This window comes from Nitrosospira multiformis, from assembly GCF_003050865.1.
Lineage (GTDB): Bacteria > Pseudomonadota > Gammaproteobacteria > Burkholderiales > Nitrosomonadaceae > Nitrosospira > Nitrosospira multiformis_E.
On sequence record NZ_QAOK01000016.1, the window covers coordinates 1 to 57,671 of the forward strand.

The 57,671-nt window shown below is 55.0% G+C and carries 57 protein-coding genes, 1 tRNA gene and 1 riboswitch (1 of these 59 running past the window's edge); of the genes, 31 read left to right on the forward strand and 27 right to left on the reverse strand.

The genetic code is table 11. The features are described from left to right. Nucleotides 1-73 precede the first annotated feature (73 nt). The 10 genes from C8R21_RS09440 to C8R21_RS09485 form a co-directional block, all read right to left on the reverse strand. Nucleotides 74-1,387, reverse strand: a complete 1,314-nt coding sequence (locus tag C8R21_RS09440; RefSeq protein ID WP_107762467.1) for a HEPN domain-containing protein — start codon at nt 1,385-1,387, stop codon at nt 74-76. Nucleotides 1,388-1,799: 412 nt separating this feature from the next. Continuing rightward, nucleotides 1,800-3,002, reverse strand: coding sequence for a tyrosine-type recombinase/integrase (locus tag C8R21_RS09445; RefSeq protein WP_107762468.1), 1,203 nt, complete (start codon nt 3,000-3,002; stop codon nt 1,800-1,802). 192 nt (nt 3,003-3,194) lie between these two features. Then, nucleotides 3,195-4,286 carry a redox-regulated ATPase YchF gene (ychF, locus tag C8R21_RS09450; protein WP_107762469.1) on the reverse strand — a complete coding sequence of 364 codons (1,092 nt, stop codon included), beginning with the start codon at nt 4,284-4,286 and terminating at the stop codon, nt 3,195-3,197. A 227-nt stretch (nt 4,287-4,513) separates the two neighbouring features. Next, on the reverse strand, nt 4,514-5,089 hold the full coding sequence (pth, locus tag C8R21_RS09455) for an aminoacyl-tRNA hydrolase (RefSeq protein WP_107762470.1): 576 nt from the start codon (nt 5,087-5,089) through the stop codon (nt 4,514-4,516). A 158-nt stretch (nt 5,090-5,247) separates the two neighbouring features. After that, nucleotides 5,248-5,934: a 50S ribosomal protein L25/general stress protein Ctc gene (locus C8R21_RS09460; RefSeq protein WP_107762471.1), complete on the reverse strand. Its 687-nt coding sequence runs from the start codon at nt 5,932-5,934 to the stop codon at nt 5,248-5,250. Between the two features lie 160 nt (nt 5,935-6,094). Continuing rightward, nucleotides 6,095-7,045 (reverse strand): ribose-phosphate pyrophosphokinase, encoded by a 951-nt coding sequence (locus C8R21_RS09465; protein ID WP_074972672.1) that lies wholly within the window; start codon nt 7,043-7,045, stop codon nt 6,095-6,097. Between the two features lie 124 nt (nt 7,046-7,169). Then, nucleotides 7,170-7,244 (reverse strand) — tRNA-Gln (locus C8R21_RS09470). A gap of 1 nt (nt 7,245) precedes the next feature. Next, nucleotides 7,246-8,130: a 4-(cytidine 5'-diphospho)-2-C-methyl-D-erythritol kinase gene (ispE, locus tag C8R21_RS09475; RefSeq protein ID WP_107762472.1), complete on the reverse strand. Its 885-nt coding sequence runs from the start codon at nt 8,128-8,130 to the stop codon at nt 7,246-7,248. Then, nucleotides 8,105-8,821: a lipoprotein insertase outer membrane protein LolB gene (gene lolB / locus C8R21_RS09480; RefSeq protein WP_107762473.1), complete on the reverse strand. Its 717-nt coding sequence runs from the start codon at nt 8,819-8,821 to the stop codon at nt 8,105-8,107. The genes ispE and lolB overlap by 26 nt, the downstream gene beginning before the upstream one ends. Nucleotides 8,822-8,840: 19 nt before the next feature. Next, a complete protein-coding gene (locus C8R21_RS09485; protein WP_107762520.1) occupies nt 8,841-10,562 on the reverse strand; it encodes a tetratricopeptide repeat protein in 1,722 nt (573 codons plus the stop codon). Between the two features lie 225 nt (nt 10,563-10,787). On the opposite strand from C8R21_RS09485, the gene C8R21_RS09490 reads away from it, so the two are divergent. The 7 genes from C8R21_RS09490 (at nt 10,788) to C8R21_RS09520 (ending at nt 16,370) form a co-directional block, all read left to right on the forward strand. Then, on the forward strand, nt 10,788-11,531 hold the full coding sequence (locus C8R21_RS09490; protein WP_107762474.1) for an ABC transporter ATP-binding protein: 744 nt from the start codon (nt 10,788-10,790) through the stop codon (nt 11,529-11,531). Further along, a complete protein-coding gene (locus tag C8R21_RS09495) occupies nt 11,528-12,262 on the forward strand; it encodes an ABC transporter permease (RefSeq protein WP_107762475.1) in 735 nt (244 codons plus the stop codon). The genes C8R21_RS09490 and C8R21_RS09495 overlap by 4 nt, the downstream gene beginning before the upstream one ends. 56 nt (nt 12,263-12,318) lie before the next feature. Next, the gene (locus tag C8R21_RS09500) at nt 12,319-13,617 is read left to right on the forward strand and encodes a GldG family protein (protein WP_308811388.1); all 1,299 of its coding nucleotides are present in this window, start codon (nt 12,319-12,321) and stop codon (nt 13,615-13,617) included. A 148-nt stretch (nt 13,618-13,765) separates the two neighbouring features. Next, complete coding sequence (gene mutM, locus C8R21_RS09505; RefSeq protein WP_107762477.1) at nt 13,766-14,584, forward strand: bifunctional DNA-formamidopyrimidine glycosylase/DNA-(apurinic or apyrimidinic site) lyase; 819 nt, start codon at nt 13,766-13,768, stop codon at nt 14,582-14,584. Between the two features lie 14 nt (nt 14,585-14,598). Continuing rightward, entirely contained in the window at nt 14,599-15,414 is an 816-nt protein-coding gene (proC, locus tag C8R21_RS09510) for a pyrroline-5-carboxylate reductase (protein ID WP_107762478.1), read from the forward strand. Between the two features lie 63 nt (nt 15,415-15,477). Next, nucleotides 15,478-16,050, forward strand: coding sequence for a YggT family protein (locus C8R21_RS09515; protein WP_107762479.1), 573 nt, complete (start codon nt 15,478-15,480; stop codon nt 16,048-16,050). 2 nt (nt 16,051-16,052) lie between these two features. Continuing rightward, on the forward strand, nt 16,053-16,370 hold the full coding sequence (locus C8R21_RS09520; RefSeq protein WP_107762480.1) for a DUF167 domain-containing protein: 318 nt from the start codon (nt 16,053-16,055) through the stop codon (nt 16,368-16,370). Between the two features lie 74 nt (nt 16,371-16,444). On the opposite strand, the gene C8R21_RS09525 is transcribed toward C8R21_RS09520, so the two are convergent. Both C8R21_RS09525 and C8R21_RS09530 read right to left on the reverse strand, forming a co-directional pair. Beyond that, nucleotides 16,445-17,674: a hypothetical protein gene (locus C8R21_RS09525; protein ID WP_107762481.1), complete on the reverse strand. Its 1,230-nt coding sequence runs from the start codon at nt 17,672-17,674 to the stop codon at nt 16,445-16,447. Between the two features lie 41 nt (nt 17,675-17,715). After that, on the reverse strand, nt 17,716-18,297 hold the full coding sequence (locus C8R21_RS09530) for a TMEM165/GDT1 family protein (protein ID WP_107762521.1): 582 nt from the start codon (nt 18,295-18,297) through the stop codon (nt 17,716-17,718). An 8-nt stretch (nt 18,298-18,305) separates the two neighbouring features. Then, nucleotides 18,306-18,476, reverse strand: a riboswitch (yybP-ykoY riboswitch). A gap of 205 nt (nt 18,477-18,681) precedes the next feature. Between C8R21_RS09530 and C8R21_RS09535 the strand changes: the two genes are divergently transcribed. The 5 genes from C8R21_RS09535 to C8R21_RS09555 all read left to right on the forward strand — a co-directional run bounded on the left by C8R21_RS09535 (nt 18,682) and on the right by C8R21_RS09555 (nt 21,699). Continuing rightward, on the forward strand, nt 18,682-18,873 hold the full coding sequence (locus C8R21_RS09535; protein WP_146162467.1) for a hypothetical protein: 192 nt from the start codon (nt 18,682-18,684) through the stop codon (nt 18,871-18,873). 44 nt (nt 18,874-18,917) lie between these two features. After that, a complete protein-coding gene (locus C8R21_RS09540; protein ID WP_107762483.1) occupies nt 18,918-19,889 on the forward strand; it encodes a CorA family divalent cation transporter in 972 nt (323 codons plus the stop codon). 177 nt (nt 19,890-20,066) lie between these two features. After that, on the forward strand, nt 20,067-20,531 hold the full coding sequence (locus C8R21_RS09545; protein WP_107762484.1) for a cupredoxin domain-containing protein: 465 nt from the start codon (nt 20,067-20,069) through the stop codon (nt 20,529-20,531). After that, nucleotides 20,528-21,001: a DUF411 domain-containing protein gene (locus C8R21_RS09550; protein ID WP_107762485.1), complete on the forward strand. Its 474-nt coding sequence runs from the start codon at nt 20,528-20,530 to the stop codon at nt 20,999-21,001. Before C8R21_RS09545 ends, C8R21_RS09550 begins: the two co-directional genes overlap by 4 nt. Before the next feature lie 119 nt (nt 21,002-21,120). Next, nucleotides 21,121-21,699, forward strand: coding sequence for a c-type cytochrome (locus C8R21_RS09555; RefSeq protein WP_107762486.1), 579 nt, complete (start codon nt 21,121-21,123; stop codon nt 21,697-21,699). A gap of 337 nt (nt 21,700-22,036) precedes the next feature. On the opposite strand, the gene rplS is transcribed toward C8R21_RS09555, so the two are convergent. From rplS to polA, 5 genes are all read right to left on the reverse strand, one after another. Next, nucleotides 22,037-22,444, reverse strand: coding sequence for a 50S ribosomal protein L19 (gene rplS, locus C8R21_RS09560; RefSeq protein WP_107762487.1), 408 nt, complete (start codon nt 22,442-22,444; stop codon nt 22,037-22,039). Between the two features lie 54 nt (nt 22,445-22,498). Beyond that, a complete protein-coding gene (gene trmD, locus C8R21_RS09565) occupies nt 22,499-23,269 on the reverse strand; it encodes a tRNA (guanosine(37)-N1)-methyltransferase TrmD (RefSeq protein WP_107762488.1) in 771 nt (256 codons plus the stop codon). 2 nt (nt 23,270-23,271) lie between these two features. Next, on the reverse strand, nt 23,272-23,778 hold the full coding sequence (gene rimM / locus C8R21_RS09570) for a ribosome maturation factor RimM (RefSeq protein WP_107762489.1): 507 nt from the start codon (nt 23,776-23,778) through the stop codon (nt 23,272-23,274). 22 nt (nt 23,779-23,800) lie between these two features. Next, a complete protein-coding gene (gene rpsP, locus C8R21_RS09575; RefSeq protein ID WP_011379931.1) occupies nt 23,801-24,064 on the reverse strand; it encodes a 30S ribosomal protein S16 in 264 nt (87 codons plus the stop codon). A gap of 108 nt (nt 24,065-24,172) precedes the next feature. Next, nucleotides 24,173-26,890: a DNA polymerase I gene (gene polA / locus C8R21_RS09580; RefSeq protein ID WP_107762490.1), complete on the reverse strand. Its 2,718-nt coding sequence runs from the start codon at nt 26,888-26,890 to the stop codon at nt 24,173-24,175. A 21-nt stretch (nt 26,891-26,911) separates the two neighbouring features. Between polA and C8R21_RS09585 the strand changes: the two genes are divergently transcribed. From C8R21_RS09585 to C8R21_RS09600, 4 genes are read left to right on the forward strand one after another with little or no spacing between them, the layout of a single operon-like run. Next, nucleotides 26,912-27,640, forward strand: a complete 729-nt coding sequence (locus C8R21_RS09585) for an LOG family protein (protein ID WP_107762491.1) — start codon at nt 26,912-26,914, stop codon at nt 27,638-27,640. A 55-nt stretch (nt 27,641-27,695) separates the two neighbouring features. Further along, on the forward strand, nt 27,696-28,061 hold the full coding sequence (locus tag C8R21_RS09590) for a DUF2782 domain-containing protein (RefSeq protein WP_074972313.1): 366 nt from the start codon (nt 27,696-27,698) through the stop codon (nt 28,059-28,061). A 57-nt stretch (nt 28,062-28,118) separates the two neighbouring features. Further along, nucleotides 28,119-29,069: a homoserine kinase gene (locus C8R21_RS09595; protein WP_107762492.1), complete on the forward strand. Its 951-nt coding sequence runs from the start codon at nt 28,119-28,121 to the stop codon at nt 29,067-29,069. A gap of 33 nt (nt 29,070-29,102) precedes the next feature. Next, entirely contained in the window at nt 29,103-29,870 is a 768-nt protein-coding gene (locus C8R21_RS09600; RefSeq protein ID WP_258192334.1) for a BPSS1780 family membrane protein, read from the forward strand. A 107-nt stretch (nt 29,871-29,977) separates the two neighbouring features. On the opposite strand, the gene C8R21_RS09605 is transcribed toward C8R21_RS09600, so the two are convergent. Together C8R21_RS09605 and C8R21_RS09610 are read right to left on the reverse strand one after the other, a co-directional pair. Continuing rightward, nucleotides 29,978-32,224, reverse strand: coding sequence for a UvrD-helicase domain-containing protein (locus tag C8R21_RS09605; RefSeq protein ID WP_107762493.1), 2,247 nt, complete (start codon nt 32,222-32,224; stop codon nt 29,978-29,980). 219 nt (nt 32,225-32,443) lie between these two features. Beyond that, nucleotides 32,444-33,316: a phosphoribulokinase gene (locus C8R21_RS09610; RefSeq protein WP_107762494.1), complete on the reverse strand. Its 873-nt coding sequence runs from the start codon at nt 33,314-33,316 to the stop codon at nt 32,444-32,446. A gap of 357 nt (nt 33,317-33,673) precedes the next feature. Between C8R21_RS09610 and rplM the strand changes: the two genes are divergently transcribed. From rplM to erpA, 6 genes are all read left to right on the forward strand, one after another. After that, nucleotides 33,674-34,108: a 50S ribosomal protein L13 gene (rplM, locus tag C8R21_RS09615; protein ID WP_074972322.1), complete on the forward strand. Its 435-nt coding sequence runs from the start codon at nt 33,674-33,676 to the stop codon at nt 34,106-34,108. Nucleotides 34,109-34,113: 5 nt separating this feature from the next. Then, on the forward strand, nt 34,114-34,506 hold the full coding sequence (rpsI, locus tag C8R21_RS09620; protein ID WP_011379922.1) for a 30S ribosomal protein S9: 393 nt from the start codon (nt 34,114-34,116) through the stop codon (nt 34,504-34,506). A 174-nt stretch (nt 34,507-34,680) separates the two neighbouring features. Next, a complete protein-coding gene (gene argC, locus C8R21_RS09625) occupies nt 34,681-35,709 on the forward strand; it encodes an N-acetyl-gamma-glutamyl-phosphate reductase (RefSeq protein ID WP_107762495.1) in 1,029 nt (342 codons plus the stop codon). 233 nt (nt 35,710-35,942) lie between these two features. Beyond that, nucleotides 35,943-36,722, forward strand: coding sequence for a DUF6776 family protein (locus tag C8R21_RS09630; RefSeq protein WP_107762496.1), 780 nt, complete (start codon nt 35,943-35,945; stop codon nt 36,720-36,722). A gap of 9 nt (nt 36,723-36,731) precedes the next feature. Further along, nucleotides 36,732-37,157, forward strand: coding sequence for a bactofilin family protein (locus tag C8R21_RS09635; protein ID WP_074972328.1), 426 nt, complete (start codon nt 36,732-36,734; stop codon nt 37,155-37,157). A gap of 80 nt (nt 37,158-37,237) precedes the next feature. Then, a complete protein-coding gene (gene erpA, locus C8R21_RS09640) occupies nt 37,238-37,579 on the forward strand; it encodes an iron-sulfur cluster insertion protein ErpA (protein WP_208290966.1) in 342 nt (113 codons plus the stop codon). A 27-nt stretch (nt 37,580-37,606) separates the two neighbouring features. Here erpA and C8R21_RS09645 read toward each other — a convergent pair whose 3' ends face one another. Beyond that, nucleotides 37,607-38,707: an anhydro-N-acetylmuramic acid kinase gene (locus tag C8R21_RS09645; protein ID WP_107762498.1), complete on the reverse strand. Its 1,101-nt coding sequence runs from the start codon at nt 38,705-38,707 to the stop codon at nt 37,607-37,609. A gap of 51 nt (nt 38,708-38,758) precedes the next feature. Further along, a complete protein-coding gene (locus C8R21_RS09650) occupies nt 38,759-40,306 on the reverse strand; it encodes an OapA family protein (protein WP_308811389.1) in 1,548 nt (515 codons plus the stop codon). A 202-nt stretch (nt 40,307-40,508) separates the two neighbouring features. Here C8R21_RS09650 and C8R21_RS09655 point away from each other — a divergent pair, with 202 nt between their 5' ends. From C8R21_RS09655 to lysA, 9 genes are all read left to right on the forward strand, one after another. Next, a complete protein-coding gene (locus C8R21_RS09655; RefSeq protein ID WP_107762499.1) occupies nt 40,509-41,699 on the forward strand; it encodes a sensor histidine kinase in 1,191 nt (396 codons plus the stop codon). Between the two features lie 250 nt (nt 41,700-41,949). After that, the gene (gene lnt / locus C8R21_RS09660) at nt 41,950-43,443 is read left to right on the forward strand and encodes an apolipoprotein N-acyltransferase (protein WP_181258895.1); all 1,494 of its coding nucleotides are present in this window, start codon (nt 41,950-41,952) and stop codon (nt 43,441-43,443) included. An 89-nt stretch (nt 43,444-43,532) separates the two neighbouring features. After that, a complete protein-coding gene (glyQ, locus tag C8R21_RS09665; protein ID WP_107762501.1) occupies nt 43,533-44,438 on the forward strand; it encodes a glycine--tRNA ligase subunit alpha in 906 nt (301 codons plus the stop codon). A 26-nt stretch (nt 44,439-44,464) separates the two neighbouring features. Next, entirely contained in the window at nt 44,465-46,642 is a 2,178-nt protein-coding gene (gene glyS / locus C8R21_RS09670; RefSeq protein WP_258192338.1) for a glycine--tRNA ligase subunit beta, read from the forward strand. A 14-nt stretch (nt 46,643-46,656) separates the two neighbouring features. After that, nucleotides 46,657-47,190 (forward strand): D-glycero-beta-D-manno-heptose 1,7-bisphosphate 7-phosphatase, encoded by a 534-nt coding sequence (gene gmhB / locus C8R21_RS09675; RefSeq protein ID WP_074972334.1) that lies wholly within the window; start codon nt 46,657-46,659, stop codon nt 47,188-47,190. Further along, nucleotides 47,187-47,960: a lysophospholipid acyltransferase family protein gene (locus tag C8R21_RS09680; protein ID WP_107762503.1), complete on the forward strand. Its 774-nt coding sequence runs from the start codon at nt 47,187-47,189 to the stop codon at nt 47,958-47,960. The genes gmhB and C8R21_RS09680 overlap by 4 nt, the downstream gene beginning before the upstream one ends. Beyond that, a complete protein-coding gene (locus tag C8R21_RS09685; protein ID WP_258192335.1) occupies nt 47,957-48,712 on the forward strand; it encodes a M48 family metallopeptidase in 756 nt (251 codons plus the stop codon). Before C8R21_RS09680 ends, C8R21_RS09685 begins: the two co-directional genes overlap by 4 nt. 313 nt (nt 48,713-49,025) lie before the next feature. Next, nucleotides 49,026-49,160: an LPS translocon maturation chaperone LptM gene (gene lptM / locus C8R21_RS09690; RefSeq protein WP_107762504.1), complete on the forward strand. Its 135-nt coding sequence runs from the start codon at nt 49,026-49,028 to the stop codon at nt 49,158-49,160. Continuing rightward, nucleotides 49,157-50,413 (forward strand): diaminopimelate decarboxylase, encoded by a 1,257-nt coding sequence (lysA, locus tag C8R21_RS09695; RefSeq protein WP_107762505.1) that lies wholly within the window; start codon nt 49,157-49,159, stop codon nt 50,411-50,413. The genes lptM and lysA overlap by 4 nt, the downstream gene beginning before the upstream one ends. A gap of 12 nt (nt 50,414-50,425) precedes the next feature. Here the strand turns inward: lysA and mgtE are convergent, their stop codons facing one another. From mgtE to C8R21_RS09730, 6 genes are all read right to left on the reverse strand, one after another. Further along, nucleotides 50,426-51,862 carry a magnesium transporter gene (gene mgtE, locus C8R21_RS09700; RefSeq protein ID WP_107762506.1) on the reverse strand — a complete coding sequence of 479 codons (1,437 nt, stop codon included), beginning with the start codon at nt 51,860-51,862 and terminating at the stop codon, nt 50,426-50,428. Between the two features lie 225 nt (nt 51,863-52,087). Further along, nucleotides 52,088-52,780: a monofunctional biosynthetic peptidoglycan transglycosylase gene (mtgA, locus tag C8R21_RS09705; protein ID WP_107762507.1), complete on the reverse strand. Its 693-nt coding sequence runs from the start codon at nt 52,778-52,780 to the stop codon at nt 52,088-52,090. A gap of 86 nt (nt 52,781-52,866) precedes the next feature. Beyond that, a complete protein-coding gene (gene aroE / locus C8R21_RS09710) occupies nt 52,867-53,694 on the reverse strand; it encodes a shikimate dehydrogenase (protein WP_107762508.1) in 828 nt (275 codons plus the stop codon). Nucleotides 53,695-53,812: 118 nt separating this feature from the next. Beyond that, nucleotides 53,813-54,754 (reverse strand): energy transducer TonB, encoded by a 942-nt coding sequence (locus tag C8R21_RS09715; RefSeq protein ID WP_258192336.1) that lies wholly within the window; start codon nt 54,752-54,754, stop codon nt 53,813-53,815. 141 nt (nt 54,755-54,895) lie between these two features. Continuing rightward, on the reverse strand, nt 54,896-56,749 hold the full coding sequence (locus C8R21_RS09720; RefSeq protein WP_107762509.1) for a ribonuclease catalytic domain-containing protein: 1,854 nt from the start codon (nt 56,747-56,749) through the stop codon (nt 54,896-54,898). Between the two features lie 405 nt (nt 56,750-57,154). Continuing rightward, a protein-coding gene (locus C8R21_RS09730) for a PCRF domain-containing protein (RefSeq protein ID WP_146162468.1) crosses the window boundary here: on the reverse strand, nt 57,155-57,671 show its 3' portion. 797 nt of this gene lie beyond the right edge of the window; only the last 517 of its 1,314 coding nucleotides appear in the window; the start codon falls outside the window, past its right edge; the stop codon is at nt 57,155-57,157.

A 57,671-nucleotide genomic window follows, 5' to 3' on the forward strand; every position in this document is an offset into this window, starting at 1 on the left:
AGCGCGCTCACGTACCTCGGGGGAAAACTTGTTCTGTTTCTTCATAGCTCCATTCTCTCAGATGTTGGAGCCTCTACAAAACCCGGGGCGGTTCAACCTTCACTTCGCGCAAAGTCTTATATCCCCTTTCAGTCAAGGCGACCATTGAGATTATTACCCACGCAACCCAGTAAGAAAAATTGTCAACAACCTTCGCCTCAATGTGACCAAACTCCGCGCGATGAATAGCTTTTGATCTCAACTGATACAATTTCTTAATCTGACGCTTGAATTCGGGGTAGTCCTCGGGCTTGATAACGTTGAATCCGGCAAACGTGAGAACAGCAGTGATACCTTTCGCATTCATTTCAGTAATGTGATCTTGGTCAATCGAGAAGAAACACTCTGCACAACTCCATAACTTAACAAACTGCATTGTCAAGTTGCGGTCCTTGTATGCTTCAGCAAACCAATAAACCGCACGAACTATAGTATCCTCTAATTCACTTCGATTTCGTTTATCTGGTAAAGCGGACAGTTGCTTAAGAAAACATTCATTGGTCAAGTAAAGTACCGTAGCGGAGTCGAGAGGAAGATCTTGTTCTAGTCCCCACGCGTCTGAAAGAGATGGATTTTTACCCCCCATTTCCCATCTAAGTGACCGTACCGCTTTTCGATACTCAGGGGGAGAAGTTAAGGCACGCACACGAGTACTACGTATTGCGGTTTTATTTAAGGCTGCACTATATACTGCCAGGATACCGATAGTTAATACTATCTGGTTCTCGAACTGCTCTGACGCAATATCAACACTTCCTTTAGCAGAACCAATTAGCCAATGTGTCTCTTTGAACTGGGAATAAAGTTTCTCCGTGTCAAGGAAGCCGTTGAAGTCCACATTCTCAAGCAAAGCCTTGTCGCTCTGCTGAATGCGCATCGATCCAAGATAAAGGATGTCTTGATCTTTTAGATCCAAACCCTCCACTTGGACCAGAAACTCGTAGTGCCTTATTTGCTGTATTAGAGACTGAATAACCTCTTCAACAAACTCACGCCCGGCCGGTTTTGATCCCTTATTTAGCCATCGGCTATAGCTTGTCCTGATGGCGCTGTCGATTTCTGCTGGCGAAACAGAATTGGATAGCAGGGCTAAGTCACCTAATAAGCCAATCAAACGCCGCAACGCGGCAATCGCTTTAGCAGATAGAAATACGCTTGTCCCGCGCCACTCAACTTGGGGGTGAAAGGGAGACAAAAGCTTGAGTTCGTCAAGCGTGAGTTCCCGTAGAAACGCAGCAGGAGAGAAGAGAGTCTCCACATCTCTCTCGATTATTCTTTTTTGTTTTTTGGTTAGCGCTTCATCATACTGGCCCCTGCGCCATGTTTGCGCTGCCATCTCAATTGTCATTTTTTACAGCAGGACAGCGACTGAGTGCGATGTTGTATTCATGGTAAGCATTAATGACAACGAAAGTTCTTTTACTTCTATCTCTTTACCTTCCAAACAGATTTCCATCATCTCGCTCGTTTTTTACTTTTGACTAACAACTTACCAGCCGACTTCAGAGTTCGACCCGTGCACAACCGCCCATTATTCAACCAATTTACACGGAAAGAAGATGCGGCAGGAATAACCTTGCGCAGCGCTCTGTGTAATTAGACGTGATTGGATTAGATAGGACGAATCTGTCCCCATTGCCCCGATAAAACCGTGAAATATTGGGGCAGCTGAGAGCTAATAGAGACGGCAAGCCCCAACCGCCCCAACATGCCCCAACAAAAAAATGACACGTGAAGGGATAGGGGGTATTTCTACCAACTTACGAAGCAATTTTTTTAAACGGCAGTACTGTGGCTCCGGGCTTTAGCTCATCCAAATAATCAGCCCAGTGCTGCATCATTTTTACCCGATCAGAAAAATAATCCGCGTGATTGTACGTGCGACGCACTTGGTTTGGTTCAGTGTGAGCGAGCTGCTTCTCTATCCAATCTGATGGAAAGCGCATTTCGTTTAACCGGGTGCTCCCGGTCGTGCGGGTTGCGTGTGGACTAAATCTGCCAGCCCAACCAAGAGTGCAAAGCATTTGACGAAACGAAGCCGTTGACATTGGCCTCGTCCGATCGTCCCTATTTGGAAAAAGGTGGGCATGGTGACCGGTTATACCGTGCAGCGCGTGAAGCATTGTAACCGCTTGGGCAGGCAAGGGTACAACATGCTCTTTCCGCTTTTTCATCCTCCCCGCAGGAATTCGCCATAACGCGGCGTCTAGATCAAACTCGGACCATTGAGCCTCGCACGCTTCCACGGTACGGCAGAGTGTTAACCACATCAAGCGAAAGGCTGCTACTGTTTCATACCGCCCTTTGTGCTTTTCCAAATCACGAAGAAGAGCACCAATTTCAACAGCATCAAGTGGGCGTTTATGTTGAGTCTTGTTCTTCGGCAGCGCTTCACGCCATTGGTGAACCGGGTTTGAATCAACTCGGAATGTTTCCGCTGCCAGTTCAAAAATGCCATACATGGTGCGCTTGGCTTCGGCCATGACAGAAGCCCCGTTCTTCTCGGCAGCCTTCTTCAAAATCGTCAGAATTATAGACGGATCGATCTGTTTTATTGGAATTTGCCCGATGGCCGGAAATACGACACGCCGAAGCATGGAAAGACGCTTGTTTTTAGTAATCTCTTCCCATTCCTTAAGCGCCAGCCATTCAACGGCTACCGCTTCAAAAGTGGTCGCCGCTTCTTTCTCACGTTTTATACGATCAAGCCGTCTCGCTTGAACAGGGCTTATCCCCTGTTTCACTAGGTCGCGAGCGCCTTCTCTTGCCTTTCGAGCATTAACCAAGCTGATGGTCGGATAATCTCCAATGGCAAACACATTTTCCTTACCGTGAAGCCTGAAGCGGTAGCGCCATGCTTTAACACCGTTAGATTTCACTTCCAAATACAACCCCTTCCCATCTGTAAGCTTATAAGATTTAGCTCGAGGCTTTGCATTTCGGCACTGGATATCGCTCAGCATGGCATGGCTCCTTGGTTTTATTCGTACCCGCTTTTTTACTGATTCATTTTTCTTTATACCCTCTTTTATACCCGTTTATTTTCTGAATGGCAATATATGTTGTCGGACTCCATAAAACAACAAAGCCCAGTTTTTACTGGGCTTTTTATTTATCCTGGACAGCGTTGGACGCTATAAGATATGGACTCAGGCTTAGACGTTAAACCGAAAGTGCATCACGTCCCCATCCTTGACGACATACTCCTTGCCTTCCAGCCGCATCTTGCCCGCTTCCTTGGCGCCCTGCTCGCCTTTGCAGGCGATGAAGTCGTCATAGCTGATGACCTCGGCGCGGATAAAGCCCTTTTCGAAATCGGTATGGATGACAGCAGCGGCCTGGGGCGCGGTATCGCCTTTTGATATCGTCCAGGCGCGCACTTCTTTCACCCCGGCAGTAAAGTAGGTCTGCAACCCGAGCAGCTGATAGGCTGCGCGCACCAGGCGGTTGAGTCCTGGTTCTTCCAGATTCAGATCGGCGAGAAAAACCTGCTTGTCCTCATCCGGCATCTCGGCAATTTCGGATTCGAGAGCGGCACAGATCGCAACGACAGGCGCGCCCTCGCCTGCCGCGTACTCTTCCACACGCGTGAGCAGGGGATTGTCGGTGAATCCTTTTTCATCGACGTTCGCTACATAAATGGCGGGTTTGGCTGTGAGCAGGCATAGCGGTTTGAGCAGTTCCTGTTGTTCTTTATCCAGCCCGAGACTTCTGACCGGCTTGCCCTGGTCGAGATGCTCCCTTACCTTTTCGAGCAGCGCCCCGAACTTGACCGCTTCCTTGTCACCGGACCTGGCAAGCTTGGTTTCCCGTTGCAGCACCTTTTCGACAGTTGCCAGATCGGCGAGTGCCAGTTCGGTGTGGATGGTTTCGATATCCGAGATGGGATCGACCTTGCCGGAGACGTGCACGACGTTGTCATTCTTGAAGCAGCGCACCATGTTGATGATGCCGTCGGTTTCACGGATGGTGGCAAGAAACTTGTTGCCGAGCCCCTCTCCCTTCGAGGCACCTGCGACAAGACCGGCAATATCGACAAATTCAACCACTGCCGACTGCACCTTTTGCGGTTTGACGATCGCAGCAAGTTCAGTCAGACGAGAGTCGGGAACTTCGACGATGCCGACATTCGGTTCGATGGTGCAGAAGGGGTAGTTCTCGGCAGCGATGCCAGCCTTGGTGAGGGCATTGAAGAGGGTGGATTTTCCGACGTTGGGCAAGCCAACGATACCGCATTTCAGGCTCATGGTTTATTTGGTTACTCGTTCGAGGAGGCTGTAATGGTAATGGTTAGAAGAGTATCAGGGCGAGATTTCAATCATTCTCAAGGTACAGGTTAAATACGTTCCCGATAATCAACTTTCGGTGGATTTATCCCGAACGCATCCGACCCTTCGACAGGCTCAGGGCGAACGGTGGAGAAGGTAGAATCAAGAGGAACGAAACTGCCTAACTCAATGTCAGCCTTGAAATATCAGCCTTGCTTCTGGGTATGCAGCTTCATCATTGCGGCCTGATAATTGCCTTCCGCGATGAGCGGCCAGACTTCGAGACTGTGGTTTATAGCCGTGTCGATCAGCGTCGCTTCTTCCTTGCGCGGGGGCTGCAATACGTAATTCACGACGGCATGCTTTTCTCCCGGATGGCCGATGCCGATCCGCAGGCGCCAGAACTCCCTGGTACCGAGATGCGCGGCAATGTCTTTCAAGCCATTGTGACCGCCCAGTCCGCCGTCGAGCTTCAGCCTGGAAACGCCCGGTGGCAAATCCAGTTCGTCGTGCACTACGAGCATCTGTTCAGGCTGAATCCGGTAGAAACGGCACAATGCAGCCACTGCCCTTCCGCTCGCATTCATGTAGGTCTGGGGATTGAGCAGCCAGGACTCAGAATCACCCCGGCCGATACGCGCGCACAAGCCGTGAAACTTCGCATCGGCCTTCAGCGTGACGCCCAATTGATCCGCCAGGCGGGCTACCCACCAGGCACCGGCATTATGGCGTGTTGCCGCATATTCCCTACCCGGATTGCCAAGGCCGACGATGAGCTTCACTGGATAAGACCCGAATCATTAAAACGAAAAGCCCGCGAAGCCAGAATGACCCCGACGGGCTGAAAAACTGATGTGATACCGGTAAATGCTGCACTGAGCGGATGCCGTGATTCCACTCGCACCTTCCTGCGGAAGGCACTGCTCCGCCCTCCGCGGTCTTACTTTTTCTTTCCGGCGTCTTTTTTCTCGCCTTCCTTGGCGACGCCTTCTTTCTTCTGTACGGAGGTGGGTACGTCTCCCGCTGCTATGCCTCCGGCCGCTTCCTCAGCCGCTACCGCACGCGGAATGGCGATGGTCGCCACAGGGAGGTCTTCACCTTTTATCAGCGACGGAATTTCAACTCCTTCCGGCAACTGCAGGTTGCTCAGGTGTATGGTATTTCCGGCTGCAAGTTCACCCACATCTACAGAAATGAATTCAGGCAGATCCTTGGGCAGGCAGGAAACATCCAGTTCGGTAAGCACGCGGCTCACCAGTCCGCCGGCCAGTTTCACCCCTGGGGCAATATCTTCGTTGATGAAGTGCAAGGGCACTTTCATATGGATTTTCTTGTTCGAAGCGACACGCTGAAAGTCGATATGCAGCACCTGGAGCTTGAAGGGGTGCATCTGTATATCCCGCAGCAGCACCTTTTCTTTCTGTCCCTCCACGCTCATCGTCAGGATGGAAGCATGAAAGGCTTCCAGTTTGAGCTGGTGATAAAGATCGTTGTGATCGAGTTCGATCGGTTGCGCCGGGTTTTCTCCACCATAGATGATTCCCGGTACCTTGCCGGAACCCCGCAGGCGGCGGCTCGCACCTTTGCCCTGCAATTCGCGCTTTTCGGCGCTGACTTCAATTTGCATCTACTTTCTCCAGAATGTGGATCATCCGCGACCAGATGAATCCGATTAATAAACCTGTATATTGGGCTATCCTGCTCAAATCTCGGGCTATTCGCTGTCAGCTTGCTTCCCGTTTTGCTTCTTCATGCCGATATGTAATGTGTAATGCCTGGAACTCGTGTTACTCCATGAAAAGCGAACTCACGGAATCTTCGTTACTGATCCTGAGCATCGTTTCCGCGAGCAGGCTTGCCACGCTCAGCTGCTCTATGCGGACACATGCCCTGGCATCCTCCCGCAGCGGAATGGTATCGGTGACAACGAGCTTGTCTAGGGCGGAATTCTCGATCCGCTCCACGGCACTGCCCGACAGCACCGGATGCGTGCAATAAGCCAGCACGCGTTCCGCTCCCTGCTCCTTGAGCGCGTGCGCTGCTTCGCACAGGGTATTGGCGGTATCCACCATGTCGTCCATGATCACACAGGTGCGCCCGTCCACCTCGCCGATGATGTTCATGACCTTTGCTACATTCGCTTTGGGACGCCGCTTGTCTATGATGGCAAGGTCGCATTCGAGCCGTTTGGCCATCTGGCGCGCACGCACTACTCCACCGACATCAGGGGAAACCACCACCAGATTCTTGAAATCATTTTTCCAGAGATCGCCCAGCAAGATAGGCATGCTGTAGATGTTATCCACGGGTATGTCAAAAAACCCTTGGATCTGGTCCGAATGCAGATCCATCGTCAACAGCCGGTCTATGCCGACACTGGTCAGCATGTTTGCCACTACCTTGGCCGTAATGGGTACCCGCACCGAGCGCGGGCGCCTGTCCTGGCGGGCATACCCGAAATAAGGCATCGCGGCGGTGATGCGCGACGCGGAGGCCCGCTTTAGCGCATCCACCAGCACCAGCAATTCCATCAGCGTATCGTTGGTGGGCATGCAGGTGGATTGCAGGACGAATACATCCTTGCCGCGGACATTCTCAAGGATTTCCACCATTACTTCGCCATCGCTGAAACGGCCCACCGTGGCACGGCCGATGCGAAGATTGAGATGCCGCACGACATCCTGCGCCAGCTTGGGATTGGCGTTGCCCGTAAAAACCATCAAGCTATCGTAGGCCATGAGAAAACCTAAAAGTCCGAAAATGCGGAACCGGTGCAACCGATGGAACCGGCAGATGGGAAATTCATGGGAGCGAACAGGGACTGGCGGCAGGCCCACCCGGACGAATCATGGAGCTTAAAACTGGCTGGGGAGGTAGGGATCGAACCTACGAATGCCGGAATCAAAATCCGGTGCCTTACCACTTGGCGACTCCCCAATTATTCTTCTGCAAAATCATACAAGGGGTGGCGATCAAGTCCCTGCGCCACAAAACCCTTCATACCGTATGGAACCTTCCCCAGCGCCGCTCTGGCCCTGGATTCGGTCGCAAACTCGGCAAAAACGCACGCGCCTGAACCCGTCATGGCGGCCATCCTTGCACCCTCGAGCTGCCGCAACCACTCAAGATGACGTGCTACCTCTGGGTATGAGGCACATACCACCGGCTCGAGATCATTATGCCCCTGCTCGGTGGAAAAGGGCGGTATTTTGATCGGAATCGTGTTTCGTGTCAATTCCTTACTCGAAAAAACCTGTGCCGTTGATACGTGCACAGGGGGCGTGAGTACCAAGTACCATGCCGGGGGCAGCGCGATCGGCAGGAGTTTTTCACCGATGCCTTCGGCAAAGGCATTTCCACCGAAAACGAATACGGGAACGTCCGCCCCCAGCGCCGGAGCCAGTTTCAAAAGCTGGTTCCGGCGCCAGCCCAGCTTCCACAAGCGGTTGAGCGCCAGCAAGGTCGTAGCTGCATCCGAACTGCCGCCCCCCAGGCCGCCTCCCATCGGGATGCGTTTTTCCAGAAAAATGTCCACCCCCCAGAGAGTACCGCTTTCCCGTTGCAGCAGCTTTGCCGCGCGCACGCACAAATCCTGCTCTTCCGTCACCCCCGGAGTGGGCGTATGCAACCTGATCACACCGTCCGCGCGTAACCCGAAATGGAGCTGGTCGGCGAAATCCACCAGGCGGAAAACGGTTTGCAGAAGATGGTACCCATCCTCCCTGCGTCCCACCACGTGCAGGAACAGATTGAGCTTGGCAGGCGCAGGACAGCTCAGTTCCGCCTGCGAATCCGCTTCAGTCTTCGACAGTATTCCATTCATCTATTACCAGCCGTATCCGCAGATCGTCACGGTTAAGTGTCAGCAGTCTGGCACGCGCAGCTTCTGACTGTGGAGTTTCAGCAGCTACCCCCGGCGAGTAGCCTGCATAAGTGATTTCCCATCCGTTCTGGCGAATGGCTGCCACGCGGCCCGCAATATCAAGGTCGATTTCGGAGGACGTGTCCGGCGAATTCGTGCCTTGCACCCAGTACTGCAAACCCGAGAGTGGCAAGCGCCAGCCCAATACCCGTTCTGTGAGTTCTTCCACATTATCGGCGTAATAATGTTCCTGCTCGGCAGTTATCAAAGACACCCCATCGGCTGTGCGCTCAATCTGCCCCACAGCCTGACCTATGGGGGAGAGAAGGAGAATCTGATCGCTGTCCTGCAAGTGGCGCCACTGAACTCCACCGGAAAAACCGTCTCTGCCTTCTTTCACCGATACCCTGCCAATCAGCCGGAAGCCCGCGCTTTTCGCTTCCATCGCGCCGGGTTCCATGATAACAGTGCTGGCTACATTCTTTTCTTCTGGAGCAAGGGTCGCACAAGCGGAAAAAAAAGCAGGCGCCAGAAAAACAAGATGCCATGAACGCAAGGAACCAAGGGAGAGCAGGGAAAATCTTCCGAAATTTTTCAACTTCGGACAAGCCGGGTTCACAAAGCGAACAGGCTGCGAATCAACGCAGGGCATTCTCTATCCCACCCTCACGCTATTTCATGAACCTCTTCATCACGCCAATCAACGCTTCGTTGCCGGGATGATTCTTGAGCGCCGCCTGCCAGATCTCTTTCGCTTCGTCCTTCATTCCCTGCACCCACAACACTTCCCCCAGGTGAGCAGCGATTTCCGGATCGGGATTCATTGCAAACGCCTGTCGCAGGTAGCTTAACCCCTGGTTGATGTCCCCCATGCGATAGTGCACCCATCCCAGGCTGTCAATGATGTAGGGATCGACAGGAGAAAGCTTGATCGCTTTCTCGATCAGTTCCAGCGCCTCCGGCAGGCGCCGGCTGGAGTGCTCGGCAATACCGTAACCCAGGGCATTGTAGGCGTGAGCATGGTCGGGCCTCAGTCCGATCAATTTGCGCAGATCCTGCTCCATGATATCCGCCTTGCCTATTTTCTCCGCAGCCAGGGCACGGTCATAAAGCAGCTCGGGAGAATCGGGAAGTTTTTCAAGACCGCTGCTCAGGAGCTGAAAAGCTTTCCTGTAAGCGCCCGACTCGCGCAACAATTGCGCCTCGGCGATGATCACCTGTGCGCGCTGCTGGTCATTGGCCACCGGCAGTTGCTGCAAGTGCTGGAGACCCTCCTTCATTCTGCCCGTTCTGCTCAACAGGATGGCATATTTGATCTGCGCCGGGATAAACTGGGTTCCATCCGTAACCGAACGATACCAGTTCAGCGCCTGGGGGATCTGCTGTTTTTTTTCACTGATGCCGCCGAGATAAAAGCGTACCATTCCCGGGTCCCGATACCCCAGTTCCAGCGCTCTTTTGAAATTCGACTCGGCTACATCGTAGTTCTGTAACTCCAGGGATAGCAGGCCGACGGCAACGGCAACATCCGGGTTATCCGGATTTTCTGTCAGCAATTTCTGGAACTGCTCCCGGGCTTTGCTATAATCCCTTTCAGCCAGCAGCAGGCGTGCATAGGTGATGCGTGTATCATTGGCCTTGGGATAGCGCTTGAGATAATCGTCGAAAAACTCGATTGCGCGGGCGTTGGATTCGCGCGCCAGGATACGGCCTTCGTAAATTGCCGCCATCTCCCACTCCGGCCGCAGCGCCAGCGCTTTTTTCATTTCTTCCAGAGCGGTATCGAAACGCTCGGCAAACCACGCTGCCTGAGACTCGGCAAAATGCGCTTCCGGCAGATCGGGATAAGGTTGCGCGAGCTGCTGTACCAGTTCGAAGATTGCACTTTTGTTGGGACTGCGCACCAGCAGGCTGTTCAGTTGCATGAAAGCATCATCGATCTTGTCTCCCGCAACCGCCAGCAATTTTTCCAGATGGGGACGGGCTTCATCCAATCTGTCAAAATGCACCAGCAATGCAGCCATCATCTGACGGGCTGGAATCGATTCCGGATCGAATTCTGTCCAGATTTTTGCCGCTTCGAGGGCGAATGCCGGCTGGCGCGCCTGGAGCGCGGCTTCCGTGGCGCGCTGGGCCACGCGCGGATCCTGAGTGCTTTTTGCAAGCTTGAGATAAGTACGAAGACCGATTTCCGTGTCGCCCCGCTGCAGCGCTGTCTCCGCCAGCAGAAAATCGAACAGCATGGAGGGAGTCAAATCCTGATTGGGTAATCTTGACTGCTCTGATTCCTTCTTCTCTGCCGGTTTTTCCGCCTTGAGAGGAGTCTTGGCAGGAAGATGTGAACAGGCGGCAAGAAAGAGCAGCGATAATGCGCCGGGAACTTTAAGACTCATGCGGAAATCCGGAAGATTCGAAAAAGAGGCTGCAAATGGATGGGTTCCTTCAGCACAGCCCACATATTAGGTATATTTTACGCTTATCACAAGTAGACACCTGAGCCGTACCATCTGCCCGCAAGGATTTACCGGAGGCGCCAGCTCCACCGTTGCGCACTGCCTTCCACTGAAATGGAAAAATGAACTTCGATCCATCCGCCAACCTGAATCATTGATCTTGTCATGTCTGCAAAAACAGAACAGAAAACCGTTTCAGCACATGACCTGAGTCGTTATTTTGGCGCTCGCATTGCCGTTGACCAGGTCAGCCTGGAACTGGAACAAGGGGAAGTGCTTGGTCTCCTCGGACCCAATGGCGCGGGCAAGACGACGATCATGCGCCTTCTTACCGGAAATCTTGCTCCCAACAATGGCAAGGTCGAAATCTGCGGCATGGATTTGCAGAAACAAACACTCAAGGCGAAAGCCTGTATCGGCTATCTGCCGGAGATACCCCCCCTCTACCGGGAGTTAACGATAGATGAGTATTTACGGCTTGCGGTGAAATTGCGTCGTCTCGCCCGTTCGAAAACAGACGATGCAATCAGGAAGGCAGTGGAACGTTGCGGGCTGGAGAATGTACGCCGGCGGCTAATCGGCTCCCTGTCAAAAGGCTACCAGCAGCGCGCGGGTATAGCTCAGGCCATCATTCACGATCCGGCAGTCATCATTCTCGACGAACCGACCTCGGGGCTGGATCCCAACCAGATGCGCGAGGTCCGGTCACTCATTCGTGAACTTGGCGCAATGAGAAGCGTGATTTTTTCAACACACGCCTTATCGGAGGTTGAGAGCGTGTGCGACCGTGTGCAGATCATCAACCACGGACGACAGGTGTTCGAGGGCTCGGTGGATATGATGAAGCTGGAAGGAACCCGGCTCGAAGAGATATTCACGCAATCCACCATGGAGAAAATTGAAACTTGATTACGATCATTGCCCGGAAGGAGCTGGGAGTATTGTTCGGGTCCCCTTTGGCATGGGTAATACTTGCGCTGGCGCAACTGGTATTCGCCTGGTTTTACCTGGCGAATCTTGAAAGTTTCCTGCAGGTTCAACCGCAGCTGATAAGAATTGCCCACCCGCCAGGAGCAACCGAAGCAATCGCGGCTCCGTTATTCTCCATAGGTGCAGTCGTGCTGCTGATGATAACGCCGCTTTTGACCTCCCGTCTCATTGCCGAGGAGCGCCGCAATCACACCTTGCCTTTCCTGATTTCCGCACCTGTTTCAATGACGGAAATTGTCCTGGGAAAGTTTCTCGGCCTGATGACTTTTCTCTCGGCCATCATCGCCCTGATTGTCGCATTGACGGTTTCCCTGCTTGCGGGAGGCAAACTGGATTTCGGCCTGTTGCTGAGCAACATTGCTGGGCTGTGGCTTCTCTCAGCCTGTTTCGTTGCGCTCGGGTTATATATCTCCTGCCTCAGCACCCAACCTGCCATCGCGGGAGCAGCGGCGCTCTGCATACTTTTCGCGTTATGGATCATGGATAACGCTGAAAGCGGAGAAAACGGCATAACGCGCAGCTTGTCCCCGTTCGCTCATTTTGAAAATTTCAACCGGGGAATGATCGATACATTCGATCTTGCTTATTTTGCTCTTTTCATTTTCTTTTTTCTGGCCTTATCCGTTCGCTGGCTAAAACTGTACAGGTAGGTATGCTGCTCAAGAGGAAAAAACTGCGCTTGCGCTGGACACAAAGCGCAACATTTTTGATATCGCTCATACTGCTGGTAGCGTTGCCCGGTTACCTGGCCTGGGAGAATCGCATCCAGTGGGATGTCACCCAGAACGAACGCAACAGCCTGAGCCCGACCAGCCTGGAGGTGCTGAAGCAAATGGAGGGCCCCCTGCTGGGGAGTGTCTACATATCTCCCCAGGATGCTCAATTTGGCAATGTATCCAAGATCATCCGTGACTTTCTGACACCTTATCAGCATGCCAAGCCTGATTTCGCTGTCACCTTTATCGACCCCTCCGAGCACCCCGAGCTTGCACGGGAGGCAGGTGTCGAGGGCAGCGGCGAAATGATCATCGAATATAACGGCAGGGTGGAACGGCTGACTACATTCAATGAGCATGCACTGATCAACTTGCTGATGCGGTTGATGCGCCCCGGCAGCAGGCCGGTAGTAACGCTCAGCGGCCATGGCGAACGCAGGCTGGACGGTATTGGCAATCGTGACCTCGGGGAATTTGGGCAGCAACTGACGGCAAAAGGCTTCAGGATTCAACCGCTCAACCTGGTCACCACTCCTGAAGTGCCCGCAGATACGAGCCTGCTCGTCATTGCTTCGCCTCAGGCCGATCTGTCCGAGGGCGAGGTCGATCGAATACTCGCGTATATCGAGCGCGGCGGCAATCTTTTATGGCTGCTGGACCAGCAACCTTTGCACGGATTGCAGCCACTGGCGGAGAAACTTGAACTGACTCTGACGCCCGGCGTGGTGATCGACCCGCAGGCGGGGCAGCTGAAAGCACCCGTAACTTTTTCTGTAGGCGCGGTCTACGGTGAACATCCCATCACCCGCAACTTTGACTACCTCACGGTATTTCCTTTTGCACGCCAGATCACAATCAACGAAAACGATGTATGGCACAGCCTCTCGCTGGTGGAGGCCGGAGAAAACGGATGGGTGGAAACAGGCGATCTGAATGCCGGCATCGCATTCGATGCGATGTATGACGTATCCGGCCCGGTCAGTATCGCCGCTGTGTTGAGCCGCACGGTCAATGACCAGGAGCAGCGGGTCGCCGTTATCGGAAGCGGTTATTTTCTCGCCAACGCTTACCTCGGCTACGGCAGGAATCTTGATTTTGGCGTCAATCTCGTCAACTGGCTTGCCGGCGATGAAGACCTCATCGCTATCCAGCCACGAGCGACCATCGACAGCAGCTTGACCTTGAAGGAACCAACGCTGACGATAATGGCCTGGGCATTCCTCATCGTGATGCCGCTGATTTTCCTTGGAAGCGGGATGATGATATGGTGGCGGCGCAAAAGAAGATAAAGAATGCTTCTCGCTGCTTCTCGCTCAGGATACGGAGTAACCGATCAGTCGGTGAATCCAGAATCCTGGACAACGTTCCCCATACCCTGAGCATATCCTGACCATACCGGCGACCTCTTTATCCCAACATTCCATCCCGACATTCGAATTGCCTGAACTGCCTGAAGTCGAAGTTGTCCGCCGCGGCATCGCCTCTGAACTCGAGAGGCGCAAGATCGCCAGCTTGACGGTACGAAATCCGAATCTGCGCTGGCCGGTGCCAGACCTTGAGCTAACCCTTCGCGGTCTGGAAATCAGAACGGTAACGCGTCGTGGAAAATACCTTTTGCTCGACTGCGGCGCGGGCACCCTGATCCTGCATCTCGGCATGTCTGGCAGCTTGAGATTGCTGCCCCTTGCAGCTAATATCGCCCTGCAGAAGCACGACCATGTCGATCTGCTTCTGGATAACGGCATGATTCTCCGTTTTCGGGATCCTCGCCGCTTTGGGGCTGTGTTGTGGACTGCGGGAAATGTCGCGGACCACCCGTTACTGTCTCGCCTGGGACCCGAGCCCCTTACCGAAGCATTCGACGGCAAGCTGCTGTACAGAAAAACCCGAAACCGTAGCGCCAGCATTAAAGAGGTATTGATGAACAGCCGTATTGTCGTCGGTGTCGGAAACATTTACGCAAACGAAGCGCTCTTTCTTGCTGGCATTCATCCCACCATCGCTGCCGGCCGAATTGGAGCGAGGAGATGCGCGGGATTGGCGCAGGCAGTCAAGGAAACCCTCGGGCGCGCGATAGAAGCAGGTGGCAGCAGCTTGCGCGATTTCGTTGGCAGCGATGGCAATCCCGGATATTTCCAGCAGCAGTATTGGGTTTATGGCCGGACCGGGCAGCCTTGCCGAAAATGTGGTACAAATATCGAACAGATCAGGCAGGGGCAGCGTTCGAGTTTTTATTGCCCGCGTTGCCAGAAATAAATTTACTGGAATACATGAATATTACATTCATTGGTGGCGGCAACATGGCTTGCGCTTTGATTGGCGGGCTGCTGCAACAGGATTATTCACCGGCACAGATACGGGTAGCAGAGATCAACGCTGAAACCCGCGAGAGGGTTCGGCGTGAGTTTGGCGTGGAGACGGTCGCGGAACTTGCGCGGGGCATGATCGACGATAGGGAGATAATCGTGCTCGCCGTAAAGCCGCAGCAGCTCTCCATCGTGGCGCGCGGGCTCGCGCCGCTGCTCAAGCAGAACCTTGTCATCTCGATTGCCGCCGGTATTCGGGCAGAGGCCCTTTCGCAGTGGTTCGGCGGGCGTGCCCGCGTCGTGCGGGCCATGCCCAATACGCCTGCGCTGGTTGGCTCCGGCGTTACCGGACTTTATGCAATGGCAGGCGTGAACGATGAGGAAAAACGTGAGGCGGAGGCCATACTCCGTGCAGTCGGCACTGTGCTGTGGGTTGAAAGCGAAGAACTGCTGGATGCAGTGACTGCCACCTCGGGCAGCGGTCCTGCTTATGTATTCTACTTCATCGAGGCCATGCAGAAGGCAGGACAGGAATTGGGGCTGGATGCGGACCAGATGCGCAAACTGAGCATTGAAACCTTTCTTGGCGCCGCCAGGCTTGCAAGTGAGAGCATGGATGAGGCGAGTGTTCTGCGTGCGCGAGTCACATCGCCCGGCGGCACGACGGAACGCGCGATAAGGTCGCTGGAAAATGACGGTGTCAAAAACGGAATCATCCGGGCAATCCGTGTCGCATATCAGCGGTCACGCGAAATGGGCGACGAACTCGGCCGGACATGACAGAATAGAATGGAGAATAACCCATGCGCGCAAGTCGCGCAGTAAAAAACGGATAATACTTTCATGATCAGTCAGATGCTCATATTTCTGCTCGATACCCTGCTGGGGTTGTTTTCCCTGGCGCTGCTGTTGCGCTTTTATATGCAACTGGTGCGCGCGCCGTATGGAAACCCGCTCTCGTCATTTCTGATTGCAATAACCGATTTTCTGGTCAAACCCGCAAGGCGCGTCATTCCCGGTTATCGCGGCATGGATCTTGCGACGCTTTTGCTGGCGTGGATTGCTCAAGTCATGTTGCTGGGGAGCGTGTTAATGCTGAAGGGTTACGACTTCAGCTCCACGATGGGCACTGCCGTAGGTGGACTGGCGCTCCTGGGGCTGGTGGAAATCATCAAGACGACGCTTTACATCATCATGGTGGCGATCATCATCCAGGCTGTGCTTTCGTGGATTAATCCCTACAATTCGCTGGCCCCGCTGCTCGACAGCTTTACCCGGCCGTTTCTAGGCGTTATCCGCGAGCACATTCCTCCCATCGGAAATATCGATCTCTCGCCGCTGTTCGTACTGATCGTCATTCAGTTGCTTCTTTTTGTAACGGCGGGAATGGAGCGGGAAGTCAGTCGCTTGTTCTGATCGTGGAAATCGCTTCAAGCGACGAATGGTATCGCAGCGATGATACCGGGAAGCGCCTGATCCTCACTCTGCACATACAGCCCGGTGCGAGGCGTACTGAAGTCGTCGGCCCGCACGGCGATGCCCTGAAAATCAAACTTGCCGCCCCACGGGTAGAAGGTGCCGCGAATGCTGCTTTGCTTGCATTCCTCGCTGGGGTTTTTGGAGTGCCTCAGCGTCAGGTAATACTCAGGCAAGGAGCCAGATCGCGACGCAAAATCGTTGAAATCGATGGGATGGCCTATGGAGCCGATATACTATTGAAGCAGGCTGCCAGTTGATACTTCGGCTATCCACTACTATTGCAAGTTCCCCAATCGGCATTCCATGAGCAAGCGCTTTCAAAAAACTGCCGTTATTTTGCGATCGTGATGCTTGGCACTCCCGAGCGCGGCAAATCCGTAACCGTCATCTGGAACAGGAGATACAGCAGCTGGAAGGCGCTCCGGTTCCAGCGAGCCAGGGGTCCCCGGGTGTGTACCGAGTAATACTGATCATAGGCATGCACCCACAGATCCGCTTCCCGGGGAGCCGAGTCCGTCACCAGCAGTTCCATGGTAGCAACAGGATTTTCATCATCCTCGAGGGGCGGTGTACGGAAGTCTTTCTCCACATGATATTCCGACTCGTCGCCCAGGGTGCGTCCGAGGAAATTGAGAATGGCATGGAAGCTGCGGAGGCGAAAAGTCCCTTTCATGGGCCACTCCCCGCCATAATGATTGGGGCGAATATCGAAAGCGACATCATTGGGGCTCCATTCACGCGCCTCATTGCTCAAGCGCTTTCGCTCCTCCGGTGAGAGGATGTTGGGGTCATAATTGGTGATGAGAATAGGTCCCGCTGCCTGCTTGACCAGGATGTAGGTGTTTTCCCGCGCATCATAGCGTACGGAAAACTCTTTCTGCAGAGCCTGAAAACCTTCTGCTGTCACCGAGCCGGCGGGAATGGTCCAGGTCTGCTCCAGAATCAAAGGCTCCGCGTGGAGGTGGTTATTATCCTGTATGGCGGACAAATGCAGCACCACGCGCCTGAACATGCCGTAGCCGGGCGAATCAAAGGGGCGGTTGCGATAGGAAACCTGCCGGCCTTGGTTATCATTAATACGCACTTCCTGGGCCATCAGCCGCATCAGGAGATCGATATCGAAACGCTGACGGAGCAAAAGCGTGAGTTTGTTTTCCTGAAATGGGGTAAGCAGACGCCGGGCAAACTCCTCTCCCTCTACGGGAACAATGGTGATCGTGGGATTTTCCGCCACGCTTCCCCCAAACACAGGCATCAGTATGCCGCCAGCATTTCCCGTCAACGCCGGGGTGGCGCCGGCACTGACACGGAAATCGAATGTTGCTGCGACGTTCGATACGCCGGTAAAGTGCACCGGCTGATTATGATAAGCACGCGCTATATTCACCAGCAGTTGCCTGGAGGCGGCGTTGGTCGTAGCCTCGTCATAAGCGCCTACAGCACGATTGAGTGCAATGGGGGATGCGCAACCACCCAGCAGAAACAGGGGCAGGGGCAGGAGCAGGAGCAGGCATGGGGGCTGCGGCAAGGTGTCCGCGTGTCCAGTAGGGAAAAAGGCCATTCGTCTTGTTCTCTTTTTTGCCGGATTATTTCCGGAATCTTTCAAAGCGCCAGATTTTTGCTCGCCTCAAGCAGGACCGCGATACCGATAAGGGCAAACACGGCTGCTGCAATTCCACGCACGAGGCGCGCCGGAATCCGATTCGCCAGGCGTTCGCCCAGATAGACTGCGGGAACATTCGCGATCATCATCCCGAGCGTGGTGCCTGCCACCACCGCGGAAAACATCTGATACTGCGCTGCCAATGCCGCAGTCGCTATTTGTGTCTTGTCGCCCATTTCCGCAAGGAAAAAAACCAGAAGCGTCGCGCTGAAAACACCGGCCCCGTCGCCCCCGGTTCCGGACTGCGCTTCATCAAGCTGATCGGGAATGAGCGTCCAGATCGCCATGCCGACAAACAGCAGGCCAAGTGTCCAGTTCAGGGTTTCGGGACCAAGTTGCGTGATGATCCACGAACCGATTGCGGCAGCGAAGGCATGGTTCAACAGGGTAGCGACGAGTATACCGAGCACGATGGGAACCGGCTGGCGAAATTTTGCCGCGAGGATAAAGGCGAGAAGCTGCGTTTTGTCGCCAATCTCTGCGAGTGCGACAACGCCAGCCGAAACAAGGAAAGCTTCCACGTTCTTACGCTCCAGGCCGGACAAGAATCGAGACCACGCTTCTCCCCAGCCTTCCGGAGACAATGTGGTCAAAGGTCTTGCCAGGCACGGAACTGCTTGCACCATGACCGGACGGATCAAGTATGTTGATGCAAGCCCTTCAATTCGACGGAAGGAGGCTACTCCCCGATGACCGGAATATTCTACTTGCCGAATAAAACCTTGTCCATGCCTCAGGATCTGTTAACAAGCCCTGGTCAAGCCGATGCTCATGTGCAGATAACAACTCTAGCGGAAACCCACCGTGATTCTGCTAAGCTGGATTTATATCGTCCATGAACAGGTTTGCAGGAGAAAGCCATTTTGCATTAAATATTTACCAATGAGATGAACGAGGAGTACCCCATGTTCAGAAAGAATCTCCCACAGCGCGACAGCAGGAGTCTCGAGAACGAGGTCATCCTGGCTGTGATCGCGCTGTACCTATTGCTCGCACTCGTTATGACCGTCGTGCACTACATACAGCCGTCGGAGCAGATAGCGGCCACATCTTCCATGTCGCCTTCCCATCGGGAAAAAGCCGAAGCAAAAAAATAAACTGAAACCTGTGGTCGTACCACACCACAAAAGGAGAGTTCATCATGATTCGCAGTGTTGTGAGGGATAATCACTCACTCTGCGTCATTCACGGCCTGCCGCGGCGGGAGGGCGACGAGCATGTCGTCTGGCTTGAGATCAATGCGCCAACACCCGAGGACATTGTGTGTCTGAAGCAGCGCTTCGGCATCGATACGACGCCGCAGGCAGGCAGCGTCTCCGATGATGGGACCTTCATGTACATGCGCGCCAAACTCCTCCGTCTGGGCAGCAACGGGACGCCGAGCTTTGGCGATGTAACTTTCATGCTGGGCGAGCAACTGGTCGCGATTCTCTGCCAGGACCCCGACTTCCACCCGTTCGACACCGCATTGCAGCGCATGAATCGCAGGCCGAATCATGCCCGGAATCCGAAATCGATACTTCGATTATTGTTGCAGGTGGCCAATGACAGCGCGGATACGGTAATAGATCGTCTAGCGGATGAACTGGAGCGAAGCGCAGAAGAGATTTCCGAAATATCGGATGGATATAACGCGCAGGGCAGGGAACTGGGTGTGCCTGACCTGATAGAGACCATGCAAGATCTGAATGAAAAGGAAGATATTATTTCGCGCTGCCTGGAAGCGCAGTTGTCGCTGGCGCGCACCGTGCGTTACTTGAGTGGGGAGATCGATAATGTGGCGGAGGCAGAGCTGCAGGTATTGACCACGGAACTGGCCGAAGACGTGGCCGGCGTAAAGGAGCATGCCTACTTCGAGCACGAGAAGGTGCGATATCTGCAGAATGCGGTTACGAATATTCTCAACATCAAGCAGAACCAGATCGTCAAGGTCTTCACCATCATCACCGCAGTCTTCCTGCCGCCCACGCTGGTGGGCACCTTTTACGGCATGAACTTCGCTGTAATGCCGGAACTCGCGTGGGAATACGGATTCATCTATTCAATGGGCCTGACGGTATCGGCTGCGCTGCTGCCACTTATATATATAAAACGCAAGGGATGGTTGCGGTGAGATTGCGACCATATGCAACACGGAGACAACAGGATGATTCGCGGAACTCCAAAACCGCATTTTCAGTCTATCGCGGCAAGTGGACATTTCTTTGCTATATTGGACTTGCAAAAAGAATAAAAAGACGACTGCTTGAAGAGGGCTAAGCGGGACCCCACATAGAAAGGAGAAAATCTCATGAAGAAGCTTCTGATCGCATCTGCTTTAAGCTTCGGCCTGGTTTCAATCGGCGCCCTTGCTCAGGAGGAAACGGAAGCCATAGGGAAGCCGGGCGACCCCAATCAGGTTTCCCGGATCGTTGAAATAACTGCGGTGGATAACCGCTTCAAACCTGACGAGATCAAGGTGAAACAAGGTGAAACCATAAAATTTCTGATCACGAACCTAGGCAAGAAAAAGCACGAGATGATGATCGGCACTGCGGAAGAAATTGATAAGCATGGTAAAATGCTGAAAAAACACCCTGACCATGCGCATCCGGACCAGCCGGATATGGTCTCGATCGAGCCGGGCAAGACCGGGGAGCTGGTGTGGCATTTCACGGAAGCAGGCGTAGTGGATTTTGCCTGCCCGCTGCCCGGCCACTTCAAAGGTATGAATTTCCCAGGTATGAAAGGCACAATCACAGTAGGAGCGAAATGAAAATATCGAGACATGCAGTATTGGCTGGAATCATGTTTGCTGCCTTTGCGGGCGGCGCTTATGCTTCCGCAACAGTTGACGTTTACAAAAGTTCCACCTGCAAGTGCTGCGCGAAGTGGGTCGATCATATGCGTGCCAATGGATTTACCGTGAATACACATGATGTAGGCAACAAGGAAGCCCGTGAGCAGGCGGGCATCGCCCCTGTACTCGGTTCATGTCACACCGCGCTGGTCGACGGCTATGCAATTGAAGGACACGTGCCTGCACAAGATGTCAAACGACTTCTCAAGGAGCGTCCCAGCGCCATCGGTCTGACCGCTCCCGGCATGCCGCATGGTTCCCCTGGAATGGAAGGCGAGCGTAACGATCCATACGATGTACTTCTGATTAACAAACAGGGGGTCACATCGATTTACAGCCGTCATCTTCCCTCTGATCCGAAAACATCTGTGATGAGACTCAAATGAGGAGCTTCAGATCATCGAGCGATAGCGAGGTATGCGATAAGAAGCTCGCGAGTCCCGGCATTCCGGGCAGTAGCCGTGGCGATAACCGGAAAAGTGACAGACATGAGAGTCGGACAATCATGAATATGCGGTTACTGCTCCTGGCAAGCATGACGATTGGACTGATCGCGGGATGCGGCGAGCCGAAGCAGCTCGCCACGCCACCTTCCGCCACGGAGACTGCGCCACCCGAGACGCCGTCCGCACCTTCCGCACCGCCTGCTGCCGAGTCCAGTACGGTTCCGGCTGAACCCACCCCACCTGCCGCTGCTAAGGTGGAGCCGCCTAAAAACCTCGCCGCACGCAAGCTGGCGCCGGAAAGAATCAAGCGCGGTGAAGAGACTTATCGAAAGAATTGTGCAAGTTGTCACGGACCGAACGGTGAAGCCACGTCAGGTTGGCGTACTCCGGGACCGGACGGGCGGTATCCTCCACCGCCATTGGATGGCAGTGCTCACGCCTGGCATCACTCTACGGAAACGTTGGAAAAGATGATTCAGGATGGCAGCGTGGATGGCGCTATGCCTGCCTGGAAGGGAAAACTGACAGACCAGCAGATCGGGGACGTGATCGTCTGGATCAAATCGCTCTGGCCCGATGAGGTTTATGATATCTGGTACAAGGAAATCGAAAACAAGCCACAGCCGAAGCAGAATTAAGCGCTGACAGGCGAAGAATGGGGTTAAGGATGAGGGCTGAAAGCCTTAACCCTTAACCCGATGGCATGATCTGAATCGATGGCCGAAATTCGCTGGATTGCTATGCTCCAGCCCATCCTGCCTTAGCTGTTTCTTCTGTCTCTTATCTTCGCTACCTTTGCCGGATTCTGGATCAATCCTGAATGATGAGGTGCCGAGTGACGGACGTGCGTACGCGCTCAAGAGCATGAACGAGAGTAGCGGCGCACAAGTCCCTCTGCGAGCACCTATGGAGAAAGGAACCGTTGGAGATCTGCTCAGCGGTTCCTTGAAGCCGGCTTAATGCCGGTTTAATGGCTTAGGCCTGCTCGATCTTTTGCATTCCGTTTTCAGCCTTCCTGGCTGAAGCGCGAGCCGGCAGTTTTTCCCGAATGCGAGCAGATTTGCCGGAGCGATCGCGGAGATAATAAAGCTTGGCGCGCCGGACCGCCCCACGGCGCTTGATCTCTATGCTCGCAATCAGGGGAGAATAGGTCTGAAACGTTCTTTCCACTCCCTCGCCGCTCGATACCTTGCGCACGGTAAAGGCAGAATTGAGACCACGGTTACGCTTGGCAATGACGGTACCCTCGTACGCCTGAATGCGTTTTCGGTCTCCTTCCACCACCTTGACGTTGACGACGACCGTATCTCCAGGGGCAAAATCGGGAATTGTCTTGCCCAGGCGGCTGATTTCTTCGCTTTCAAGTTGCTCGATCAGATTCATTTCGTGACTCCTTGCCTTATATTCCTTGCGTTTCGGTAACTTCCAATTTGGCACTCAATTCGCTTCGTATGCGTGCTGGAATTCTTCCAGCAACTTGCGCTCTTCCGCGGTGAGACCCTTCTCCATTTTCAATGCCAGCAGGTCAGGCCGCCGCAACCATGTTCTCCCCAGGGACTGCTGTAACCGCCAGCGTTCAATCCTGGCGTGATTTCCGGACAATAAAACCTCGGGCACTACGCTTCCCCGATAGACCTCCGGCCGGGTGTAGTGGGGAAAATCCAGCAAACCTGCTGTAAAGGAATCCTGATTCGCGGATTCCGGATCTCCCAATACGCCGGGCAACTGCCGCACCAGACAATCCATGAGCACCATCGACGCCAGCTCACCGCCGGATACGACATAATCTCCTATGGAAATCTCATAGTCCACCTGACGTTCGATCAGCCGCTCATCCACTCCTTCATAACGGCCTGCCAGCAGCACCAATGCGGGCAATTCGCTTAATTCCATCACCACGTCCTGGTTCAGGGGTCTTCCCTGAGGTGACAGATAAATCACTTTCGTATTACTGATACCACAGGCTCTTTGCCTTTCCCTGGCAGCGGCTATCGCTTTTTCCAGGGGCTCCGCCAGCATTACCATGCCGGGTCCGCCGCCATAAGGACGGTCGTCCACCCTGCGATAATTGTCCTCGGTAAATTCGCGCGGATTCCAGGTATACAGGCGATAAATGGCATTTTCATTTGCCCGCCCGGTTACCCCGTACCTGGTTACAGCGTTGAACATTTCGGGGAACAGAGTGATAACGTCGAAATTGAACGTCATAATCAGTAGTCCAGACCCCAATCCGCCGTAATCCGGCCCGCCGCCAGATCGACTTTGATGATTACCTGGTCAATGAAAGGTATCAGTCTTTCGGTTTCTCCCGGGTTTCGCACCTGAAGCACATCGTTCGCTCCGGTTTCCAGCAGCCCTGCCACCTTACCCAGCGCCTCACCCTGCAGATTGATGACCGCAAGCCCGATGAGATCCGACCAGTAATAACCTTCCTCGCCGCTCTCCGGTAATGCCGGCAACAGCCTGCGGGGAATGGCGATCTTCAGTCCCTTCAGTCGGGCAGCCGCGTCGCGATCCGCACATCGTTCAAGTGAGGCCAGCAATACGCTCCCGTGAACCCCGCCCTCGATCACTTTGAATTTGTGCCATTTGCCGCCCTCGCTGCCCAGCCACCAGTCCGGGTAATCCAGCAAGCCATTCACATATTCAGTATAGGGAAAAACCTTGATCCAGCCGCCTACCCCATATGGACCGGTAACGCGGCCCATTATCACCATTGGTTCGGTGGATTGGTCCGGTTCAGCTTCCTGCGACTTCTTGCCTGGAATCAAACTGCTTGATCAGCTTTTTCACGGTATCTGACGGCTGCGCACCTTTTGATTGCCAATAGGTGACGCGATCCAGCTTGACGCGAAGCGATTCCTCACCCTCGGCTGCCCGCGGGTTATAAAAACCGACACGCTCGATAAACTTGCCATCACGCGCATTGCGTGAATCTGCTACGACCATATTGAAAAACGGGCGTTTTTTTGCGCCGCCTCGCGCCAGTCGAATAATGACCATGTAAATTGCCTATGGAGGTCCAAAATCGAAAAGGGTGTGATTTTACGGCAATTTTCAGGGGTTTAGCAAGCAATACTTCTCCCCTTCCCGCTCTTTTCACCCCTGTGTTCAGTGCGCCTGCTCCCAGTTTGACCCGATGCCTACCTCCACCAATAACGGGACCTGAAGTTGCGCCACGTTGCCCATGAGCCGCGGCAGCTCGCGCTTTATCGTCTCGATTTCATTTTCCGGCACTTCCAATACCAGCTCGTCATGGACCTGCATGATGAGTTTGCTGCGCAGGTCATGCCGCCGCAGCCAGTCATGCACTTCTATCATCGCAAGCTTGATGATATCCGCGGCAGTACCCTGCATGGGCGCATTGATCGCTGCGCGTTCTGCCGCCTGTCTGCGCATGCCGTTGGCACTGTTGATCTCCGACAGCCACAGGCGCCGCCCCAGGACAGTCTCCACGTAGCGGTTTTCCCTTGCGGTTTTTCGCGTCCGCTGCATGTAGTCCGCCACTCCCGGATAGCGGGCAAAGTAGCGGTCCATATAGGCTCTGGCCGCGGCCCGCTCGATGCCTAGTTGCGTCGAGAGTCCGAATTCCGACATGCCGTAGATGAGGCCGAAATTGATGATTTTTGCATATCTGCGCTGTTCGCTGCTCACTGTTTCCAGGGGAACACCGAATATCTCGGAGCCCGTGGCGCGATGGATGTCTTCTCCTTGGGCGAAGGCCTTGAGCAGGCCGGCATCCTGAGATATGTGCGCCATGATGCGTAACTCGATCTGTGAATAATCTGCGGAAACAATACTGTGCCCAGCCGGCGCGATGAATGCTTCCCGGATACGCCGCCCCTCGGCAGTGCGAATGGGTATGTTCTGCAGGTTCGGTTCGTTACTGGCCAGCCTGCCCGTTACCGCGACGGCCTGGGCATAATTCGTGTGCACTCTTCCAGTGATGGGATGCACCATGCGCGGCAGCTTGTCGGTGTAAGTCGACTTGAGTTTGGCAAGCCCGCGATAATCCAGCAGAGCCCTGGCGAGCGGATAATCGAGTGCGAGTTTTTGCAGCACATCTTCGTCGGTGGAAGGAACGCCGCTCGGTGTTTTTTTTATGACAGGCAGCTTGAGTCTGTCAAACAGGATTTCCTGAATCTGTTTGGGTGAATTCAGGTTGAATGGCAGCCCGGCAATTGTGCAGGCGCGCTCCTCCAACGCCAGCATTTTCTCGCCGAGCTCGCGGCTTTGCGTTTCCAGCAATTTGAGATCCAGCAGCACGCCGTTGCGCTCCATCTCGAACAAGACATCCATCACGGGCATTTCCAGCGTGCGATAGATATGACCGAGCTTTGCATCCTTGCCAACTTCAGCATACAGATGCTGGTGCAGCTGCAGCGTGATATCCGCATCCTCGGCCGCATATTGCGCAGCGCGTTCGATATCCACCTGCTCGAAACCTATTCGGGCCGCTCCCTTGCCAGTGACTTCATCATAGCTGATGGTTTTGATCCCCAGATGCCGCAGCGCAAGGTTGTCCATATCGTGCGGGCGATGGGATTCAAAGACATAGGATTGCAGCAGCGTGTCGTGAACGATTCCTTTCAACCCGATACCGTAGTTGGCGAACACGTGCCTGTCAAACTTCAGGTTCTGTCCCAGTTTCGGAGCGGCGGCGTCTGTCAGCCAGGGTTTGAGCTTTTCGAGTACAAAATCGAGCGACAACTGGCTGGGAGCGCCGGCATAACGATGCCCCAGCGGTACATATCCCCCTTGATGCGGTTCCACGGAAAACGAGATACCCACCAGCTCGGCACGCATCGGATCGAGCCCGGTCGTTTCGGTGTCGAGCGAAACGACCGGCGCGGCGGCGATTCGCATCATCCACTCATCAAGCTGCTCCGGGGTAAGAATGGCCTGATAATCAGCCTGCACCAAATTCGAGCCTGCTTGGGCTGAACCTGCAGAAAGCGCATCAGCGCCTCCTCCCGCCTGGGATTCCTGTTGCAGCTCGCGCAACCAGCTCTTGAAATCCAGCCGCTCGTACAACTCTGCGAGCTTTACTGTATTTAGGGGCTGGGGTCCGAGATCATGCAGGCTGACCGGCAACGAAACATCGCACTTGATGGAGAGCAGCTGCCGTGATCTGCTCAACCAGTCCAGTGCATTGCGCAGATTCTCCCCGATCACGCCGCCTATTTCGTGAGCGTGGACAATCAGGTTGTCGAGCGTCCCATATTGGTTGAGCCACTTCACCGCGGTTTTCGGTCCCACTTTCGCCACGCCCGGAATGTTGTCGACCGCGTCGCCCACCAGTGCCAGATAGTCGAGCATGCGTTCCGGGGATACGCCGAAACGGCCGAGCACACCGGCTTCGTCGAGTGTTTCATTCGTCATGGTATTGACGAGAGTCACCCGTGGGTTCACCAGTTGTGCAATATCCTTGTCGCCAGTCGAAATGATGCAGCGCATGTTCTCGCATTCCGCCTGCTTGACCAGCGTGCCGATCACATCGTCTGCCTCTACCCCTTCCACAGAGAGCATCGGCCATCCCATCGCATTGATGCATTCCAGGAGCGGCGCGATCTGGGTGGCAAGCTCGTCGGGCATGGGTGGCCGGTTCGCCTTGTACTCGGCATAGAGCTCGTCGCGGAAAGTCTTGCCTTTTGCATCAAATACGCAAGCGCTATAATCGGCCTGATAATCCTTGTGCAAGCGACGCAGCATATTCAGCACGCCATAGACTGCACCGGTCGGCTCGTTATTGCGGTTGCGAAAATCGGGCAGCGCGTGGAAAGCGCGATACAGATAAGATGAACCATCGACCAGCAGTAGTGTTTTCATTTAACTTCCAAAGGTTTTCCGATGAGCCTGAAAAACAAAGCAGCCCGTACCATGACAAACGATTTCCGGGAGAAGGCATGGTCAGGGCGTGAATCCTGGCGCGTGTTCGGGATTATGGCAGAATTTGTCGAGGCAACGGAACGCCTCCACGCCGTCATGCCCGCGGTCAGCATTTTCGGCAGTGCCCGCACCCTTCCTGATCATCCCTACTATGAGTTAACTGAACAGATTGCACGGCAACTCTCTGATGCAGGCTTTTCCGTCATTTCCGGTGGAGGCCCGGGCATCATGGAAGCCGCGAACAAGGGGGCCTATTATGGCGAATCTCCCAGTATTGGATTGAATATTCAGCTGCCGCACGAACAGCACCGGAATGTTTATCAGGACGTCAGCCAGACGTTTCGCCATTTTTTTGCGCGCAAATACATGTTCGTCAAACTCGCGACAGCCTATGTGGTGCTGCCCGGCGGATTCGGCACGCTGGACGAACTGATGGAAGCGCTGACACTGGTCCAGACCGGGAAGACGCGCAGAATGCCCATTATCCTGGTTCGTTCGGATTTCTGGCGCGGCATGCTCGAGTGGCTACAGAACGTGCTCGTTGCGGAAGGCATGATCGCCCCGGAAGATATGGACCTGATCCAGGTAATCGACGAACCGGCGGAGGTGGTGGATGCGATATTCAAGTATTACGAGACGCGCGGCTTCGAGCCTTCCGCCGCCGAACGGGAAATTCAACTCAATCTATAACAGCTAGGGCATTTCGGATAGAATGGCGTATTGACCTGACCCGCCGGGAGGCGCCATGCGTCGTATCGTTGTTGCACTGTTATTGAGTTCTGCACTACCGGCGGCGGCGCAATCCAATCAGCCCAAGGATCTGCGGCCCATACCGGAAGTGCCGGAACCCCCGGAATTATCGCTGCCCTCGCCGGGCATCGAGGACGAGGAAGAATCGCTTGAGCCGCAGGTTACCATCACCAAGCGGGGAGAGGACCAGATCGAGGAATATCGCCTCAATGGACGCCTCTACATGATCAAGGTCATACCGCGTATAGGGCTTCCGTATTACCTGATCGACAATCGCGGCGACGGCACTTTTTCCACCCACGACACAGGTGGTCTGGATCAGCGTATTCGCCCTCCGATGTGGGTGATACGAGAGTTCTGATTTCCCAGGACAGCCATTGCGCCTGATTAAACTGCTTCTGCCTTACTTTCCCGCTCCATGTCTGTCTTCACCACTGTTACCCATGAGCAGCTTTCCGCGTGGCTGAGAAATTATTCCATCGGCAAACTGATCAATCTGCAGGGCATCTCTTCCGGCATTGAAAATACGAATTATTTTGTCACCACCAGCCACGGCAAATATGTTCTGACACTGTTTGAGAAATTGGCTCCGGCGGAGCTGCCCTACTATTTGAACCTGATGGCCTACCTGGCGCGCCACGGTCTTCCCTGCCCCAGCCCTGTGGCGGATCTCGCCAATAAATTCCTGGGAGAGCTCAACGGCAAGCCGGCGAGCGTTGTCACCTGCCTTCCCGGAAAGTCGCAGGAATCTCCCACGGCGGCGCACTGTGCCGAGGTTGGCGAACTCCTGGCGAACATGCATTTATCCGGCTTATCCTATCCGGAAAAAATGGAGAACTCGCGAGGACCCAGGTGGTGGAAAGCTGCGGCGCAGGAAGTCATGCCGTTTCTTTCAGAGGATGAGGCGGCGATTCTCAGGGAGGAATTACGCTTCCAATCATCGCATCGGACGGAAAGTCTTCCGCGCGGCGTGATTCATGCCGACCTGTTTCGTGACAACGTGCTTTTCAACGACGGCGCAATGGGCGGAGTGATCGATTTCTACTTTGCCTGCAACGACGTGCTGCTATACGACCTGGCGATTACGGCGAACGACTGGTGCCTCAACGAAAACGCGGAACTGGACGCGGAGCGAACCTCATCACTGCTCGAAGCCTATCATCGCACCCGGCCGCTGCTGGAGGTCGAGCGTGACGCCTGGCCGGTGATGCTGCGCGGCGGCGCGTTGCGCTTCTGGCTCTCACGCCTGCAGGATTATCACCTGCCGCGGGCCGGAGAACTTACGCATGTGAAGGATCCCGCTCACTTCAAGCGTATACTGAAAAACCATGCAGCAGCACGCTCGAAGCTCGCCGAGGTGTGGATCTGAGCGTCAGTTGAACAGCCAGCGGCATGCCAGAGCATGGAAGGCGTTTACCGGAGAAAAAACAAGATGGATATCAGGCAGGTAGATGGGAGAAGGGGATGGGAGTGGATAGCGGAAGGTTTTCAGTTGTTCCGCAAGGTTCCCATGATATGGATTCTTCTTTGCACCACCCTTCTGCTGATTGCAGCCACCCTGGGACTTATCCCGACAGCGGGCCAATTCATTTTCACGCTGCTCTCACCGGTATTCCTGGCGGGACTGATGATTGGCTGCAGAACGCTGGAACGCGGGGGACAACTGGAAATAGCCCATCTCTTTGCGGGCTTTCGCAACGCCGGGCCCCTGGTTACGATAGGAGGAATTTATCTGGTGGGCCAGGTGCTCATCGTTGGCATATTCATGCTGGTCGGGGGCGACGTGCTCATGAGTCTGCTGCTGGAAGGAAAACGGGTCGATGAAAACGAATTGAAAAACGTATCAGGCGATATGCTATCCGCTTCCCTGGTAGCGCTGACCCTGTCCATCCCTCTCCTGATGGCGACCTGGTTCGCACCCCTGCTCACGGTATTCAATGAAATGCCTCCAGTGGAAGCAATGCGAACGAGCTTTTTCGCGTGCGTGAAAAATATCGTGGCATTCCAGATTTACCTGGTGGTACTCGTGGGGCTTACAATCACTGCCATGATTCCTTACGGCCTGGGATTTTTTGTGCTGGTCCCGACCGTTTTTGCTTCGATCTATACCAGCTACATGGATATCTTTCAGGAAACAGCGAACTCCGGGGATGTCACGGAAGCCGCGTGAATCCGCCTGGGAATTCCCAGCGGGAAATGCCGGCGGGAAACTACGGGGAGATGCGGAAGTGCAACGTTTCCAGCCCACACCGGACGGGCTCACATGGACTCATGAACTCACACCGCCGTCAGTTTTGCGTATTCCAGTAACAGCCACTTGGTGCCATTTCGGCCGAATTTAACCTCAACCCGCGCGTCTGCACCGCGGCCTTCGCAGCTGACGATCACCCCTGCCCCGAACTTTGCGTGAACCACGTTCTGGCCCACCCGCCAGGGCGATGCCGCCGTCTCCCGGGTACCTGTTTCCCGGGTACCCGTTTCCCGGATTCGCGGGCGCGGCGCAAACTCCCGACCAGGGGAAACCGGCTCTGGTCGCCAAGGCGCTGTCTTCTGCACGGGTTGCAGCCATTTGAGCACGCTCTGGGGTATTTCCTCCAGGAATCGGGTGGGAATGTTGTAGCGGGTCTGGCCATGCAACATACGGCTTTGGGCAAAGCTCAAATACAAGCGGCGACGCGCGCGCGTCACGGCTACATACATCAGGCGCCGCTCCTCTTCCAGTCCCCCTGCCTCGTTACGGCTGTTATCGTGGGGAAACAGACCTTCTTCGAGACCGCTTAGAAATACGCTGTGAAATTCCAGTCCTTTGGCGGAGTGCACGGTCATCAGCTGCAAAGCGTCCTCCCCTCCGCCAGCCTGGTGCTCGCCTGCTTCCAGGGAAGCGTGATTGAGAAAAACGGCCAGGCCATCATCTTCGGTTTCATGCACGAAGGCAGTAGCCGCATTGATCAACTCGTTCAGATTCTCCAGCCGGTCGGTACCCTCGCGCTCGGCGCGGTAATGCCCAATCAATCCGCTGTGCTCCAGCATGTGTCCGACGATTTCCGGGAGCGGCAGGGTTTCACAAACCTGCCGCATCGATTCGATCAGCGCGACGAAGCCCTCGATGCCTCTTCTGGGCCTGTCCGGCTCTTTATTCTCTCCCGTTCCTACTGGCGGCTTATTCGGCAAGCCTGACGTGGAAGGCTCTCTGCCCCTGCATTTTTTCAACATCGCGTCCCAGAGACTTCCCCCTTCTTGCCTGGCTTCGTCCTGCAATTGCTCCAGGCTCCGCAGGCCGATGCCACGCGCGGGGAAGTTGACGATTCTCAGTAGCGCGTTGTCATCCTCCGGATTGGCTATCATCCGCAGGTAAGCCAATGCGTGCTTGATTTCCTGCCGCTCGAAGAAGCGCATTCCCCCGTACACCCGATAAGGCAGCGAGGCATTGAACAAGGCGTGCTCCAGAACGCGTGATTGCGCGTTGGAACGATAAAGGAGTGCGATCTGGGACAATGCGACACCCTCCGCACGCAGGGATCTGACCTCATCCACAATAAACGCCGCTTCATCGAAATCAGTCGGAGCGTTGTATACGCGTATCGGCTCGCCACGTCCTTCCGAAGTCCAGAGATTCTTGCCGAGCCGTCCATTGTTATTGCGTATCAATGTATTGGCTGCATCCAGGATATTGCCATGTGAACGGTAGTTCTGCTCCAGCTTGATGATCCTGGGGATGCGAAAGTCCTGTTCGAACTCTCTCATGTTGCCGGTATTGGCGCCGCGAAAGGCATAAATGCTCTGATCGTCATCGCCCACGGCTAAGACAGCGGTTTTCGGACCGGCGAGCAGCCGCAGCCATTTGTATTGCAGCCGGCTCGTATCCTGAAACTCGTCCACCAGGATGTGCAGGAAACGACCGCGATAATGTTCGCGTACGATTTCGTTGCGCATCAGCAACTCATAGCTGCGCAGCAGCAACTCGGCAAAATCAACCACCCCTTCCTTGTTGCATTGTTGCTCGTAAGATGCATAAAACTCGACCATCTTGCGCGTGTAGTCATCGTACGCTTCCACCTGCGATGCGCGCAGCCCCTCCTCCTTGGCGTTATTGATGAACCATTGGACCTGGCGCGGAGGAAATTTCTCATCATCCGCGCCCAGATTTTTCAGGATGCGCTTGATGACCGCCAGTTGATCGGCGGAATCCAGAATCTGAAAGGTCTGCGGCAGGCCGGCATCCTGGTGGTGAGCGCGAAGCAGGCGGTTGCATAAGCCGTGGAAGGTACCTATCCACATGCCGCGGATATTGATGGGCAACATGGCGGCAATGCGAGTGAGCATTTCCTTGGCCGCCTTGTTGGTAAAAGTGACGGCCAATATTCCGTGAGGACTGACCTCGCCCGACTGGATCAGATAGGCGATGCGAGTTGTAAGCACCTTGGTCTTGCCGCTGCCCGCGCCGGCAAGCACCAACGCCGACTGATGGGGTAACGTAACGGCTTCGAGTTGTTCCGGGTTTAGTGCGGTGAGTAGAGAAGACATACAGCAAAGATTTTTTCGGTCCGGGCAGGGCCTGGAATCGTTCAGGCCGTGCAAAATCGGATTAAAAGCAATGTAGAACAGCTTGATGTTCCTGCATCCCGGCGCCTCCCTCCGATATATGGAATCTGCGCAAATCCGTGAGGTGCGCGCAGAAAGGGACGAAGGGACGCCGGGTTTGCAGGAGATTTTACTATAACGCCTCGGCGCTATTGCGCGCGACTACTTTTTGCGGCTCGCTACCACGAGATCGAGAATGAGCGGCGTCAATATGAGCTCTATGGCCAGACCCATTTTCCCGCCGGGAACGACGATAGTGTTCGGGCGAGACATGAATGAGTTGTGAATCATGGCAAGCAGATACGGAAAATCCACATTCTTTGGATCGCGGAACCGGATCACGACGAAACTTTCGTCCAGTGCCGGAATATCCCGCGCGATGAAGGGATTGGAGGTATCCACTGTCGGTACCCGTTGGAAATTGATATGCGTCAGGGAAAATTGCGGAGTAATGTAATGCACGTAATCGTGCATACGGCGCAGTATCGTGTGCGTCACCGCTTCGGCCGAATAGCCACGCGCATTCATGTCGCGGTGGATTTTCTGAATCCACTCCAGATTCACGATGGGCACAACCCCAACCAGCAGGTCGACATATCTGGCCGCATCCACCGTGTCGCTCTGCACTCCTCCATGCAGTCCTTCGTAAAACAGCAGATCCGAGCCGGGCTTTATCGGCGCCCAGGGCGTGAAGGTGCCCGCTTTCTGCTGGTAGGGCGCAGCTTCCTCGTCATTGTGCAGATACAGGCGCGTCTCCCCGCCGCCAGTCTCGCCGTATTCCTTGAACAACGCTTCCAGCCTCTCGAACTCGTTGGCCTCCGGACCGAAATGACTGATGGGGCGTCCTCCGTCCTTTTCGGATTCGGCTACGGCTTTTTTCATGGCATCGCGATCATAACGATGGAAGCTATCCCCCTCCACCACCGCAGCAGTCAGTTTCTCGCGCCGGAAAATGTGCTCGAAACTATTCTTGACCGTCGACGTACCGGCGCCGGATGATCCGGTAACGGCGATGACAGGGTGTTTTTGCGACATACAACTTCTCCTCGAACAAATAAGATAATAAGATGATGTTATGGAATCTTCGAACTCGTTGCCAAGCGAGCATGGAGAGCCTGTTCAGAGGCTTCCTGCAGTTCTTGTCTCAATACTTCGCTGTAATTCGCTGTAATCTTCCGCCGGCAATTTTAAGGTGCGTTATGATAACCGTTTTCTCAATTATTTTGGTGGGAACAGAAGTCGCGGCATTCTCCGTCTTGCAAAACGAAAGTCAACGAAGAAAGCGGTGTTTGTGGCAGGCGAATGCGTCCACTACCCGCGGATGCCTGTTTGACATTTGTGCATCTCTGACATAGAATGCGCGGCTTTCAGTAAATAAGCAGGGGTAGGTTTGTGAAAACCTTTTCAGCCAAGCCACATGAAGTGAATCGGGAATGGTTCGTGATTGATGCGGCGGACAAGGTACTTGGACGTCTCGCTGCCGAGATTGCCCATCGTCTTCGCGGCAAGCATAAGCCCATCTATACGCCGCATGTGGATACCGGTGATTTCATTGTCGTGATCAACGTGGACAAGATGCGCGTTACCGGCAACAAGGCTGAAAACAAGATGTACTATCGCCACAGCGGTTACCCTGGTGGTATATACGAAACGAGTTTCGCGAAAATGCATGCGCGTTTTCCCGGCAGACCGCTGGAAAAAGCGGTAAAAGGCATGCTGCCGAAGGGTCCTCTCGGCTATGCAATGTTAAAGAAGCTCAAAATATATGCCGGCGCAGCACACCCACACGCCGCACAACAGCCGCGGCAACTTGAAGTCAGGGCTTGATCATCATGAATGGAACCTACAGTTACGGTACGGGGCGGCGCAAAAGCGCCGTAGCGCGCGTGTTCATCAAGCCGGGTAGCGGCGTGATAACAGTCAACAACAAACCCGTGGATGAATTTTTTTCCCGGGAAACGGGACGCATGGTGGTGCGCCAGCCGCTGGAATTGACCGGAAATCTCGATCGCTTTGACATCCTGGTGAATATTCATGGCGGAGGCGAATCCGGACAGGCAGGCGCAGTGAGGCATGGAATTACCAGGGCGCTGATTGACTTCGATGCAACCCTGAAACCCGTATTGAGCAATGCCGGGCTGGTTACGCGTGACGCGCGTGAAGTGGAGCGCAAAAAAGTTGGCCTGCGCAAGGCACGACGCCGGAAGCAGTTCTCCAAGCGATAAGCTTTTATCTATCATAAAAAGCCGCCTGTCCGCTGCTTCTGGCGGACAGGCGGCTTTTTTCTTTTTTAGCGCCTGTAATCGTAAACCTTCCTGCCACAGACATCATCCGGATCTCAGTGTGAGGTAGATGCGGCGTGACAACGAATTTTAACCACACGAAAATCTCGAAGAACCATGCTTAAGATTGGCATCGTAGGTGGAACCGGATATACCGGAGTGGAGTTGCTGCGTATTTTGTCTCAACACCCTCAGGTGAGTATCGAGGCAATTACATCGCGCAAGGAAGCTGGGATGGATGTCGCCCAGTTGTTTCCAAGCCTGCGTGGACGGATAGAGTTAAAATTTTCCGATCCCGCGGAGGCAAACCTCGATAAATGCGACGTGGTATTCTTTGCCACCCCGAATGGCATTGCCATGAAGCAGGTTCCATCCCTGCTCGATGCAGGCGTACGGATAATTGATCTTGCCGCCGATTTTCGCATCAAGGATATCGCCGTCTGGGAAAAATGGTATGGAATGTCCCATGCCTGCCCCGAACTGGTTGCGGAGGCGGTCTACGGCCTGCCGGAAATCAATCGCGACAGGATAAAGACAGCGCGGCTCATAGCCAACCCCGGCTGCTATCCCACGGCCGTGCAACTGGGTTTCCTTCCTCTGGTGGAATCAGGCGCCGTGGATCTGGATCATCTCGTCGCAGACGCGAAATCGGGCGTGTCAGGCGCAGGACGCAACGCGGAAATTCATACCCTTTTTGCTGAAGCAGCGGATAATTTCAGGGCCTATGGGGTATCCGGGCATCGCCATCTTCCCGAGATCAGGCAGGGCTTGTCACAAGCGGCAAAACACCCCATCGGCCTGACATTCGTACCGCACCTTACCCCGATGATTCGCGGCATCCATGCCACGCTTTATGCAAAACTCCTTAAAGAAGTCGATTTGCAGGCGTTATACGAAAACCGCTACGTGAATGAACCGTTTGTCGACGTACTTCCGGCAGGCTCTCATCCGGAAACCCGCTCTGTGCGGGGTTCGAATCTCTGCCGCATCGCCGTCCACCGCCCCCAGGGTGGGGATACAGCCGTCATACTCTCGGTTACGGATAACCTTGTCAAGGGGGCGGCCGGGCAGGCAGTGCAGAATATGAATCTCATGTTCGGCTTGCCGGAAACTCTTGCTATCACCCACGTCCCCTTGTTTCCGTAAGGAATCGGAATGACGAGATTCACAGTATTTTCTGGCCGGATCAATAGTCTTTGTCAAGATCGAAGTTCATCGTTAGAATATCCATAGTCGGCTGCGGGTTTCTCTCGGCACGTCTCCTGGTAGTGATCGAGAACCCGGCCTGCAAGAGAAACTTTCCATTATTTCGATCTGATGCTCTTTTGCGATGTTTCGAATACGCGTGGCTGCCGCTTCAAAGGGCATGACCTGCGCTTATGATAAAGTCGCGTAACAGAAGGCAAAAAATAGCTGCGGCGCCAGCCGCGGTCCGATTACAGACTCCCGCTCATGTCCGCTGGGCGACTCTTGCCATCCTGCTCGTGGCTGCGCTGATTCTTTCTTGGGGTATGTACGCTGCCGGGCGCAACGCCGGTATTCCCGACAGAATCGAACCTCCACGTGAAGAAAGAACTGAGACAGGACCGGAGATGGAGCGGTTGTCGCAGTCGAATGCCCGATTGCAGCACGAGAATGACGAACTGCGCATAAAGATGGCGGGGCTCGATCAGCAGTTGCAAATGGATCAGGCCGCCCGTCAGGATATTGCAAGCCAGGTCAAGACCCTTCAGGGCGAGAATACGCGCCTCAAGGAAGAACTGGCCTTTTTCCAGAATCTTGGTTCTGCTCCCGGCAAGACCGGGCAGCGTGTTTCCATCGGGGGCCTGAAGCTTGAAAAAGGTAAACTGCCCGGCGAATACCGGTACAGCCTGCTTCTGGTTCAGTCGGGAGTGCGGGGCAAGGATTTTCACGGAAACCTGGAATTTGCCGTCAACTTTCAGCAAAACGGGGAAAAAATGGTTCAGTCATTGACCTCCAACGAAACCAGCGACGACGACCCATCGAAGAAGTTTGATGTCAGCTTCCGATTTTATCGGCGGGTGGAAAGTACTTTCTGGCTGGCTCCGGATGCCATTGTCGACAGCTTGCAGGTGAAAGTGTTCGAGAAGGGCGAAACGCAGGCCAGACTCATGCAAACGGTGAATCTGTCTTTGTAAGGAGAGAAAATGTTTGAGAAAATAGGCAAACCGCACAACCAGATCGATTCGCTTATCGGCGTTGATACTCACATTGAAGGAAATATCATCTTCAGCGGGGGAGTACGGATAGACGGTCGTGTTACGGGAAACATTACCGGGTTGAGCGACATGCCGAGCACTCTGGTTTTAAGCGATCAGGCGGTCGTAGAGGGTGTCATCCACGTTTCCCATGCGGTGATCAATGGCACGGTAGTCGGCACAATAAAGGTTACCGAGTATGTGGAACTCCAGCCAAAAGCAAAGGTCTGTGGCGATGTACACTATAAAGGCATGGAAATACATCTCGGCGCATCTGTTCAGGGCATGCTGCTCCATACAGAAATCCTGGAACGCGGAAGCAATGTCGTTACATTATTGCCGGCAGCCCAGATCAACGATTTGAAGCACGTGTAACCCTGTGCAATCTCTTACCAGGTAATTCGGAAACGCTTATGAACGCCCCTTTCAACAACGGTTCAAGTCAGACTGATTCGATGACGAACATCCCGACGCCATTGATCTTTACCGACAGCGCAGCAAACAAGGTCAGAGAGCTGATCGAAGAGGAAGGAAACAACGATCTCAAGCTGCGGGTATTCGTGGCAGGAGGCGGATGCTCCGGCTTCAAGTATGGATTCACCTTCGATGAACTGATAAGTGAAGACGACACAGTAATGGAAAAAAACGGTGTCAAACTCCTGGTGGACGCAATGAGTTTCCAGTATCTGGCAGGAGCGGAAATCGATTATCAGGAAAACGCAGAGGGCGCCCAGTTCGTTATCAAGAATCCGGGCGCTGCAAGTACCTGCGGTTGCGGCTCTTCATTTTCCGTTTAAACCCTGCGGGTTAACTCTGCGCAGGTCCTAAGCAGGGTAGATGGCTCCGAGAAGGCGTTCCCCCTTCGCGCCGGTAACCGAGGGAATATTACCAGGCATGCCACGGATGACTTGTCGCGCAAGCCAGCCAAAGGCGAAAGCTTCCAGCCAGTCCGCGTCCACGCCCAGGCTGTCCGTCAATCCAACTTTCCTGCCGGACAATGCCACCTGAAGGGAGGCGACGAGCTGACTGTTCCGTGCGCCCCCGCCGCACACATAAATTTCAGCTGCATCCCCGCAGTAATCGAGTATACAACGGGCAATTCCGGTGACGGTCAGCTCCAGCAGGGTGGCCTGGACATCGGCCGGACTCTCATTTCCCTTCAGATAGCCGTCCAGCCAGGTTGTACTGAATAATTCCCTGCTGACGCTTTTGGGTGGGAGAAGGGAAAAAAACGGCAGTGCCAGCAGCTTTTCCAGCAGCAGGGGGATCGCTTTTCCGGTTGCCGCCCACCTTCCATCCTCATCATACGCTTGCCCGGTATATCGCGCACACCACTCGTCCATCATTGCATTGCCCGGACCGCAATCGAATCCTGTCACGTTTCCACTTCGCGGCAGATCAGTGAGATTGCTGATTCCCCCGACGTTGACGATCACGCGATGAACGTGCGGGTCCGCGAACAAAGCCTGATGAAATGCCGGCACCAGGGGCGCGCCCTGTCCTCCTGCAGCGATATCGCGACTCCTGAAATCGGAAACCACCCTGATTCCGGTGAGTTCTACCAGCAACGGGGAATTGCATAACTGGATGGTGTAACCCGCTTCTGCCTGGGGACAATGACGTACGGTTTGTCCGTGACATCCGATGGCAGCGACTTCGTATGGCGCAACGCCGCTTTTGCGGAGCAGGCCCGCCACTGCTTCGGCGTAATGGCGGGCAAGCTGATTACCAAGCGTCGCGGCGCGGTGCAACTCGTCATGGCCGGGAAAGTGGAGTTCCTTGAGCTGTTCGCGGAGCTTTCCTGGGTATGGCAGATAGAAGTTGTTCAGTAATACCGGCGGAGAGGCTTCAAAATCGGCAAGTACTGCGTCGATCCCATCAAGGCTGGTGCCCGACATGATGCCGATATAATACTCCGCTTTCAAGTCTCTCCCGCTGACATAACCTTTATCCAGTCGATCCGGTCGACCACCCCGTTAATCCAGCAGTGCGAGATTGATGCCGCGCAGCATATCGAGCCTCGCCATCGACGATTTCGTTGATTCGTAAAATGCCGCGAGGTGTGTGGGAGCGATCGGTTTTCCTTCCGGCATGGGCTCCTTCAGAGGATCGCGTTGAATGCCGTCGACACGGAATTCAAAGTGCAGATGGGGCCCGCTCGCCAGGCCAGTGGCTCCAACCCGCCCAATGGTATACCCCTGGCGGACACGCTGACCCTTGCGCAGCCCTTTGGCGAAAGCAGACAGGTGGCCGTAAACCGTGGCATACGACCCTTCATGCTCGAGGATGACCACGTTTCCATATCCTCCTTCCCATCCCGCCACCGCCACGACGCCATCGGCCACCGCCTTTACCCCTGTGCCGGTGGGCGCCACGTAGTCGATGCCCTTATGAGCCCGCCATTTTTTCAGGACTGGATGGAAGCGGCCGGTGGAAAAACCGGAACTGATGCGAGAGAATTCCAGCGGCGAGCGCAGAAACACCCTGCGCAGGTTCTTGCCATCCGGCGTGTAATAACCGCCTTCTCCACCGTCACTCCCCGGGAAGTACACTCCCCGATAAGGCACTCCCTGGTTGACGAACTCCACCGCCAGCACCCGGCCTGCTCTCGTCGGTTCCCCGTTGCCGTAGAGGGAATCGTACACCACCGTAAAACGGTCACCCTTGCGCAGATCGCGGTGAAAATCTATTTGGGAAGCAAGGATATCGACAATCTGGGAAGCCACGCTGTCCGGTATGCCCGCGCGGTCGATCGCAGAAAAAAGCGAGCTTTCGATCACGCCTGATTTCATCTGGATATGTGTTTCCAGCAATGCCGGCCTGTCGCTCATCACATAGCTGCCATCGCGTTTTTCCAGCACCACCTGTTCGCTGCCACCGGGAAAGTAGCGCAGCAGCAGCAACTCGCCCACAGCACTGGTTTCGGCATGCACCATTCTGCCCGCGACCAGTGGATGCAAAGCTTTCAGATCCGAGGTATCCCGAATGAGACGCGCCACGTCCTGATTATTCACTTCAAGCCGGGAAAGCAGGCTCCCGATGGTATCGCCCTGCTGGATACGTTCATGACGCCAGAAAGTCATGCCCTCCGCCGAGCCGGCGCGAATTTCCGGAATCTCCAGGCCGAGGACGACCTGCTCGACCGCCGGCACGTCTTCCACCGCCGTATCGGGGGCAATACCGAAGGCTGCCACCATTCCAAACAATGGAATGCTCGATAACAGTATCAGGCCGCGCAGTGTTTTTCTTGTAAGTGTAAGAGCCTGGCTGTTGCTCACTATCTCAAGTCCCTGGTGAATGAGCCAATATAATCTGTTCCTTATGCGCGCCCATGTCTGCCTGCCGCTTGCCATCTCCCATGCCCGGGAAATCAGCTGGACGAATCTCTTTTTTATGGTTGCCAATATCCAGCTATTGGCCACTCTCCCCAACTCTCGTTGCCCGTGCCGAAACAGCCGGCACAATACATCCTTGGTGAGCGTCAGCAGACTGTGCGCGGAACCCCTATTCCTATATCCTCGCATAGGTTCCTCTTGACGTCATGGCTTCAGAATATGAGTCTAGCACAAAATCAGCAGCCCATATCAAGGCCACCCGCAAGCCCCCCTTAAAAGGCAAGACCCCTGCCTCAGATCAACCCGGAGATTGAAAGATATCGCTCCCCGACTTCATCTCCCGATTTGGCAGTAAAATAGCGCTCCCCAAACCCTCAGTTTTTCAGAACTTATGTCTATAGCCGACCCCACTCTGGACCTGCTGGCATATCATGCGTTTCCTCACCTCGCCTCCGCCCTGCGCGTACGCAAGGAGGCCATCCTTCGGGAGTGGGAGAAGTCTGTCGCTTGCACCCTGCCCGCGGCTGACGCGCTCACGCTAAGAAACCTCCGCGACTCCGTGCCTCTTATCCTGGAAGAGGTGATCGAAGCGTTTTCCTCCAGCCATCCCGTCACTACCCAGGCGCTGGTGGAAGGCAGCAAACTGCATGGCGAGTCGCGCTTTCAGGAAAATTACAACATGCGCGAACTGGTGGTCGAGTACCAGCTTCTGCGGCGCGTAATGATCGAACAGATTTCCGAAGAATTGAATGGCGAACTGGACGAGACAAGCAATGTTGCCCTGAACATGGCAGTAGATGCGGCGCTGCAAAGCGGAACGGTCATATTCGTCGAGAATCTGCAGCGGCAGCTCAAGTCTGCGACGGAAATCCAGTCCAAGTATCTCTCTTTTCTTTCTCATGATCTTCGCAATCACCTCAACCAAATCACGCTATATATCCAGATACTTGCAATGAAGCTCGCAAAAATTCCCGAGCTTGCCGACAACCTCGCGGACCTGGAGTCAGTCAGGAGCATCATACTCAAGACCACTGCTGGAATGGATCGCTTGCTGCAATCGGAGCAACTGCGAAAAGGGTACTTTCACCTGGCGATGGAAGTGGTGGATTTGAATTCCCTGTTATCTGAAGCAGTCGGGCAGATCACACCGGAAGCGCAGTTGAAGGGAATAGAGTTAAGCATCGATGTGCCGGACGGCGCGAAAGTGATCAGTGAAGAAGCGCTGCTGGTGCCTATATTGCAGAATCTGCTGGGGAACGCGGTAAAATACAGTTCGGGTGGCCGGATAGAAGTTACAGCCCGTCATAACGCCAGCAGGGAAGATAGTGCCTGGATCCTCAGCGTGAGCGATCAGGGTCCGGGTATTGCGCCGGAAAACCTGACCCACCTGTTCGATGCTTTCCAGCGCGCCGATACCTACGGCAAACCGGGGGTGGGGCTGGGTTTGTCCATCGCTTCAGAAGCGACCCGGCTTTTGGGCGGCAAACTGGAAGTGGAGTCCGTGGTAGGGGTCGGTTCGACCTTCCGGTTGTTGCTTCCCCGCCAGATACTGGAAGACGAGGTTTCTGATCAAGGCGTGTGATTTTGGCGTCTTTTTGCGGGATAAATATTCGCTCACTGGTATATGGGAGCTCGGCACGCTCTGTTGCTGATTATCAGCACTCCTTTCGTATAAAGCCTGTATGGTATCTTCTTAAGCAAACGGGTTACGAAGATCGGGATCCGGGGGAGTTGATTTGAAAATGGTTTTCTGTCGTTCGGTTCCAAAGAAGAGATAGCGCAGAGGGACGCACTATCGCGCAAGCGCGAATCATTGAAGCACATTGAATAAAATAATCCGCTCGGAATTACTGGTCTGTTTTCTGCTCGGCGCACTTACCGTTCCCGGTTTTGCGCCGTTTTATCTTTTTCCGATCCCGCTTGCGACCCTCGCGCTGTTGTGCCATTTCTGGCGCAACAGTGCGCGACCTCGCGCAGCCGGATTGCTCGGCTTCTCGTTCGGCATGGGAATGTTCAGTGCGGGTGTCACCTGGCTGTATATTTCCCTGCATGATTTCGGCGCAATGCCAATGCCGGTGGCCGTGCTTGCGCTCATTTTTCTGTGCGGCTACCTCGCGCTGTTTCCGGCAATGACAGGCTGGACACTGAAAAAACTGGATATCGCGCCCCCTATCGTATGGGCTCTGGCTGCCGGGTCGCTGTGGGCCTTGTCTGACTGGCTGCGCAGCGTATTGTTCACCGGCTTTCCATGGCTGACCCTGGGTTACTCCCAGGCGCCACTCAGCCCCTTGGCTGGTTTCGCGCCCATTATCGGCGTATACGGCGTTTCCCTGCTGGTGGTGCTGAGTGCCGCGCTGCTGTGTTTGCTCGTTCAGAAGAAATTTCGCAAGCCCCTCTATTTTTTACCCCTGCTGACGCTCTGGCTTTTCGGTTTAGGCCTCCAGCAGATTCACTGGACTGAACCCGAAGGCGAACCGGTGACCGTAAGCCTGCTGCAGGGGAATATTCCGCAGGATATGAAGTGGCGTGAAGACCAGCTCATCAGTTCCATGGAAAACTACACGCGGCTTGCACTGCAAAGCGACAGCCGCCTGATCATCACACCCGAAATTTCGATCCCGCTCTACCGGAATGAGGTATCGCCCATCTATCTTGCCCAGCTAGCCGCTCATGCAAGGCGGAATAATGGCGACATTCTGGTTGGCCTGGTGGAAGCACCGGGTGGCCGCAGCGAATACTATAATTCCATGTTCAGCTTCGGCACCTCCCCTGAACAGAGTTACCGCAAGTATCACCTCGTACCGTTTGGCGAATTCATCCCATTGAAGCCGGTGTTCGGGTGGATCATCAACGTCCTGAAAATTCCGTTATCCGATTTTTCACGGGGCGCACTCGGACAGCAGCCCATGAATATCGCGGGGCAACGGGTCGCAGTGAATATCTGCTATGAAGACGTGTTCGGCGAAGAGATCATCCAGCAGCTGCCGCAAGCCACCCTGCTTGCCAACGTTAGCAACGATGCCTGGTTTGGCCGCTCCATCGGTCCCCGTCAGCACTTGCAGATCTCCCAGATGCGCGCCCTTGAGACGGGACGCTATATGGTGCGGGCAACCAATACAGGGGTCACGGCAATCATCGACGAGCGCGGCCGGGTGTTGCAGGAGGCGGAAATATTCACCACCACCGCGCTGCATGGCACAGCACAGGGATTTGCCGGCGCCACCCCCTACGTGCGGTTCGGCAACAGCCTGATTCTCGGGCTTTGCGGAATATTGCTGGGGCTTGCCGTGTTATCCGCTTTTCGCGAAACTCGCAAAAAACGGTAAAATCGCGTTCTCACGCAATTTTACGGCGCCTCTTACTGCGTCTTACTTTTACGCCTTTTTGTCAATTACGGTCCGGCTCAGAGTCTTACATGCGCACATTTCAGGAAATCATTCTTGCCCTGCAACACTACTGGGCCAGGCAGGGCTGCGCGCTGCTTCAACCGTACGATATGGAAGTGGGTGCGGGAACCTCCCACACCGCCACATTCCTGCGCGCGCTCGGCCCCGAGCCGTGGAAAGCGGCGTATGTGCAGCCCACCCGCCGTCCGAAAGACGGGCGTTATGGCAAAAATCCCAACAGGTTGCAACACTACTACCAGTTTCAGGCGGTGCTGAAGCCCGCCCCTGCCAATATCCTTGAACTGTACCTCGGCTCGCTCGAAGAACTCGGTTTCGATCTCCGCCAGAACGATATTCGTTTCGTCGAGGATGACTGGGAAAACCCCACTCTCGGCGCGTGGGGGCTGGGCTGGGAAGTGTGGCTGAACGGCATGGAGGTGACGCAGTTCACCTATTTCCAGCAGGTGGGCGGCATGAACTGCAAGCCCATCACGGGTGAAATCACTTATGGCCTGGAGCGACTGGCCATGTACCTGCAAGGCGTGGACAACGTTTTCGACCTCACCTGGACAGAGGGGCTTTCCTATCGCGATGTTTACCATCAAAACGAGGTCGAGCAATCCTCCTACAACTTCGAGCACAGTGACGCAGATTTCCTGTTCCAAGCCTTTGCAAGCCATGAAGCACAAGCCCGGCATCTGGTGGAACAGGGACTGTCCCTGCCGGCCTATGAACAGGTGCTGAAAGCTGCGCACACTTTCAATCTTCTCGATGCGCGCGGCGCGATTTCGGTCACGGAGCGCGCCGCCTATATCGGACGTATCCGGGAGCTCGCACGCAGCGTGGCGCATGCCTATTACGAAAGCCGGAAGCGTCTGGGCTTTCCCTTGGCGCCAGTGGAATGGGCACAGGAATTGCTGGAGAAAGCCGCTTGACTGAAACAACGCAAGCAACACAAGGTTTGGCAACCCGAAATCTTCTGGTTGAACTGCTGGTAGAGGAACTGCCCCCCAAGTCGCTGAAGAAACTGGGTGACAGTTTCGCGCAGGGAATAGCCGCAGGCCTGAAAAGACAGGACTTGGCGTGGGAAGACTCGACCGTTACCCCTTTTGCCTCTCCACGGCGCCTTGCCGTACATCTCACACGCATAGCAGCACAGGCGCCGGACACATCCTCCCTGAAAAAACTGATGCCGGTAGCGGTGGGGCTGGACGCAAGTGGCCACCCCACTCCTGCCCTGCTCAAGAAGCTGCGCAGTCTTTGCGGCGATGCTGATCCTCTCCCTCTCCTCCCTCTGCTCAAGCGCGCCCAGGATGGAAAAAGTGAAACTTTATTTCTGGACAGCGTGGTGACGGGTGCGACGCTGGCGGAAGGCCTGCAGGCAGCGCTCGACGAGACGCTGCAGAAATTACCCATTGCCAGAATGATGGCGTATCAACTGGCCGATGGCTGGAATACCGTCAATTTCGTCCGCCCGGCACATGCGCTCGTTGCCCTGCATGGGGAAGAAGTCGTGGACATATCCATATTGGGCCTGACAGCCGACCGGCAAACCCAAGGTCATCGTTTCGAAGCGATGACGAATCCGCTGACGGTGAAAGATGCCGACAGTTACGAACAACAGCTGCGGGAAGAAGGCGCGGTGATTGCGAGTTTCTCCCATCGTCGCGCCGAGATCGAGCGCCAGTTGCTGGGGGCCGCCAGCAAGGAAGACCTCGGATTGACCCAATATGACCGTCTGCTGGATGAGGTTACCGCGCTGGTCGAACGCCCCAACGTGCTGATGGGTAAATTTGAAACAGCATTCCTGGATGTGCCACAAGAGTGCCTGATCCTGACGATGCAGGCCAACCAGAAGTATTTTCCCCTGCTCGATGCCGCGGGCAGGCTTTCGCACAAGTTTCTGATCGTATCCAATATCCGCCCGGTGGACGCGGGCGCAGTGATTGCTGGCAACGAGCGCGTACTGCGCTCGCGCCTTGCGGACGCAAAATTCTTTTTCGACCAGGATCGGAGGAAGACGCTGGCCTCGCGGGTGGAAGGCCTGCAGAGGGTGGTATACCACAACAAGCTGGGCACGCAGGCGGAACGGGTGGAAAGGATCTGGGCCATTGCACAAACCATCGGCTTACAGCTCGGCGGCAATGAACTTGCAGCCAGGGCGGGCGAAGCAGCCATGCTTGCCAAAGCGGACCTGCTCACCGACATGGTCGGCGAGTTCCCAGAGTTGCAGGGCATCATGGGACGCTATTATGCCAAGCATGACGGCGTGGCCGAAGAGGTCGCCGATGCGATCGAAGACCACTACAAGCCGCGCTTTGCGGGCGACGAATTGCCGCGCAATCTAGTGGGCGTATGCGTCGCGCTCGCCGACAAACTCGAAACACTTGTCGGCTTGTTCGGTATCGGCCAGATACCCACTGGGGACAAAGACCCCTTCGCCTTGCGGCGTCATGCGCTGGGCGTCATCCGGATACTGATCGAAAAAGAAGCGCCACTTTCACTTGATAACCTGCTTGAGCAAACCGAGGGTATTTTTGGAAAAAGGATTAATGGCGTAACGGAAATCCTGAGTGATTTCATTTATGAACGGCTGCGCCATTACTTCAGCATAGAGTCATTTGATGACCAAGCTATTGAGTCAGGCAAGCGCGTTTACGTAGCATCTGCCGAGGACCGCCTCGCTTATTCGCCGCAGCAGATCGACGCCGTACTCGCCCTGCGGCCCCAGTTGCTGAATGATGTCAAAAAACGCCTGATCGCGGTGCGCGCTTTCGCCACCCTGCCGGAAGCCGAAAGTCTTGCGGCGACCAACAAGCGGGTGGGCAACATTCTCAGAAAAGCGGAAGTCGATGCAGCCGGGGAAATCGACACCGCCCTGTTGCAGGCGCCCGCGGAACAGGCGCTCCATCAGGCATTAAACCGTATAATGCCGGAAGCCGATACAGCCTTTACCGGGGGCGACTATACCGCTTCGCTACAGGCGCTGGCCGCACTGAAAGCCCCAGTGGATCAGTTTTTCGATACAGTGATGGTCAATACAGAGGATGCAGCGCTGCGCCACAACCGGCTTGCCCTGCTTGCGCAAATGCAGAAGACAATGAACCGGATCGCAGATATTTCCCGACTGGCGATCTGATACGGTAACTGCTCATGAAACTTGTCATTCTCGACCGGGACGGCGTCATCAATTATGATAGCGCCGCCTTTATCAAGACGCCGGATGAATGGAAGCCGATTCCGGGCAGCTTGGAAGCAATCGCGCACCTCACGCAGGCGGGCTATCGGGTGGTGGTCGCCACCAACCAGTCCGGCATTGGCAGGGGTTTGCTGGATATGGTGTCATTCAATGCCATCAACGACAAGATGTGCAAAGCCGTCATCCAGGCCGGGGGACGCATCGATGCGATGTTTTTCTGCCCCCACGCCAATACCGACAACTGCGGGTGCCGCAAGCCCGCTACCGGGATGTTCAAGGAAATTTCCGAACGCTTCGGGCTGGACTTGAAAGGTGTGCCTGCGATCGGCGACTCCCTGCGTGATTTGCAGTGCGCCGCCGCCGTCGGGGCGCTTCCCGTCCTGGTGCTGACCGGCAAAGGAAAAAAGACTGAAGCCGAGGATGGCCTGCCCGAAAACACAAAAATATTCGCCGATCTCTCGGCGGCGGTCAATGCCCTGACGCAATGAACTGGATTCCGGTCGTGCTGCGCTCCATACTTTACGCGCTCCTGCAACTCATCATCACCCCTTTTTACTTCCTGATCGTCTTTGCCGCATTCCCGCTTTCGCGCCTCAACCGCTATCGCATCACCTCCGGCTGGGCGCACCTGATGCTGTTTCTGCTGACTGTGGTCTGCGGCATTCGTTATCGCGTCATAGGAAAGGAAAATATTCTCTCTACTCCGAGCATCATTCTGTCGAAACACCAATCGGCATGGGAAACAATCGCCTTCCAGCAGATCTTTCCGCCGCAGGTGTGGGTGCTAAAGAAAGAACTGCTGCTGGTCCCTTTTTTCGGCTGGGGCCTCGCTATGACTAATCCAATTGCCATTGATCGCAGTTCAAGAAAAGCTGCATTGAAACAGATCGTCGAGCAGGGAAAAGACCGGCTCAGGCAGGGATTCTGCATCGTCATTTTTCCGGAGGGCACCCGCATTGCCCCCGGCAAAAAAGGTAAATATGGCATTGGTGGCGCCTGGCTCGGCACCCATACCGGCGCCCCGGTCATACCGGTGGCGCACAATGCGGGCCGCTTCTGGGGCAAGAACGCCTTTATCAAGCGTCCCGGTACGATCACAGTCAGTATCGGAGCGCCCATCGACCCCAGCGGCATGGAACCGGGCGAACTCAATGCAAAAGTGGAAGCCTGGATAGAAGCAGAGGTGGCGCGGATCGATAGCCTGCATCCGGACGAAAACCCCAATCCGGACCAGACGCAAGAGGAACCTGCGGCGTGAAGAAGATTGCATTCCAAAGGACGAAGACGAGCAAACTCGCGGCAAACGAACTGCGCCGCATAAACCTGAACGGCAGCGAAGTCCCCTACACGCTCATGCGTTGCAGGCGCAAGACCATCGGCATGAGAGTGAGCAGCGAGGGCTTGACGGTGCGCATCCCGATGCGGGAATCATTGAGCTGGGTCGAATCCGTACTGCAAAAAAGAGCCGACTGGATCGTCACCAAGCTCGACGAATGGAAGAACAGAAAGCCCGCCCGCCCCGCGTGGGAAGCAGGCGCCATCTTCCCCCTGCTCGGAGAACCGTGGCAGGTGACGGTTACCTCCGCCGGAGCGGTACAGATGGTGCAGGCAAGCGAGAACGCCACAAGCAAGGATGAGCAGTTGGATCTATCCTTGTCTTCCGGGATTGCTGCCGAGCAAATCGAAAGCGCCGTGATGGAGTGGTACCGTCAGCACGCGCTGACCTGCTTTACCGAACGCATCACCCTTTACTCAAATAAACTTGGCGTGGCCCTGCCGCAACTGCGCCTCTCCAATGCGCGCACGCTCTGGGGCAGTTGCAACTCACACGGCGTCATCCGTCTCAACTGGCGGCTGATCCAGAAGCCCCTCGATCTGGTGGACTATGTCGTCGCGCATGAACTCTCCCACCTCATCGAAATGAACCATTCGAAGGCGTTCTGGCAGACGGTGGGAAGCATGTATCCCGATTATGCGACGGCGAGGAAGAAGTTGAGGGGGATTGGATGAGGAAAGCTACTTAAAAACATGCTTACCAGCTTTGCCTCGCAAGCTATTAATTCGCGAGCAAACAGTACAAACGTCATACCGGCGAAAGCCGGTCTCCCAGTGACATTCAAAGCACGCCATTATTGGTTTGGGCTGGATTCCGGTTTGCTAGATTCCGGGTCAGGCCTGGAATGACGGGATTCATAGTATTTTCTGCCGGATCAATAGTCTCGAAATGTACCCTTATTAAGGGCCAATTTTAGAAAATTCGTGACTCCGCCAGAGTCCTTCCCCTTTGTGTTAGTATCCCCGATTTCTCGCCCCACACAACCCGATGCGCCTCCTCACTCTTCTCGCCCTGACCGCCCTGCTGCTGAATGCCTGCGGCCTCAAGGGACCCCTCTATCTCCCGCAGGAGCCTGCTCCTGTGCAGCCACAAAAATCCCCGGATACAGAGAAAAAGAAGTGAGCAGTTTTCCTTCGTTCAGCTACCACAATGGTCGTTTGTGCGCGGAGTCGGTGCAACTGGAGCGCGTCGCCCTTGAATTCGGCACGCCCTGCTACGTCTATTCGCGTGCGGCGCTGACGGCAGCATACCGGGAATTCGACGATGCCTTTGCGAGACGAGATCATCTAGTCTGTTATGCCGTCAAGGCCAATTCCAATCTTGCCATTCTCAACCTGCTGGCCCGCCTGGGGAGTGGTTTTGACATCGTCTCCGGGGGAGAGCTTCAGCGGGTATTGAAGGCGGGGGGCGATCCACAAAAAATCGTTTTTTCGGGTGTGGGCAAGCAGCCTGCGGAAATGAAAGCGGCGCTCGAAGCCGGCATACGGTGCTTCAATGTGGAATCGGAAGCGGAGCTGCATGTGCTGAACCGCGTGGCCGGGGAAATGGGCAAGGTTGCGCCGGTGAGCCTGCGGGTGAATCCGGATGTGGATGCGAAAACGCATCCGTATATTTCCACCGGACTCAAGGAAAACAAGTTCGGCATTCCTTTCGATGAGGCAGAGGCGATTTATGCTTCTGCGCAGGAGCTCGGCAATGTACAGGTGGCTGGTCTCGATTGCCATATCGGCTCGCAATTGACGGAACTGGCGCCTTTCATCGAAACCTGCAAGAAGATGCTGGGGCTGCTCGACCGGCTGGAGGCGCAAGGGTTGGAGATCGAGCATCTCGATCTGGGTGGCGGCCTGGGGATACGTTATGCCGGAGAAAATCCCCCCTCGGCACGGGAATATGTCGAGGCGTTACGCAGCGTGGTAGGCAGTCGCAGGCAAAAAATCCTGATCGAACCGGGAAGGTCGCTGGTGGGGAATGCGGGTGTACTGCTTACAGCCGTCGAGTATCTCAAGCCTACGCCGCATCGCGATTTCGCCATTGTCGATGCGGCCATGAACGATCTGATGCGCCCGGCGTTATACAAGGCTTACCATGAAATCCTTCCGGTAGTTGCGCGCAGCGAGATGGATGCAAAAACCCATCAGGTTGTCGGCCCGGTGTGTGAAACCGGCGATTTTCTCGGACATGACCGCCATCTGGCGCTGGCTCAGGGTGATCTGCTCGCTGTGATGTCCGCCGGCGCTTATGGCATGAGCATGAGCTCCAACTACAATACGCGCCCGCGCGCCGCCGAGGTGATGATCGACGGCAACCGTATCCATCTCATCCGCGAGCGGGAATCGATCGAGCAATTGATGGCGGGCGAGAAAATCCTCCCGTAGCTATTACGCGAGTCACAGCAGGAAAAGAGTCGCAAGCCCGAGGAAGATAAAAAAACCTCCGCTGTCGGTCACGGCGGTGATCATCACGCTGGAGCCCGCGGCGGGATCGCGCCCCAGGCTGTGCAGGGTCAGCGGTATGAGCACGCCCATGAGCGCAGCCAGCAACAGGTTGAGCATCATTGCCATCATCATCACTAGGCTGAGCGAAAAACTGCGGTAAATGATGTAAGCAAACCCGCCGACCACCGCACCCCACACCAGGCCGTTTACGGCGCTCACGCCGATCTCCTTGGTGATCAGCGTGCGGGCATTCCCGCCATTCAATTGCCCCAGAGCGAGCGCCCGCACGATCATGGTAATAGTCTGATTGCCGGAGTTTCCCCCTATTCCGGCAATGATTGGCATGAGCGCGGCCAGGGCAACGAGTTTTTCGATCGAATCTTCAAACAGGCCGATCACCCGCGAGGCGACGAACGCGGTAACAAGGTTGATGGCAAGCCAGGTCCAGCGGTTCTTGAGACTCTTCCAGATGGGCGCGAACAGGTCTTCTTCCTGACTCAAGCCGCCTACGCTCAGGGCTTCGCTGGCTGATTCTTCCCGGATAAAATCCATCACGGCATCGATCGTGACGCGCCCCACCAGTTTTCCTTCCGCATTCACCACCGCGGCGGTAACGAGGTCGTAGCGCTCGAACGCCTGCGCTGCCTGTTGCGCCCTTTCGTCAGGATAGAACACGATGGTTTCCTTGCTCATGACCGAACTTACCAGCACTGCCGGGTCGCTTACCAGCAGGCGGTTCAAGGGTAGCACGCCCTTGAAATACTCGTTCCGGTCCACCACGAACAACAGATCGGTCTGATCCGGCAACTCGTTCAGGCGGCGCAAGTAACGAAGCACCACTTCCAGCGTTACATCCTCACGAATAGTGACCACATCGAAATCCATGAGCGCGCCCACCGCGTCTTCCGGATAGGACATGGCCGCCCGCAGCTTCTCGCGCTCTTCCATGGGAAGAGACTGGAACACATCTTCGAGAACGTCGCGGGGAAGATCAGGCGCGATGTCCGCGATTTCATCGGCATCGAGCTGTTCTGCCGCAGCGCGCATCTCGCCGCGTTCCATCGAGGCGATAAGGGTTTCACGGACGGCGTCCGACACCTCCAGCAGGATTTCGCCGTCACGCTCCGCCTTGACCAAATCCCAGATCAGCAAGCGGTCTTCGAGCGGCATCACCTCGATGATGTGGGCGACGTCAGCGGGATGAAGCTCGTCAAGGAACTTTTGCAACTCAGCCAGGCTTTGCCCGTGCAGCAGTCCATCCACGAGCGCCTGCTCGGGCATGGGCTGCGGTGGCAGTAGCTCTTCCGCGAGCTTGTGCTCGTACAGTAGCTGAACCACCCGCTGCAAATGTTCTTGCAGGTTTTCTGTTTCCCTGAGGTTATTTGCCATTAGGGGAGGTTCCTGGAACAGGTTTTACCTGATTGTAGGGAAAAAAACGTCGAATATTATGACAAGGCGAGCGAAGACGCAAACCCCCCCATAAAAGCATGGAGAAGCCAATCGGCAGCCAGCAACCGGCAGCGCCGACAGCCAACGGGATGGAACTTCTCCCACAACTCGAGGCTCTGCCCGAAAAGCAGAGCCATCGGCCACCTCGACCTCTGCTATTTTATCTCAGGGAATGGAAGCCGATGCCATGCGACGCAGGATTATGCGCGTTTTCTTCGACAGCCAGGCCGTATTGCGATTTTCGTCGTAGAAGCGGGGACTGGGAACCATGGCAGCGAGCCGGGCCGCCTGCTCCCTTGAGACAGAAGAAGCGGAAATACCGTAGTAATGGCGAGCCGCCGCCTCGGCCCCGAACACCACATTGCCCCATTCGATCACATTCAGGTAAATCTCCAGGATACGGCGTTTGGACATCACCTTTTCGAGCATCAGCGTGATGAACGCTTCCTGGAGTTTGCGCCAGGGAGTTTTGTCACCGGAAAGAAACAGGTTTTTTGCCAGTTGCTGACTGATGGTGGAGCCCCCCATGATCAACCTGCCCTTTTTCAGGTTTTTCTCGTACGCTTTCTGGATAGCGTCGAAATCGAATCCTTCATGCTCCAGAAATTTCGCGTCCTCGGCTGCAATGATTGCACGCTTGAGATGCGGAGAAATCTGTTCGTAAGGAATCCAGCGGGTACGCAGTGCAGCCTTCGTATTTTTTTCCCGCAGTGTTTCCAGCCGGGTTTGCATGAAAGCGCTGGAAGAAGGATTGAAATAGTTCCAGTAGACAACCTGGCTGAAAATCCAGAATTGATAGGTAAATATGGCGGCAATGAAAAACAGGAATATCCGCCAGAACCAGCGCTTGAAAAACATTCTTATTATTCCTACTGTTGTTCCGAGGTTGCGCAGTTGCGCCACCCTCACTGGCGGATGACGCTATCGCTGCTCCGCCTATCAATCTACGGACTGCCGAGGCTTGACCTTAACATTTCAATGACCGGTTCCGTTTCCGGCCTTGTCCCGCGCCAGAGAAAGAAGGATTCGGCCGCCTGCTCCACCAGCATGCCGATTCCATCGGCCAGCCGCGCTGCCCCCTGCTGCTGCGCGAATTGCAGAAAAGGAGTGTGCCCCTTGCCGTACATCATATCGTAGGCCAGCGAAGCGGCAGCAAAAATACCTTTGGGCTGAGGCGGCAGGTCGCCGTGCAGGCTGGCGGAGGTGGCATTGATGACAAGGTCGAATTCCTGCCCCCGGAGATCCCCGTACGCTGTGGAGACAACGTTCCCCGAGGACGCAAACAACTGCTGCAAGTCATCTGCTTTTTGCCGGGTGCGATTGGCAATTGTAAGCACCGCAGGCTCGTGCTCGAGCACGGGTCTGATTACGCCACGCGCTGCCCCACCCGCGCCCATGAGCAAGACCCGCCGCCCACCGAGCGCATATCCGAGATTGACGACGATGTCCCGCACCAACCCCGCACCGTCCGTATTATCTCCCAGGATGTCATCCGCCTCGAACACAAGCGTGTTCACTGCCCCAGCCGCCTTCGCCCGCTCCGTGAGCCGGCTTGATAGTGCGCACGCTTCCAGCTTGAATGGCACGGTTACATTCGCTCCTTTGCCGCCCCGCTGCCTGAAGGCAACTACCGTTTCCACGAATCCATCCAATGGCGCAAGTATCGCTTCATAATGGATATCCTGCCCGGCTTGACGGGCAAACCCGGCATGAATCAGGGGCGACTTGCTGTGGGCGACAGGATTACCGATGACGGCATAAAGATCACTCATGGTCACTCCCGGTGTAAGTCATGGAATCAGACTCCGACTGGAGCCCGACCGGGAGGAGGAAACAGGGAGACATGCGATTGTGAGCAATACCGGCGGGCAAATCGGTACGCCCGCATGATCACTCACTTGTCAGCTCATCGGCGCTGGTGAATACCCAGGAGCGGGTAATATGCAGGACGTCCGTATCACGGCTGAGTTCAGGAGGAAAAGGGGCGAAGCCATTTTGCCCCGCCAGCTTCACGATACGGACGGCTGCCTGATCCAGAATTTTCTTTCCGGAAGAGCGGTTTATTTCAACCGATTCCAGGCTGCCATCGGAACGGATGCCAACGGTAAGCTGCAAGCTACCATACAGCTGTTCACGTTTTGCCGCCTCGGGGTAATTGAGGTTGCCAATACGTTCTACCTTGAGGCGCCAGTCTTCGGCATAACGAGCAAAACGATAGTCCCGGGTACGGCTTCCGATAAACTTTCGTTTCAGCGGCTTTTGATTGGTTTCAAGACTCGCATCGCCGCGCGCCGCTACGCGTGCGATTGCCAATCCGCGCTGAACCAGGTCCGCAGTATCAAAGATAGCGTTCTGGTCCTGCCTGGTTTGAATCTGAGGCTGAGCTTGGGCGACCAGGGGATCAGGCTCATCAGCACTTTGATGGCTGTCATTCTCAGTGACTGCCATCAATGGCGGTGTCCGGAGTTCGCGCGACCCTGCTTCCTGGACAGAGGGAGCGAAGGGGGCGGAATCGGCAATAGTCTCCCGGGGAATATTTGCTGCATCTTCCTGCTTCGGCAAGGGAGGAATGGGTTGGGTTGGATGACGGCTGGCGTTGCCTTTTACAGCTGGAGTGTCGCGCGCCACGCGCGGCAACGCTTCTTTCCTGTCCACCTTGTCCGCCTTGTCCGGATGGGGAGCGGGCTCCCTGTTCACCAGCATCACTTCCAGCGGCGCGCTCACTGCACGGATTTGCGAAAGAGGAAACTTGAAAGTAACGCCGGACAGAACCACGACATGGAGAATAACCGAGACCAGTATCGCGGTTTTCAGGCGCGATACTCCATTCAACGGCGAGCTGTAACTCGCGCCCGGATTAAACTCGTTTAAGGTCGGTATTGTCGGATTGGCGCTCAAATCTGCCGAAGACCGAAGAATAGTGAGGCTGAAAGGCCGTAAACCGTAACGGCCTGCTATGTTACAGGATAAATCTCAAGCTTGCAGTTTTCTCAGGAATTTTATGCTGAAGGTAAGTTCCAGCAGATCGATATTCGAGATTTCAACCTCGACAGCCGTTTCCGGCGGCAGCTCCGGCAACGATGCAACACGCGCCACAAGCGGCAGGCGATCGAGCTTCACCAGGTTTTCCTTCAACACCTGCGCGCCTGTTGCCAGAACATTTTCCTGCAATAACCAGCGCAAGCACCAGTAGCGTTCCATCGAGCGTTGAAAATCCCCGTACACCTCATAAGTGGACTCGAAATTCCGCATGAACATGTGCAGGCTCTCGCTCTCCCTCGTATAAGGAGGTTCTTCTCCTCGCAGCAACGCAACCAGTTGCCGCTGATTGATGAAATCCACGTAGCGGCGCATGGGCGAACTGATCCAGGCGTACTGGGAAACACCGAGACCCTGATGCGGCGCCGGTGACGTGCTCATCCTGACCTTGCCATTGCCCTGACTCCGATAAATGCCGGCGACTCCGCTATCCGCAAGCAGCCGGCCCCATTCGGCATTCACGTAAATCATCAACTCAGACACTACCTTATCGATGGGCGAGCCCCGGCGGCGCTCGGTAATCATGATATGATCGCCGTGAAGATTGAAGCTGTAATCGATGCGTTCGTTATTGCTGTCGTTGGTCTTGCCCCGGAGTGTTTCCATCTTGCAGGCGAAATTCCATAGTGCGCCCAGCTCCCTGCCGAAGGGATGATCGATGTTTCCTCCAGCCAGGGTAGATTCATTGAATTGCTCCTCCAATGTGTCGTGTCGGAGGTTGACCGCAACCTTTACTTGCTCGATGCGCGTGCTGGTGGCAGTCACCGTGAAATCATCGGCCACGTCCAGATACATCGAGACAGCGGGACGCAATTGTTTTTCGTTCAATGTGTACTGCTGTATCACCGGTTCCGGCAACATGGTGATCTTGTTGCCCGGAATATACACGGTTGAGGCACGCTGTTCCGCCACTCTGTCCAAGGGCGAACCTGGCGCAATGCCCAGCGTGGGTACGGCAATGTGAATGCCGATGCGGAAACTTCCCAGCGTTAGCGGCATAACGGAAAAGGCATCGTCAATTTCAGTGGTGGTGACATCATCGATGCTGAAAGCGGCCACATCGGCTACCGGCAGATCGGGCAGGACCGCCAACTGATCTGCGTCCAGTTCTCCGAAGCCGGTACCCTCGGGAAAATGCTCCAGCAGGAAACGGTTGAGATGGTAGTCATGCGTCGAAGGAATCGCGCCGCATTTTTGCAGCAACTGGGAAACACTCAGTTTCGTTGCGGCACAGACGGCATCCAGCGCTTTCCACTCGACCGAATTTTTTTCCGGACGATAAAGCAGATTGAACAGTGACGGCTTGAATTCTTCCGGGAGGATAAACTCGCTCAGCGATTGCATATAACGAGCCTGCTGTTCCGCCTGGCGGCGCTTTTTCTCCTGGCTGGCAAGCGCCGCCTCCAGCGCTTTCGGCGGCGCAGCCTTGTAGCGGCCGCGCCCTTTCTTGTAAAAATACATCGGGGCGCTGTGCAGCCGGATCAATACCGCAGCCGCTTCTTCCGGCGTCACCCGATCGCCGAAATAATCTGCGGCAAGCGCATCGCTGGCAAATTCGGCCTCACTCTCGCAGCATTCCCAGAGAAAATTCGGGTCAAGGTCTTCCGCCGTTTTTTGCGCGACATCCATGAATTCAGTCAATGAGGACGCGTCAAACCGCAGCAGCACAGATGCTGCCTTTATTTTTGCTCGCTTGCCGTGAGGCGCCTCCACCTGCAGCGAAGTCGTGTTATCGGCAAGAACCGCACCTACCTTGAAGGTGCCTTCCTCTTCGTAAAAAACATTCATGAAATGATTCTAGGGGCAAGCGGAAAGACATGAGACTTGGCGAGGCCAGATCTCAGTGCATATCGGTCATCAGATTATAGCCTATAGCCCGAAACGTATTTTCAGCAGGTTGGACCAGGCGCTGTTCCACCTGAGCAAAACGGCTGATGGTAAAGAGAAAAGGCTATCAATGATGACGAGGGCTTTGTCGTCAATCGAGACGACCCGCAGGAAGTCCCGAAAAACCCAAATCTTAGATGCTCGGCGGGGACAAAAGTTTTCTATTCTGTCGGTTTTTTTCGACAAGATCACGCAGCGAACCTCCGTTCGCACTGAGTCTATCGGCAGGCTCAGGACAAGCTTGTCGAAGCATACAAGGAAGGAGCGGTCCTCAGGATATGTTTCTCTGCCTGGCGATTAGCCGATTTATGCAGTTGCGACGGCTCTGCGCACCATGTAGCCAACTTCCTTCCCTTTTACATCCTTGTGGTCCTTGATGAAATCGCTGGCTTCCAGATTGAAACAGGTGTCGGCCTTGAAAGTATAGGCACCGCCTACGGGAAGCAACTTACCTTCGACGGCTTCGCCCTGCTCCATTTTCTGTGCTCCGTTACGACCCATCGCTCCAAACAGGTCATCCTTATCGCCAAACGCCATGGTTTTATCGCCGCTGATGCGAGATGCAAGCGGATATGCCAGACCTACCGCTCTATCATTGGGCGTATGCGTGATAAGGACTGGACCCTTGACTCGATGATTATCCACGACCCCACGGTAAAATCCCTGTTCAATCCTTGAAAACCCGTTCTGGGAGAAAGCCGCCTGGAGAAGTGCCATGCTTTTTATCTTGTCGGTTTTCGAGTTCAGTGCCGCGGAGGTGACAACGCGGCAGCCGAAGCTGTGCCCGATCAGATGGATGCGTTCGACCTGCGAGGCAAGTTTA

Coding starts and splice junctions, on each gene's coding strand:
- argC (WP_107762495.1), top strand. CDS start 34,681: ATGCTTAAGATTGGCATCGTAGGTGGAACCGGATATACCGGAGTGGAG.
- erpA (WP_208290966.1), top strand. CDS start 37,238: ATGACGAACATCCCGACGCCATTGATCTTTACCGACAGCGCAGCAAAC.
- C8R21_RS09605 (WP_107762493.1), bottom strand. CDS start 32,224: ATGTCTTCTCTACTCACCGCACTAAACCCGGAACAACTCGAAGCCGTT.
- C8R21_RS09460 (WP_107762471.1), bottom strand. CDS start 5,934: ATGCAAATTGAAGTCAGCGCCGAAAAGCGCGAATTGCAGGGCAAAGGT.
- mtgA (WP_107762507.1), bottom strand. CDS start 52,780: ATGTTTTTCAAGCGCTGGTTCTGGCGGATATTCCTGTTTTTCATTGCC.
- C8R21_RS09590 (WP_074972313.1), top strand. CDS start 27,696: ATGCGTCGTATCGTTGTTGCACTGTTATTGAGTTCTGCACTACCGGCG.
- proC (WP_107762478.1), top strand. CDS start 14,599: ATGAATATTACATTCATTGGTGGCGGCAACATGGCTTGCGCTTTGATT.
- C8R21_RS09545 (WP_107762484.1), top strand. CDS start 20,067: ATGAAGAAGCTTCTGATCGCATCTGCTTTAAGCTTCGGCCTGGTTTCA.
- C8R21_RS09540 (WP_107762483.1), top strand. CDS start 18,918: ATGATTCGCAGTGTTGTGAGGGATAATCACTCACTCTGCGTCATTCAC.
- rpsP (WP_011379931.1), bottom strand. CDS start 24,064: ATGGTCATTATTCGACTGGCGCGAGGCGGCGCAAAAAAACGCCCGTTT.
- C8R21_RS09650 (WP_308811389.1), bottom strand. CDS start 40,306: ATGCGAGGATATAGGAATAGGGGTTCCGCGCACAGTCTGCTGACGCTC.
- C8R21_RS09610 (WP_107762494.1), bottom strand. CDS start 33,316: ATGTCGCAAAAACACCCTGTCATCGCCGTTACCGGATCATCCGGCGCC.
- aroE (WP_107762508.1), bottom strand. CDS start 53,694: ATGAGTGATCTTTATGCCGTCATCGGTAATCCTGTCGCCCACAGCAAG.
- C8R21_RS09445 (WP_107762468.1), bottom strand. CDS start 3,002: ATGCTGAGCGATATCCAGTGCCGAAATGCAAAGCCTCGAGCTAAATCT.
- C8R21_RS09440 (WP_107762467.1), bottom strand. CDS start 1,387: ATGACAATTGAGATGGCAGCGCAAACATGGCGCAGGGGCCAGTATGAT.
- ispE (WP_107762472.1), bottom strand. CDS start 8,130: ATGAATGGAATACTGTCGAAGACTGAAGCGGATTCGCAGGCGGAACTG.
- ychF (WP_107762469.1), bottom strand. CDS start 4,286: ATGAGCCTGAAATGCGGTATCGTTGGCTTGCCCAACGTCGGAAAATCC.
- mgtE (WP_107762506.1), bottom strand. CDS start 51,862: ATGGCAAATAACCTCAGGGAAACAGAAAACCTGCAAGAACATTTGCAG.
- glyQ (WP_107762501.1), top strand. CDS start 43,533: ATGCGCACATTTCAGGAAATCATTCTTGCCCTGCAACACTACTGGGCC.
- C8R21_RS09485 (WP_107762520.1), bottom strand. CDS start 10,562: ATGAGTCTTAAAGTTCCCGGCGCATTATCGCTGCTCTTTCTTGCCGCC.
- C8R21_RS09550 (WP_107762485.1), top strand. CDS start 20,528: ATGAAAATATCGAGACATGCAGTATTGGCTGGAATCATGTTTGCTGCC.
- rpsI (WP_011379922.1), top strand. CDS start 34,114: ATGAATGGAACCTACAGTTACGGTACGGGGCGGCGCAAAAGCGCCGTA.
- trmD (WP_107762488.1), bottom strand. CDS start 23,269: ATGACGTTCAATTTCGACGTTATCACTCTGTTCCCCGAAATGTTCAAC.
- C8R21_RS09655 (WP_107762499.1), top strand. CDS start 40,509: ATGTCTATAGCCGACCCCACTCTGGACCTGCTGGCATATCATGCGTTT.
- C8R21_RS09680 (WP_107762503.1), top strand. CDS start 47,187: ATGAACTGGATTCCGGTCGTGCTGCGCTCCATACTTTACGCGCTCCTG.
- C8R21_RS09525 (WP_107762481.1), bottom strand. CDS start 17,674: ATGGCCTTTTTCCCTACTGGACACGCGGACACCTTGCCGCAGCCCCCA.
- rplS (WP_107762487.1), bottom strand. CDS start 22,444: ATGAATCTGATCGAGCAACTTGAAAGCGAAGAAATCAGCCGCCTGGGC.
- C8R21_RS09630 (WP_107762496.1), top strand. CDS start 35,943: ATGATAAAGTCGCGTAACAGAAGGCAAAAAATAGCTGCGGCGCCAGCC.
- C8R21_RS09720 (WP_107762509.1), bottom strand. CDS start 56,749: ATGAATGTTTTTTACGAAGAGGAAGGCACCTTCAAGGTAGGTGCGGTT.
- C8R21_RS09585 (WP_107762491.1), top strand. CDS start 26,912: ATGAGCCTGAAAAACAAAGCAGCCCGTACCATGACAAACGATTTCCGG.
- C8R21_RS09535 (WP_146162467.1), top strand. CDS start 18,682: ATGTTCAGAAAGAATCTCCCACAGCGCGACAGCAGGAGTCTCGAGAAC.
- polA (WP_107762490.1), bottom strand. CDS start 26,890: ATGAAAACACTACTGCTGGTCGATGGTTCATCTTATCTGTATCGCGCT.
- C8R21_RS09465 (WP_074972672.1), bottom strand. CDS start 7,045: ATGGCCTACGATAGCTTGATGGTTTTTACGGGCAACGCCAATCCCAAG.
- rimM (WP_107762489.1), bottom strand. CDS start 23,778: ATGGTGATAATGGGCCGCGTTACCGGTCCATATGGGGTAGGCGGCTGG.
- gmhB (WP_074972334.1), top strand. CDS start 46,657: ATGAAACTTGTCATTCTCGACCGGGACGGCGTCATCAATTATGATAGC.
- lptM (WP_107762504.1), top strand. CDS start 49,026: ATGCGCCTCCTCACTCTTCTCGCCCTGACCGCCCTGCTGCTGAATGCC.
- C8R21_RS09490 (WP_107762474.1), top strand. CDS start 10,788: ATGTCTGCAAAAACAGAACAGAAAACCGTTTCAGCACATGACCTGAGT.
- lolB (WP_107762473.1), bottom strand. CDS start 8,821: ATGCCCTGCGTTGATTCGCAGCCTGTTCGCTTTGTGAACCCGGCTTGT.
- C8R21_RS09600 (WP_258192334.1), top strand. CDS start 29,103: ATGGAAGGCGTTTACCGGAGAAAAAACAAGATGGATATCAGGCAGGTA.
- C8R21_RS09635 (WP_074972328.1), top strand. CDS start 36,732: ATGTTTGAGAAAATAGGCAAACCGCACAACCAGATCGATTCGCTTATC.
- C8R21_RS09595 (WP_107762492.1), top strand. CDS start 28,119: ATGTCTGTCTTCACCACTGTTACCCATGAGCAGCTTTCCGCGTGGCTG.
- C8R21_RS09515 (WP_107762479.1), top strand. CDS start 15,478: ATGATCAGTCAGATGCTCATATTTCTGCTCGATACCCTGCTGGGGTTG.
- C8R21_RS09555 (WP_107762486.1), top strand. CDS start 21,121: ATGAATATGCGGTTACTGCTCCTGGCAAGCATGACGATTGGACTGATC.